The following is a 44,168-nucleotide window of genomic DNA, read 5'->3' on the forward strand; positions in this document are numbered from 1 at the left end:
TCAAGCTGGCCGAGCAGGGCGGTGCCGAGTAATTCGGCTCGCGCACTGATTCACGCCGCCTAGTGCGTGAGTCGTAGCGGGCCGTAACGCCCGCCCACCGAAGGATTCGGTGACGCGGCGCCGTCGCGTGCCGCTGGTACGACTAGCCGATGCTGCGGTAGCTGACGTTGGCCCGGAAGGGGCTGGCCTCGCCGAAGACCTCTTGGCCGTACAGGGCGTTGCCGCCCTCGATGCGGGTCATGGTGTTCCACGAGTCGATGTTGACCAGGTCCGCCTTGCCGTCACCGTTGAGGTCACCGGGCGACACGAGGTCCTTGTAGTACTGCATGCCGCGGACCATCCAGCGCTCGGCGAACGGCGCGTTGGCCTTGCCGGTGCCGTGGTGGAAGTACATGACGCCCATCTCGGTGACGCCGACGGCGTCCGCGTAACCGTCACCGTTGAAGTCGCCGCTGGCGACGTTCTTGTACTGGTCCCAGCCGTTGCCGACGTTGATCGGGGCCGCGAAGGCGTTGCCGGTGCCGTTGCCCTGGTGGACGTACAGATTGCCCCAGACGTCGCGGGTCAGCAGGTCGCCCTTGCCGTCGCCGGAGACGTCGCCGCCGCCGACGACCAGGTTGGTGACGCCCCACCAGTCGCCGGCGATCGACTGGTTCGTGGTGCGGTTGGTCAGACCCCACTGGTTGAACTGGAACTTGTGGCCCCAGTTGACCTTGTCCATGCCGGAGGCCACGACCAGCTTCGAGCCGTCGTCCGGCCAGACGAAGTCGGAGGCCTTGCGCGGCTCGAAGAACGTGCCGTCGGTCCGGTTGTCCCACGACCAGTACTGGCCGGCCTCGTCGATGGTGCCGGCGTTGTGCTTGCCGTAGACCGGGGTGATGCCGGTACCGACGAAGAACTCGGTGCTCGTCCAGTTCGTGCCGCAGTCGTACCGCGCGGAGAACAGGCCGTTGCCCTCGGAGAAGTGGCAGAACAGGTCACCGGTGACGGTGAGGCCCATCATGTCGGCCTTGCCGTCGCCGTCGATGTCGTCGGCGGCGATGATCTGGGTGTAGCCGTTCCAGCCGCTGGCGATCTGGGTCCGCCATTCGAACGGGCTGGTGCCGTTGCCGGTGCCCTTGTGGAGGAACAGGTCACCCCCGTACGTACGGCCCATGACGTCCGCGTCACCGTCGCCGTCGATGTCGCCCAGGCCGACGATCTGGTCGTACTGGTTCCAGCCGCCGCTGACCTTGACCCGGCCCGCGAACGGGTTGGCGAGGTCGCCGGTGCTCCTGTAGTAGTACAGGTCACCGGCCGGCGTGCGCGCGACGAGGTCGGGACGGCCGTCCTTGTTCAGGTCGCCGGCCGCGACCACCCGGTTGTAGACCTGCCAGCCGGTGCCGGTCCACGTCGGCGCGCCGGCGTAGCCGCCGGAGGTCTCGCGGAGCTGGAGCTTGCCGTCGAAGGTGAGTGTGAGGATCTCGGGGTTCCAGGCGCCACCCACGTTGCCGAGGGCGATGATGTCCTTGACCGTCTCGGTCTCGTCGCCCTGGATGCGGAAGTCGACGGGCGGGTTCTCCACGGGAGCGCTGCTCACGAAGGCGGCGGTGTAGCCACGCGTGTTGCGGAAGACCAGTTCGCTGAAGCCGTCACCGTCGAGGTCCAGACGGGGCTGCGCGACGTTGGTGGCCGCCGTCTCCGCGGCGAGGGTCTGCGGCGCGGCCGTGCGCGCGCTCGTGTCCTTGGAGGAGGTCTTCGGGGCCGTCGTCACGCCGGGCGCCGGGGTGGCGGCGCGCGGGACGGTGACCTTCGGGCTGGTCGACGCCTTGGCGGTGGCGGGCGCCGGGCGGTCCGACGCCTTGCCGGCGGCGGTCGCCTGGCCGATGGTGAGCAGGGTGCTCGCAGAGAGGGCAAGGGCGGTGCAGGCCGCAATGCGGCCGAGGCGCTGAGAGCGCAAGAGGGTTCCCCCTGGATCGCGGGTAGAACCGGGTGGTCGCCACGACAACCATGGGCGCACGCGGAAAGCGGCGCTGCGCATCGGTCGTACGTTCCCCCCCGGGAAGTGATCCACACACTACCTCCGCGTATTTCGAGGTAGTAGTGGTTTTTCGTACAACCTTTCGGGCCGTGGCCGTGCGCCCGCTCAGTTCTTGCGGTGGCCCACCAGCCTCGGTCTCGCCTCCAGGTTCTCCAGCCCGTGCCAGGCCAGATTCACCAGATGCGCCGCGACCTCCGCCTTCTTCGGCCGCCGGGTCTCCAGCCACCACTGGCCCGTCAGCGCCACCATCCCGACCAGCGCCTGCGCGTACAGCGGGGCCAGCTTCGGATCGAAGCCCCGCGCCTTGAACTCCAGCCCCAGGATGTCTTCCACCTGCGTGGCGATATCGCTGATCAGCGAGGCGAAGGTGCCGGTCGACTGCGCCACGGGGGAGTCCCGGACCAGGATCCGGAAGCCGTCCGTGTAGTTCTCGATGTAGTCCAGCAACGCGAACGCGGCCTGCTCCAGCAGCTCCCGCGGATGTCCCGCCGTCAACGCACCCGTCACCCCGTCCAGCAGCTGGCGCATCTCCCGGTCCACGACGACCGCGTAGAGGCCCTCCTTGCCGCCGAAGTGCTCGTACACCACCGGCTTGGACACCCCGGCCTTCGCCGCGATCTCCTCCACCGACGTGCCTTCGAAGCCCTTCTCGGCGAACAGCGCGCGGCCGATGTCCAGCAGTTGCTGGCGCCGTTCGGCGCCCGTCATTCGGACCCGGCGACCACGCCGGGGCTTGTCGCTGCTGGAACTGCTGCCGTCGATCGCCACGTCCCCCATCATGCCGCGTTCGGGGTCTTGTCCTTGCGCCGGGCGTCGATACGTTCCTGCGAGGGCCAGCGCACATCCGTGGCCCAGCCCAGCTGCTCGAACCAGCGGATCAGCCGCGCGCTCGAATCCACCTGACCGCGCAGTACGCCGTGCCGCGCCGAGGTCGGATCGGCGTGGTGCAGGTTGTGCCAGGACTCCCCGCACGACAGCACGGCCAGCCACCACACGTTGCCCGAACGGTCCCGGGACTTGAACGGCCGCTTGCCCACCGCGTGACAGATCGAGTTGATCGACCACGTCACGTGGTGCAGCAGGGCCACGCGTACCAGCGAGCCCCAGAAGAAGGCCGTGAAGGCGCCCCACCAGGACATCGTCACCAAACCGCCCACCACCGGCGGGATCGCCAGCGAGAAGATCGTCCAGAAGACGAAGTCACGCGAGATCCGCCGGATCGCCGGGTCCTTGATCAGGTCCGGCGCGTACTTCTGCTGGTTGGTCTGCTCCTCGTCGAAGAGCCAGCCGATGTGCGCCCACCACAGGCCCTTCATCAACGCCGGCACCGTCTCGCCGAACCGCCACGGCGAATGCGGGTCGCCCTCGTGGTCGGAGTACTTGTGGTGCTTGCGGTGATCCGCCACCCAGCGCACCAGCGGACCCTCCACCGCCATCGAGCCCGTGATCGCCAGCGCGATCCGCAGCGGCCGCTTCGCCTTGAAGGCGCCGTGCGTGAAATAGCGGTGGAAGCCGATGGTGATGCCGTGGCAGGCCAGGAAGTACATGAACACCATCAGGCCCACGTCGAGCCAGCTCACGCCCCAGCCCCAGGCCAGCGGGATCGCCGCCAGCAAGCCGAGGAAGGGGACCGTGATGAACAGCAGCAGGGCGATCTGCTCGACGGATCGCTTGTTCTCGCCGCCGCGTGTCGCGGACGGCTCTGAGGCATCGGAAGACGCCGAGGCGTCCTCGATCAGATCGGGACTGACGGTCATGGGGTCCCCTGGGGGGTGAGAAGTCGGCGAGGGGGAAAACGGGCCACAGACCCTACGGATCCGTAACCTACGGCATCGTAAGTATGGCAAAACCGGGATCCGCGGCAAGGGCAGCCCGTCCCGCGAGCCGCCTGATGAGACATTTGCCCAGGCACAGGGATGGGACACCTATCCTGGTGCCGTCGGACAGCGCGGTCCGCACGGGCAGCCCGAGCTGCGCAGCAGCAGCGGCAGCACTGCCGCACGCGGCCGGGAGCCCACCGCCCAGTAGCGCTCGAACACTGCAAGGAGCCGCACCTGTGAGCAGTGCTGACCAGGCCTCCCAGGCCCCCGTCACCCAGGCCGCCACCGCCAACGCGGAGCTGCGCGCCGACATCCGCCGCCTCGGCGACCTCCTCGGCGAGACCCTCGTACGTCAGGAGGGCCAAGACCTCCTCGACCTCGTCGAACGCGTCCGCGCGCTCACCCGCACCGACGGTGAAGCCGCGGCCGCACTCCTCGGCGACATCGACCTGGAGACCGCCGCCAAGCTGGTGCGCGCCTTCTCCACCTACTTCCACCTCGCCAACGTCACCGAGCAGGTGCACCGCGGCAAGGAGCTGCGCGCCCACCGGGCCGCCGAGGGCGGGCTGCTCGCGCGCACCGCCGACATGCTCAAGGACGCCGACCCGCAGCACCTGCGCGACACGGTCAAGAACCTCAACGTCCGCCCGGTCTTCACCGCGCACCCCACCGAGGCGGCCCGCCGCAGCGTCCTGAACAAGCTGCGCCGCATCGCCACCCTGCTGGAGGAGCCCGTCGCCGGGGCGGGCGAGCGCCGCCGCCACGACCTGCGTCTCGCCGAGAACATCGACCTGGTCTGGCAGACCGACGAACTGCGCGTGGTCCGCCCGGAGCCCGCCGACGAGGCCCGCAACGCCATCTACTACCTCGACGAGCTGCACGCCGGCGCGGTGGGCGACGTACTGGAAGACCTCGCCGCCGAACTCCAGCGCGTCGGCGTCGAGCTCCCGCCCGGCACCCGCCCGCTCACCTTCGGGACCTGGATCGGCGGCGACCGGGACGGCAACCCCAACGTCACCCCCGACGTCACCCGCGAGGTGCTGATCCTCCAGCACGAGCACGGCATCACCGACGCGCTCGAACTGATCGACTTCCTGCGCGGCCTGCTGTCCAACTCGATCCGCTACACCGGCGCCACCGAGGAGCTCCTGGCCTCCCTCGCGACCGACCTCGAACTCCTCCCCGAGATCAGCCCCCGCTACAAGCGGCTGAACGCCGAAGAGCCCTACCGCCTCAAGGCCACCTGCATCCGGCAGAAGCTGGTCAACACCCGCGAGCGCCTCGCCAAGGGCACCCCCCACGAGGAAGGCCGCGACTACCTCGGCACCGCCGAGCTGCTCAGCGACCTCACCCTCATCCAGACCTCCCTGCGCGAACACCGCGGCGCGCTCTTCGCCGACGGCCGCATGGACCGCACCATCCGCACCCTCGCGGCCTTCGGCCTCCAGCTCGCCACCATGGACGTACGCGAGCACGCGGACGCCCACCACCACGCGCTGGGCCAGCTCTTCGACCGGCTCGGCGAGGAGTCCTGGCGCTACGCCGACATGCCGCGCGACTACCGGCAGAAACTGCTCGCCAAGGAGCTGCGCTCCCGCCGTCCGCTGGCCCCCACCCCGGCCCCGCTCGACGCCGCCGGGCACAAGACCCTCGGCGTCTTCTTCGCGATCAAGGACGCCTTCGAGAAGTTCGGCCCCGAGGTCATCGAGTCCTACATCATCTCGATGTGCCAGGGCGCCGACGACGTCTTCGCCGCCGCCGTCCTCGCCCGCGAGGCCGGCCTCCTCGACCTGCACGGCGGCTGGGCCAAGATCGGCATCGTGCCGCTCCTGGAGACCACCGACGAGCTGCGCGCCGCTGACGTGATCCTCGACGAGATGCTCGCCGACCCGTCCTACCGGCGCCTCGTCTCCCTGCGCGGCGACGTGCAGGAGGTCATGCTCGGCTACTCGGACTCCTCCAAGTTCGGCGGCATCACCACCAGCCAGTGGGAGATCCACCGCGCCCAGCGCCGGCTGCGCGACGTCGCCCACCGCTACGGGGTGCGGCTGCGCCTCTTCCACGGCCGCGGCGGCACCGTCGGCCGCGGCGGCGGCCCCTCGCACGACGCGATCCTCGCCCAGCCCTGGGGCACCCTGGAGGGCGAGATCAAGGTCACCGAGCAGGGCGAGGTCATCTCCGACAAGTACCTCGTCCCCTCGCTGGCCCGCGAGAACCTGGAGCTGACCGTCGCGGCCACCCTCCAGGCCTCCGCCCTGCACACCGCCCCCCGCCAGTCCCACGACGACCTGGCCCGCTGGGACGCGGCCATGGACATCGTCTCCGACGCCGCGCACACCGCGTACCGGCAGCTCGTGGAGGACCCGGACCTGCCCGCGTACTTCTTCGCGGCCACCCCCGTCGACCAGCTCGCCGACCTGCACCTGGGCTCGCGCCCCTCGCGCCGCCCCGACTCCGGCGCCGGGCTCGACGGGCTGCGCGCCATCCCGTGGGTCTTCGGCTGGACCCAGTCCCGCCAGATCGTCCCCGGCTGGTACGGAGTCGGCTCCGGCCTGAAGGCCCTGCGCGAGGCCGGCCAGGACGCCGCGCTCGCGCAGATGGGCGAGCGGTGGCACTTCTTCCGCAACTTCCTCTCCAACGTCGAGATGACCCTGGCCAAGACGGACCTGCGGATCGCCCGCCACTACGTCGACACCCTGGTCCCCGAAGAGCTCAAGCACGTCTTCGCCCGCATCGAGGCCGAGCACGAACTGACCGTGCGCGAGGTCCTGCGCATCACCGGCGGAAAGCGGCTCCTGGACTCCCAGCCGATCCTCCAGCAGACCTTCGCCGTCCGCGACGCCTACCTGGACCCGATCTCCTACCTCCAGGTCTCCCTGCTGGCCCGCCAGCGCGCGGCCGCCGCCCGCGGCGAGGAGCCGGACCCGCTGCTCGCGCGGGCCCTGCTGCTGACGGTCAACGGCGTCGCCGCCGGCCTGCGCAACACCGGCTGACCTCCCGGCACGACGAGCCCCCGCACCGTCACGTCACGGCGCGGGGGCTTCCCCGTATGACTCAGCCCGCGGACAGCTCGGCGAGCAGACGCCGGCTCTCCCGCTCCACCGCGATCTTCCCGTACTTGCTCACCAGCGCGAGGTAGAACAGCCCGGGCGCCGTCGGGGACCACAGGCCCGCCCGCTCCGGATCGAAGATGAACCGGGTCACCGGATCGATCTCGAAGTCCACCAGCTCGTGCAGATCGTGCTCCCACTTGTCGGAGACCCCGCGGGAGCGGCGGGCGATGAACTCGTGCGAGGTCACCGCGCGCAGCCGCGCCAGGAACAGCGCACCCCACTGGTGGGTGCTCCGGTCGATCGTCAGCGCCATCATGTTCAGCCGGTACTCGTCAGGGCTGAGCGCCAGCTCCTCACTCAGCCCGCGCCGGGCCACCCCGAAGATGTTCGGCGGCTGCCGCGCCGCGTTGTCCACCACCCGCGACAGCGCCTCGTTCGCCGACGAGTTCCAGGTGCCGGGGTGCGAACCGACCATCTGGCTGCGCCGCGACACGATGAGCTTCTCGTCGCGCGTGATCACGGCGACGTTCGTACCGAAGGACGAACTCATGAACGCGGGCACGTCCATCGGACCGTACGGGTCGAGATAGCGGCTCTTGGGAGTCGTACCGTCCGCGAACCGCCGGTCGAGCTGCTGGGTGGCCAGGAAGGTGAAGTAGTCGGAGTTCTGCAACTGGATGTAGATCTCCGGCGCCTCGGTCTCCGCCACCCGGCCGATGGTGATCCGCTCGACCGCGTAGTTGAGCCCGTTCCAGAAGTACGGCTTGCCCGCCGCCTTCAGACCCTCCTGCTCCGCCTCGATCTCCGCCCGCCACGCCGCCATCTCCTCGGGCAGCTCCACGTCCTCGTCCACCGCCCGCACGTGCACGGACGTCTCGGGAATGCTGCTCTCGCCGTCGCCCTCGACGATCAGCAGATCCGTCCGCATCGGCCCCCAGGTGAAGGGCTCCCAGGAAGCACTCCCGGAGAACGGGGAGGACAGCTGACGCGGAACCCGCCGCGCCGGGTCCGCCTCCGGCCCGTCCCCGGCCAGGGCCGCCCGGTTGCGCACCAGCGCCACCTGCCCGCCCAGCGCGTGATTGTGCCGGTCCGGCTGCGGGAAACCCTGGCTGACCAGGGACCCGCTGACCCGGCTGAAGATCGTGTCCATGTCCAGCACATCGGCCGCGCCCGCGATGCCCGCGTCGAGCGTACGCACCAGCTCGCCGGTGAAGGCCGTGTACTCGGACTCGTGCGGGGCCAGCGCCAGCGGCCGCGTCGGATTCGTCGCCGCCCACACCACCGTGCCGTGGACGTCCGTGGTCGCCGAACCCATCACCCGGCCCATCCGCTCGTTCGCGGCCCGGCCGCTGTAACAGCAGTCCAGGATGATGATCCGGCGCGCCGCCTGCACCCTCCCCTCCAGCATCGCCTGGCGAACCCACTGGTAGGGGACTGAGTTGTACCGCTCCGAACCGGACCTCTTCCGCGTCCCCGTCAGCCCGAGGTACAACTCGCCGTCATTGACGAAGCCATGGCCCGCGTAATAGAAGATCAGCGTGTCCGTGGCCCGCTCCACGGCCGCCTCCAGCGCCACCATCACCTCGTCCGCGTTCCCCGGATCCGGCACCACACGACAGCTCCCGGCAGGCAGCCCCAGATGATCGGCACTGGTGAGGATCCGCTCCAGGGCACGCAGATTGCCGCCGACCGCCGGAAGCCCCGGGTGGTGGTCGTAACGGGAGACGCCCACGAGCACCGCCTGCGACCGGTCCGTGTCGGGCAGCCAGGAACTCACCGGCGCGCCTCCGGCCCCGCCACGGCCGAACCGTCGGTGTCATCGCCGGTGTCGCCGAGCGCCGCGCGGACCTGTGCCTCGTCAGCGGCCGCGGGCAGCTCGCCGTCCCGCCCGTCCCGGCGGATCCGCCAGGAGCGGCTGCGCCTCGTACCCAGCCAGGCAGCCAGTGAGACCGCGAAACTCCCGAAGGCGGCCGCGTCCGTCACGATCACATGGACCGCTTCGAGCACGCTCCCCATCGTCCCGGGCTCATCGCGGTCCGCCTCCCAGATGACGGCCCCCCGCAGCTCGGGGTCCTCCCTCAGCCACGCGCGCAGCGAGCGCAGCTCGTCGTCGTCCTCACGGCCCGCACTCAAGATCTCGAATTCCATGCGCCTACCCCCGGCCTCGCGGATCCCCGATGCCATCCGATGGTCCTGACAGGATTCAAGCCCCCTGACGACTGGTCAACGCCGTTTATCCGCCAAAGGTTTCAGGCCCGGACCCCCGAAATGGGCCCGCACGGGAAAAGGGGTCCCCCGCGCCGCGGACGGCGCGAAGGACCCCTTTCCCCTGTCCCGGTCGGGCTACGGGGCTCAGCCCGTGGCGCCGGCCTTGCGGCGGCGGACCAGCAGGACGGCGCCGGCGGCGATCAGCGCGCCGGCCATCGTCGCGAGCAGCCCGATCGGAGCGTCGGAACCGGTCTTCGCCAGGTCGCCACCGCCCGTGGAACCGCCGGCGGCCGCGACCGAGCCGGACGGAGCGGGGGAGGAGGCGGAGCCGGACGGCTTCGCCGAGACGCTGCCCGACGGCTTCGCGCTCGCCGAGGCCGACGTGGTCGTGGTGGCCGAGGCCGAGGCCGAGGCCGAGACCGACGCGGAGGCCGAGGTGCTGGTGGACGGCGAGGCGCTCGTCGTCTTCGTCGGGGTCGGCTGGACGTCGGCCGGGCAGGTGTGGGACAGGTTGAACCACTCCACCGAGCCGCCCACCACCTCGGCGGAGGCGGAGACGAGCTTCGCCCCGGGCGCGGAGGCCGCGTACGCGTGCTTGTCGGACGGCGGACCGAACACGTTGATGACCTGCTGGCCGCCCGGCTCGAACGTCACCGTCAGCTTCGTGAAGGTGGTGCCGTTGGTCGGCAGTACGAAGTGCCAGCCGTCCTGCGTCGACGGGATCGCCGCGCACTGGTCCTCGTTCGAGACGCCCTTGGCGGTGGCGGTGACGGGGAGGTCCTGGTGCATCGGGATCGTGTACGCGTCAGCGGCGAACGCCGGCGCGGCGGCCGTGACGAGGAAAGCAGAGGCCACGACGGGGGCCGCGAGGGCCGCCCAGCGGTGTCTGGAAATGGGCATGGAGATACCTCTGGCGCTGAAGGGAGGAGAGTGCCGTGGGGGGCAGCGGCTCAGCATGCTGACGCCGCCATGCTCCGGTCAAGAGGTACTCGGCAGTATTCGTACGGAGTTGACGCCCCGAGAGGTGTTTGTCCGATATAACGATCCGTACACGGCGGCGCCTTGGGCGGACACCGCCCCGCCCGCCTACGCGTTGTAGGCGGACTGCGCCCGCTCCAGACCCTCCTGGATCAGGCACTCCACCGCATCGGCCGACCGGTCCACGAACCAGTCCAGCTCCTTGCGCTCGGCGGAGGAGAAGTCCTTCAGCACGAAGTCCGCGACCTGCATCCGGCCCGGCGGGCGGCCGATGCCGCAGCGCACCCGGTGGTAGTCCGGTCCCATCGCCTTCGTCATCGACTTCAGCCCGTTGTGACCGTTGTCCCCGCCGCCCAGCTTCAGGCGCAGCGTCGGGTAGTCGATGTCCAGCTCGTCATGGATGGCGACGATGTGGTCCAGCGGGACCTTGTAGAAATCGCGCAGCGCCGTCACCGGCCCACCCGACAGGTTCATGAACGACATCGGCTTCGCCAGCACCACCCGGCGGTTCGCCGGACCGGGCGCGCCGATACGGCCCTCGACCACCTGGGCCCGGGCCTTGTGCGCCTTGAACTTGCCGCCGATCCGCTCGGCCAGCAGGTCCACCACCATGAACCCGATGTTGTGGCGGTTCCCCGCGTACTCCGGTCCGGGATTCCCGAGGCCGACGATCAGCCAGGGCGCCACGTCGTCCGACATCAATAGCTCCTTCGGTAGAGCGACCGCTGCGCGAAACGACCGCCGTCCCGCTCCAGTGGAGCCGGACGGCGGTCGATCAGCAACTGCTGAGAGGGAGGGGCGAGGCTCAGGCCTCGGTGCCCGCGGCCTCGGCGGCCGGCTCCTCGGCCTGCGGGGCGACGACCTGCAGGACGGCGATGTCACCGTCGACGGCCAGCGTGGTGCCGGCCGGCAGGACCAGGTCCTTGGCGTGGATGGTGGCGCCGGCCTCGAGGCCCGCGATCGAGACGGTGACCTCGGTCGGGATGTGGGTGGCCTCGGCCTCGACGGAGATGGTGTTCTGGAGGGTCTCCAGCATGTTGCCGCCGACGGCCAGCTCGCCCTCGGTGACGATCGCGACGTCGACGGTGACCTTCTCGCCCTTCTTGACGATCAGGAAGTCGACGTGGGAGATCGAGCGCTTCAGGGGGTGACGCTGCACGGCCTTCGGGATGACCAGCTCGGTGCCGCCGTCCGCGATGTCCAGGGAGATCAGGACGTTCGGGGTGCGCAGCGCCAGCAGCAGGCCGTGGCCCTCGACGTTGACGTGCTTCGGGTCCTGGCCGTGACCGTAGATGACACCGGGGACCATGGCGTCGCGGCGGGCCTGGCGGGCGGAGCCCTTGCCGAAGGACTTGCGGAGCTCGGCGGAAAGCTTGATCTCGGACATGCTCACTCCTCGTGGGGTGACGGAAAATTGGACGACAGTCACCCGGCCGGAACGGCCTGCTACGAAGAGCGCGTCGATAACGGAGCATCCGCACCCGAAAACAGGTACGGCCTCCCTCGCCGAGCAACTCAAGGAGTGTACCCGGCGGGGGAGGCCCTGCCCAAAACGATCTACCGCGGTGCTGCTGAGACCGGTGCCGCGCTCGCTGCTACTGCTACTGCTGCTCTTCGAAGAGGCTGGTGACCGAACCGTCCTCGAAGACCTCGCGCACCGCGCGGGCCAGCATCGGGGCGATCGACAGGACCGTGATCTTGTCGAGCTCCAGGTCGGACGGGTCCGGGAGGGTGTTCGTGAAGATGAACTCGCTGACCTTCGAGTTCTTCAGGCGGTCGGCCGCAGGGCCCGACAGGATGCCGTGCGTGGCCGTCACGATGACGTCCTCGGCGCCGTGCGCGAACAGGGCGTCGGCCGCGGCGCAGATGGTGCCACCGGTGTCGATCATGTCGTCGACCAGGACGCAGACGCGGCCCTTGACCTCACCGACCACCTCGTGGACGGTCACCTGGTTGGCGACGTCCTTGTCGCGGCGCTTGTGCACGATGGCCAGCGGCGCGTCCAGGCGGTCGCACCAGCGGTCGGCCACGCGCACGCGGCCGGCGTCCGGGGAGACGATCGTCAGCTTGGAGCGGTCCACCTTGGCGCCCACGTAGTCCGCGAGGACCGGCAGGGCCGAGAGGTGGTCCACCGGGCCGTCGAAGAAGCCCTGGATCTGGTCCGTGTGCAGATCGACCGTCAGGATGCGGTCCGCACCGGCGGTCTTCAGCAGGTCCGCGACCAGACGCGCCGAGATCGGCTCGCGGCCCTTGTGCTTCTTGTCCTGGCGGGCGTACCCGTAGGACGGGACGATCACGGTGATGGAGCGTGCCGACGCGCGCTTGAGCGCGTCGATCATGATCAGCTGCTCCATGATCCACTTGTTGATCGGAGCCGTGTGGCTCTGGATCAGGAAGCAGTCCGCGCCACGAGCCGACTCCTGGAAACGGACGTAGATCTCGCCGTTCGCGAAGTCGAAAGCCTTGGTCGGCACGAGGCCGACTCCCAACTGGTGTGCGACCTCCTCGGCCAGCTCGGGGTGGGCGCGGCCGGAGAAGAGCATCAGCTTCTTCTCGCCGGTCGTCTTGATCCCGGTCACAGCACTGTCTCCTCAGACGTGTGGAAAAGCTGCTCGCCCCCGTGTGCGTCCGTCCCGCACACGGTGAGCCAGCCGAATTGCGTGCACGTATCACGGTACGCCGTCCCGGGCGTAGCCGTTTCCGGTCAGTTCACCTCAACGGTGCCCGGAGTCCTCTTCCGCCGACGACTGCGCGGCCGTCGCGGCCGCACTGCCGGGACGCTTGCGGGCCACCCAGCCCTCGATATTCCGCTGCTGGCCACGGGCCACGGCCAGCGCGCCGGGCGGGACGTCCTTGGTGATCACCGAACCGGCCGCCGTGTAGGCGCCGTCCCCGATGGTGACGGGCGCCACAAACATGTTGTCGGAGCCCGTCTTGCAGTGTGAGCCGACCGTCGTGTGGTGCTTGTGCTCGCCGTCGTAGTTCACGAACACGCTGGCCGCGCCGATGTTCGTGTACTCGCCGATCGTCGCGTCGCCCACGTACGACAGGTGCGGCACCTTGGTGCCCTCACCGATCGTCGCGTTCTTCATCTCCACGTACGTACCGGCCTTGGACTTCGCCCCGAGGTTCGTGCCGGGCCGCAGGTACGCGAACGGGCCCACGGACGCCGACTCACCGATGACGGCGTTGTCGGCGACCGTGTTGTCCACGCGCGCCCCAGCGCCGACCCGGGTGTCCTTCAGGCGGCTGTTCGGGCCGACCTCGGCCCGCTCCGCGATGTGCGTCGCACCCAGCAGCTGCGTACCGGGGTGCACGATCGCGTCCTGCCCGAAGGTCACGGACACGTCCACGAAGGTGCTGGCCGGGTCCACGACGGTCACACCCGCGAGCATGGCCCGCTCCAGCAGGCGCGCGTTCAGCAGCGCACGGGCCTCGGCGAGCTGGACCCGGTTGTTGATGCCCAGGATCTGCCGGTGGTCCGCGCCGACCGCCGCGCCCACGCGGTGGCCCGCCTCGCGCAGGATGCCGAGCACGTCGGTGAGGTACTCCTCGCCCTGGCTGTTGTCCGTACGGACCTTGCCGAGCGCGTCCGTGAGCAGGGCGCCGTCGAAGGCGAAGACCCCCGAGTTGATCTCCCGGATCGCGCGCTGCTCGTCGGTGGCGTCCTTGTGCTCGACGATGGCGGTCACCGCGCCGGTGCCCGCGTCGCGCACGATCCGGCCGTATCCGGTGGAGTCCGGCACCTCGGCGGTGAGCACGGTGACGGCGTTGCCGTCGGCGTCGTGCGTCCGCGTGAGCTGCGCGAGGGTCTGCCCGGTCAGCAGCGGGGTGTCGCCGCAGACGACGATCACGGTGCCCTCGACCTGGCCGCCGAGCTCTTCCAGAGCCATCCGGACGGCGTGCCCGGTGCCGTTCTGCTCGTGCTGGACGGCGGTGCGGACCTCGGCGTCGATGGCGGCGAGGTGCGCGGTGACCTGCTCGCGGGCGTGCCCGACGACCACGACGAGGTGTGCGGGGTCCAGCTCGCGGGAGGCGGCGACGACGTGACCGACGAGCGACCGCCCGCCGATCTCGTGCAGAACCTTGGGAGTGGCCGACTTCATGCGGGTGCCTTCACCCGCTGCGAGTACGACGACGGCTGCCGGGCGGGTTGCGCTCACGGGTGTGCCCTTCGGCTTCGGGGGTGGACCCGTGAAGGATACCGGTGCCCCAACGGCCGGAAACGAAGCCGGGTCCCGACCTTTTGCGGTCGGGACCCGAACTTGCGACGCTCCCGGGGCAGGAGTCGAACCTGCGTCGTACCCAGATTCAAAGTCTGGTCGCCCCTGCCGACAGAGCAACCCGGGAATGGTCGCCGCCAGACTACGCGTTTCTCACGCGCGCCTCCACTGCCATGCGGGACCACCACCCTTCCACGCGCCGGTACAGGTCGGCGCTGCCGAGCACGTTGACGACCAGGCAACCGCGGTAGTCGTCGCCGGTGTTCTTCCGTACCGTCGCTGGGTTGTGCTTCTTGAGCGTCGTCTTCTGGAGATCCGAAAGATCCACTTTGGCCAGGTCGGCCCAGTACTTCTCTGCGCCGCGTACGTCCCCGGACTCGTGGATCATGACGCGGTATCGGATTCTCTCGCGGTCCACGCCGAGGATGGCCAGCCAGGCCAAGTAGACGTGGATCATGTCGGGATCGCTGTTGACGAAGATCACGCGTTCTCGCAGGGAGTAGGACTTGCTTTTAGAACCCTCGGCCCAATAGAGCCCGACGCCGACGAGAAAGAGCTCCCGGTCGGACATCTCCCCCAGCTCCTCGGCCGCCTGCTGCTTGGTCTCCTGTCGATCCTCCTCGCGCCGCTCAAGGGTTCGCTCCCAGCCGCGCCGGGAGATGGCTGATGCCTCCTCGGGGGTCCGTTGGCGTTCCGGCTTCGGGAGGTCGCGGACCCAGAGGGAGATCGAGCTCTTCGAGCAGCCCAGCTCGACCTGGATCTGGTCGTACGTCATGCCTTGGAGGCGGAGTTCGCGGGCCTTGGCGCGGAGGTCGTCCTTCGCGTTGGGGCGCTTCGTCCATTCGGGGGCCGGTTCGCCCTCCAGGAGGCGGTTCAGGATGTCGTTGTTGTGGACGTGCAGGCGGTCGCGGATCTGCCGGCGGCTCAGGCCTTCGCGGCGCAGGGCCACCGCCTGTTCGCGGAGGGATTCGAAGGTCGCGGTGCCCGTGCGGAGGCCGCCGGTGCCGTCGCCGGGGCGACGTCGGGTTTCGGTCATGTCGCCAATGTCGTCCGGAATGTGGGATTCCCGTCCTGGATTCCGGACGATTCAGTCGTATGTGCGATTACCGCTGGTTTGCTGGAATTTTGCCGGTCGCTGTGCTGTGCGCCCTGCGTACGCTGGACGGCATGACCAGTACGGGGGAAGAGCACGGCGGGACGGGGCGGGACGGGCCCTGGTGGTGGGAGAGGCGGCGGGGGGCCGTCCTGGATGTGGGGCTCGGCGTGGTGTCCGCCGCCGAGTGCGCGGTCGAGGGAGTGGGCTTCGCCCGCGAATCGGGTGTGCCCGTGGTTCTGGGGGTGCTCTTCGGGATCGGGGTGGGGGCCGTCCTCGCGCTGCGGCGGCGCTGGCCGATCGCGGTGGTGCTGGTCGGGATCGCCGTGGCGCCGGCCTCGATGGGGTTCCTGCTGGCAGTGGTGGGGCTCTACACGCTGGCCGCCTGCGAGGTGCCCCGGCGGATCGTCGCCACCCTCGCCGCGATGTCGTTCGCCGGGACCTTCGTGGTGATGTACCTGCGCACCCGCGGCGACGTGGAGGCCGACGCGACGTTCGTGATCGTGCTGTCCGTGTTCATGGCGGTGGCGCTGACCGTGCCGCCGGTCCTGCTCGGGCTGTACGTGGGGGCGCGGCGCCGGCTGATGGAGAGCTTGCAGGAGCGGGCCGACTCGCTGGAGCGGGAGCTGTCGCTGCTGGCCGACCGGGCGCAGGAGTGGGCGGAGTGGGCCCGTACGGAGGAGCGGACGCGGATCGCCCGGGAGATGCACGACGTGGTCGCGCACCGGGTCTCGCTGATGGTGGTGCACGCGGCGGCGCTGGAGGCGGTGGCCGCGAAGGATCCCGTCAAGGCGGCGCGCAACGCGGCGCTGGTGGGGGACATGGGGCGGCAGGCGTTGACGGAGCTGCGCGAGATGCTCGGGGTGCTGCGGGCCGAGTCGCCGAAGCCGGTGGCGGCGGTGGCGCCGGTGGGGGCCCGGGGCTTGGAGGACGGGCCCTCGCTGGGTGAGCTGGAGGTCCTGGTCGGGCAGTCGCGGGCGGCCGGGATGGTGGTGGAGGTGGTGGTGCGGGGCGAGGCGGGCTCGTACGCGGCCGAGGTGGAGCAGACGGCGTACCGGGTGGTGCAGGAGGCGTTGACCAACTGCCACAAGCACGCGCCGGGTGCGCGGGTCGTCGTACGGCTGGCGCACCGGGAGGGGGAGGTGGCGATGCAGGTGGAGAACGGGCCCTGCGGCGCGGACGTGACGCAGCCCGGCCTGCCGAGCGGGGGCAACGGCCTGGTCGGGATGCGGGAGCGGGTGCTCGGTCTGGGCGGGGTGTTCGTGTCCGGGCCGACGGACGCGGGCGGGTTCAAGGTGTCGGCGGTGCTGCCGCACCGGGCTGGCTAGGTGGTCAGGCGGACGGGCTGGAGGCCGGTCAGGAGGAGGGTGAGGGCCTCGTCGAGGCCGGCGCCCAGGTACCAGTCGCCGGTGTGGTCGATTCCGTAGACGCGGCCCTCGCGGTCGATGGCCAGATGCGAGCCCCCGTCGGAGTCGGCGCCGAGCGGGCAGAGCTGGGTGGACAGGGCCCGTCCGAGGTCGGCGAAGGTGCGGGCCAGGTGGAGACCGGTGAGGGGGTCCAGGCGGACGGGCGTCGGGGCTATCTGGCGGCCCGGCCCGGCGGCGGTGACGGTCAGTCCGCCGAATTCGGCCCAGGCCTCGACAGCCGCGGGGAAGACGGTGTGGCGGTGCCCGGCGGGGGTGGTGTGGTCGCGCAGCGCGTCGGCCCAGTACTCGGCCTGCTTGATGTCCCAGCGGCCGGGTTCCCAGCCGGCGGTGCGCAGGGCGGAGTCCACGGCGCCGGGGAAGCGGGTGGCCGAGGAGCGGTCGTAGGAGGCCGAGGAGGCCGGGGAGGTGGTCATGGCGGCTACTCGGGGTGGGTGAGGTCGACGGGGCGTACGCCGAAGTGGGTGAGGAGCGCGTCGCAGGAACGGCAGGGCGGTGCGTAGCTGCCGTGGAGGGGGTCGCCGTCCTCGCGGATGCGGCGGGCGGTGATGCGGGCGTGCTTCAGGGAGCGGCGGGCTTCGCTCGCGGTGAGCGGCTTGCGGGAGGCGCGCTTGCTGCGGGCGCCTTCCACGGCGGCGAGGTGGCGCGAGAGCAGGATCGCTTCGGGACACCGGCCGGTGAAGCGTTCCCGCTGGCCGCTGGTGAGGGTGTCCAGGAAGTCCTGGACGAGCGGGTGCAGGGTGGGTGGCTGGTCGGCTTTGCCGGCGGTGCCGGTGAGGGTTTCGCCGCGTACGGAGAGTGCGGCGGCGATCGTGGGGAGGATGCCGTCGCGGCGGAAGCGGAGCACGGGCGCGGTGGGGCCGCCCGTGCTGCTCCAGCGCAGGCGGGGGTCGCCGGCGGGGCCGGTGGTGCCGGTTTCCGTCGGTTCCGCATGGTCTGTGCGGGTTGCCATGTTCTGTATGGCCGCAGACTGCATGGTCGTTACTTCCCTCCCGTGGCGGCGGTGGTGGCCGCTGTCGCGCACGCCCCCGTGCCGCGGGGACAGCCTGTCAAATGTCACCGGGTGTGTGGAAGCGGGGTCGAATATTCGTATCAATTCGGATGTTCCCGCCCGGGGTGCCCGCCCGGGGGTCGCGGACGGGTGACGGTCTTGCCGGAGCACATAGGCTGTGGCGAACCAGCCAGATCCAGCAGGGGGCTACCGCCATGACGACAGGTCGGCTCGGGCAGCAGGCCGCGCCACCCAACGCCGCTTACTCGGGGCAGGTCGTGCATTTCCCGGACCCGGTCCGGGCCGCTCGGCATCCCCACGGAGTGAGGATGGACGGGAACGGCCATCCGGATTTCTCGCGGTACGCGCGCGCCGCGGTGGAGATCGCCGAGCCCCCGGAGGGCTTCGGCGTCGACGAGTTGCGGTTGACGGACGTCGTGTCCGCGAACGCGGCGATGCGCGGGGCGGGCCATGAGCTGTGGGACACCGTCGGAGCGGTGGCGACCCCGCACGGCTGGACCTGGCACCACGTGTCCGGGTCGCGCCGCATGGAGCTGGTCCCGGTGGAGGTCAAGGCCCTGCTGCGGCACCACGCGGGTCTGGTGACGGCGCCGGTCGACCACGACAAGCGCGGCACGCGCCCGTTGCAGGAGGTGCGTCCGGCGCACCTGGGACTGCCGAAGACGCTGGTCTCGGTGTCCGAGGAGCAGGTCCAGGGAGTCGAGGAGGACCTCGGCTACCGGCTGCCGGAGGCGTACCGCTCGTTCCTGAAGGCGGCAGGCGGCTGCGCGCCGGTGGGCGCGGGGCTCTACGTGGAGCTGGGTCTGCTGGTCGACCAGCCGTTCTTCACGGTGCGTGAGGAAGCGGCGGTCAACGACCTCGTCTACGTCAACAAGTGTCTGCGGGACCATCTGACGAAGGACTACCTGTGCGTGGCCTTCGTACAGGGCGGGCTGCTCGCGGTGAAGGTGAAGGGGGAGGCGATCGGCTCCGTCTGGTTCTCCCCGTACGACGACGCGCGCGACCGCGACGGCTGGTCGGTGCAGGAGCGGGTGGAACGGCTGTTGCTGCCGTGCGGTGCCGATTTCGATGCCTTCCTGGAGTGCTTGGCGGGCAATCCGCCGGAACTGGAGACGGTGGCGGCTCTGATGGTGGACGGCGGATTCGCACGCTCGGTTCCCGTGGCGGGTCCCGGTTCCGGTGCCGGCTTGGGTGAGGGGTGATCGCGCTGTGGTGACGTTCGCGCAGGCGCAGGAGCGCGCCGAGGAGTGGATCAACGGGGACGTGCCCGGCTACCAGCACCGAGAGGTGCGGGTACGGGAGTTCGGACTCGGGTTCGTGGTGTGGGCGGAGGACCGGGCCGCCGGTCCCGTGTCGGGTGGCGGCCGGTCGCGGCTCGTCATCGCGCGGGACAGCGGTGAGGTGACGCTGTGGCCGGGACTGCCGGTGGGCGAGGTGATCCGGCGGTACGAGGAGGAGTACGGGGCAGCGGCCGCGGCGGCGGCCTCGGAGGCCTCGGTCCCGCCGCCGCGGATCGACTCGGAGCAGACCTCGTTCATGCTGAGCCCGCCGGAGTGGTTGCAGGAGGCCGCGGACCGGGCGGGGATTCCGGGGGCGCCGGCCGCGCCCGCGGCTCCTTCGGCGCCTGCTCCTGCGCCTGCTTCCGGGGTCGTGGATGCCGGGGCGTCCGGGCCGGATCCGGTGCCGTTGCGGCGTGGGGGCGAGGTTCCGTACGAGCCGACCGCGAACGACGGAGTACCGGCCGGGGCCACGCCGTGGTCCGGGACCGACGTGAACTCCGGTGCGGAGGACGTCTCCGTGCCGCTGCCGGCGACCGTGTTCGCGCCGCCGCTGTCCGGGTCCGACCTGGAGGACGCGCCGCCGTCCCCCGCGGCGGCCCCGGAGGCCAAGACCACGCTGATGCCGGGCGGCAGCCAGCTTCCGCGGACGGCCGTCGTCCCGGCGCTGGGGGTGCCGTCCGGGACGGGCGACATCGCCGACGCGCCGACGAGCAAGGCGCAGGTCTCGCGGCCGGGTCGCCCGGCGGGCGGCTCCGCCGGTGCGCCGGGTGCGCCGGGTGCGCCGGGTGCTCCTGGTGTGGGGCAGGCTCCGGCGCCTCCGGGTCCGCCCGGGGTGCCTGGTGCTTCGGGTGGGCGCGGGTTCGACCATGCGGCGACGATGCTGGCGGGGCCTGGTGGGCCGCAGCCGCCGACGCCGCCGGGTCCGCCCGGTGCCCCCGGTGCCCCCGGTGCGGGGCAGCCTCCGGCGCCTCCGGGTCCGCCCGGGGTGCCCGGTGCTTCCGGTGGGCGCGGGTTCGATCACGCGGCGACGATGCTGGCGGGGCCTGGTGGGCCGCAGCCGCCGACGCCGCCGGGTCCGCCCGGTGCCCCCGGTGCTCCTGGTGCGGGGCAGCCTCCGGCGCCTCCCGGTCCGCCCGGGGTGCCCGGTGCTTCCGGCGGGCGCGGGTTCGACCATGCCGCGACGATGCTGGCGGGGCCCGCCGCGGGGCAGCCGCCCGCGCCTCCCGGTGCGCCCGGTGCGCCTGGTGCTCCCGGTGGCGGGGCGCACCATGCCGCGACGATGCTTGCCGGTCCCGGCGTGCCGCAGCCGCCCGGTCCGCCGCCCGGTCCGCCGCCCGGTCCGGCGGCGCAGCCCCCGGCCCCGTCCGGCGCGCCCACCGTCGGCCCCGGCTACCAGGCCGTGTTGCGCTACCGCGCGCCCGACGGCTCCGAGCAGCAGCTCATCCGCCGCTCGGCGCCCGGCACCCCGCACCCCGAGTGGCAGATCCTGTACGAGCTGCGCGCGATGAACGTGCCGCCGCAGCAGGTGCTGGAGCTGCACACCGAGCTGGCTTCCTGTGAGCTGCCCGGCGGTTACTGCGCCCGGATGATCCGGGAGACCTGGCCGCAGGTGCGGATCACCAGCGTGGCCCCGTACGGGACCGACCACGCGGGGCGCCAGCAGGGCATGCGGCACCTGATCACCCACCAGGGTGAGCTGCACCAGGTGGCGGACGGTCCGGCGCGCCCCGCGCCGGTACGGGCGCCGCTGCCGCAGGTTCCGCTCCAGCCGGCGATCCCGATGGAGGCGATCGGGCAGGAACTGGCGGGCGCGTTCGGGCCGCAGGGTGTGTTCCGCTTCGACCAGCGGGCGGTGTCCCGTCAGGGTGTGCCGGAGATCGTGGCGCAGACGCTGATGTGGGCGGGTCTGCCGGTCGACTTCGGGCCGTTCTTCTGGGCGCAGGCGGTGCCCGGTCAGCCGGTGCCGACGCTGGCCGAGCTGGCCGCGCAGCGTCAGGTGCAGCCGGCCTCCGACGCCGGCTCGTACCTCGTCGTCGGCAGCGACTTCGGCAAGGCGCTGTGTGTCCAGTACGGGACCGCGCACATCGTGGCGGTGCCGGTGGAGGGTGGTCCGGGCGGTGCGCCCGTGCCGCCGCAGTTCGTGAATTCGAGCCTGCCGCAGTTTGCCCGGTCGCTGGCGCTGCTGGGTCACATGTGGCGGCTGCGCCAGCATCTGACGCCGGAACAGGCGGGGCGCTGGACCGTCGATTTCCAGGCGAATCTGGCGGGCCTCGACAGTGCGGCGCTGGCCTCCCCGGAGAACTGGTGGTCGGTGCTGCTGGAGCAGATGTGGGACGGACTCCTGTGACGCTCGGCTGATCCGGTGATCGGATGAATGGCCGGGCCGGGACCCTCGAACGGGGTCTCGGCCCGGCCATTCCGGCTTCTGCCCGCAAATGACGCATCCTTGACAGGAATCCCCGCGAGAGAGGCGCTTCCCGCATGAGTGCACCCACGTCACCTCACGGACATCACGGACATCACGGACATCACGGACCTCAGGGCTTCGCGACCGTGCGCGGTCGCGGCTACCGCGCGGAAGAGGTCGACCGGTATCTCGCACGGCTGGCCGACAGCCGGGACGAGGCCTGGGAACGGGTGGCACGGCTGACCGTCCTGGCCAAGCGGATGGAGGCGGAGGCCGAGCGGCTGCGGACGGTCGTGGCCTCGCTGGCCCCGCAGACGTACGAGGAACTGAGCGAACGCGCCCGGCGGATCCTGCTCCTGGCGCAGGAGGAGTCCGACACCGTACGCAGCGACGCGCGGGCGGACGCGGCCGAGGCGCTGGGCGCGGCGGAGGCGTACGCCGACCGTGCGGCCGAACTGGCCCGCCACGACGCGGAGGCGGTGCGCGAGCAGACCGAGGTCCGGGCGCGGCAGGGGCTGCTGCGGGCGCAGCGGGAGGCCGACGGGATCCAGGCGGAGGCGCGGGAGGAGGCGGCGGCGTGGCGGTCGCAGGCCGCGGACGCGCTGACCGAGATGCGGCGGCGGTCGGACGCATTGCTCGCGGAGGGGGAACAGGAGCGGGCGGAGCGGTGGGAGGCGTCGGAGCGGGAGCTGACGGCGCGCGAGACCGAGGTGCTGGGCCGCCTCGCGGAGGACGAACGGTACGCGGAGGCGCGGCTGGCCGAAGCGCGCCGGGGGTTCGCCGAGGCGGAGGAGGCGGCGCGGCACGGGCAGGAGGACGCGGAGGCGCGCGGGGCGGAGCTGGTGGCGCAGGCGCGGGTGAAGGAGGAGCGGGTCGGGCGGGAGACGGAGCGGATCCTGCGGGAGCACGCGGAGTCGCAGGAGGAGATGCGGGCGCACATGAGCCATGTCCGGTCCAGCTTGGCGGCGCTGACGGGGCGAGCCTAAGGGCTGTCCCGTGATCCCCGGCGGGCGCACGACGACAGCTACGGCACCTCGCCGCGTTGTCGGAACGCCCGAACACGCCCAGTATGAGGACGCCCCTCCGCCCGGGGGCACCTCCCAGCGGTAGCTGGGGGAGATGCACCGCATCTGACGCCGTGCGCTGATCCACTGGGGATTACGGGACAGCCCTTAGGCCCGCCCCCGGCAGTTTCAGCCTCGCCAGGGGATACCCGGGACGGAGTCTGGGGGGAGACGCGGAGGCGGGGGCGGAGCCCCGGTGTCGGGAAGGGGTGGGGCGGGGGAGAGGCCCCGCCCTCCGTCAGGGGAGCTTCCTGAGGAACGTCGAGATCAGGGGGGCGATTTCGGTGAGGTGGGTTTCGAGGGCGAAGTGGCCCGCGTCGGCGAAGACGTGGACCTCGGCGTCCGGCGCGTCCTGGAGGTAGGCCTTGGCGCCCGCAGGGGTGAAGAAGGGGTCGCCCGCGCCCCACAGGACCAGCAGCGGCGGCCGGGCGGTGCGCAGCCAGGCCTGCCAGGCGGGGTAGTGGGCGAAGTTCGAGGCGTAGTCGAAGGCGAGGTCGGCCTGGGCATCGGCGCGGCCCGGCAGGCCGAGGTAGTGGACGTCGAGGGTCCAGCTGTCGGGGGAGATCAGGGTGGTGTCGGCGACCCCGGTCTCGTACTGGAAACGGGTGCCTTCGAGGGTGAAGAGGCCTCGGACCTGCTCCTCGTGGCCGGGGATTTCGCGGCGGAGTGCGGTGAACGCGCGGGCCGTGTCCGAGAGGCCTTCCTCGTACGCGTTGCCGTTCTGGACGATCAGGCCGGTCACCCGCTCCGGTCGGCGGGTGGCGAGGCGCAGGCCGACCGGAGCGCCGAAGTCGAAGGCGTACAGGGCGAATCGGTCCAGGCCGAGGGCGTCGGTGAAGGCCTCGACGGTGTCGGCGAGACGGTCGAAGGTGTAGGTGAACCCGTGCGGGGCCTCGGTCCGGCCGAAGCCGGGGTAGTCGGGGGCGATCAGGCGGTACGGGGTGTCCGCGAGGGAGTCCATCAGGCGGGTGAACTGGTGCGAGGACGTGGGGAAGCCGTGCAGGAGCAGCAGGACCGGGGCGTCGGCGGGACCGCTTTCGCGGTAGGCGACGGTCACGCCGTCCACGTCGACGGTGCGGTGAGCGATCATCACATGCCTCCGAGATCTTGGGTGGCATGAGTCTAATGGATCAAGTGGGGTGAGTACCATGTGGATATGACGGAATTTCCGCTGATGGGTGAGCCCCTCGCGCTGGACCTGCTGAACACCCGGCCCGCCGGTGCCGGGGATCTCATCGGTGACCCCGCCGGTCTGGCCGCCTGGCTGGAGCGGGAAGCCGGGCGGCTGGGGCCGGCCGGTGAGGTGGGGGCGGCCGAGGTGGCCGCCGTGCATGCGGTGCGGGAGGCGGCCGGGCCGGCGCTCGATGCCGTACGGCACGGGGAACGGCCGCCCGCCGGGGCGTTGAGGGTGCTGAATCAGGCCCTGTCCGGAGCCCCGCTCCATCGTGAGCTGGCATGGACCGATGGCGGGCTGACGGTGGCCGCGCGCCGGGCGGGCGCCCCGGCGCGGCGGCTGGCGGCCGAACTGGCCGAGGCCGTCGCGGAGTTGCTGGCCGATCCGCAGGTGGCGGCGGTCCGGGAATGTGAGGCGCGGGGCTGCGTGCTCCTCTTCCTCCCGGGGCATCCGCGCCGCCGCTGGTGCGTGGCGTCGGTCTGTGGCAACCGGGCGCGAGTGGCCCGCTACTACGTCCGTCGCAAGGAGGGGTCTTCCTCGTAGCGGTACGGGTCGCTGCGCAGGCCGTGAGAGGTGACCACCAGCGTGAACGGGGGCTGGACGGTGAGCGGCAGAGGGACCGTCAGGGCTCCGGTAGCCGGGTCGGGGGTGGCCGGGAGGGGGGTGTCGTCCGCCGTGAGGCGGGGGTCGGTGAAGCCGCCGCCCGTGACCGTGAGGTGTCCGTCGGTGAGGGTGGCGTCCGTGATCACGGGGACGGCTCGGGCCGCCATCTTGTTCACCAGGTACGCCGCCGCCGGGGCGCCCGTCAGGGCCCAGATCTCGGCGGGCAGGCGGGGGAGTCCGCCGCCCACGTCCGAGAGGAAGAACAGGACGACGTAGAGCATGGTGACCGCGCTCAGGGCGACGTACTGGAGGTCGACGAGGTCGGTCCGGCCGCTGTCGTTGGCGATCAGCTCGCGCAGGGGCCGGCGGCCCGTGGCGGTCGGCTTCGGGGCCGGTTTGGCCATGGAGCCCCGCTCCAGCCGCATCCCGACGACCGTCTTCGCCCCGATCAGGGCCACGTACGGGCCGCCGAGCAGCGGCAGGTAGACCGTCGTCAGGGTGGAGAGCGGACCGTGCTCGCCCTGGAACCACGCGACGCCGCCGCCCGCCGTCAGGCCGTACGCCAGGACCGTGAGCAGCAGCCAGACCAGGATCACGGTCCAGGCGAGCGCCAGGGTGGTGGAGGTGGAGAGCCGGCCGTCGCGGCCGGTGGCGAAGCGCGGGTCGCGGTAGAGGCGCAGGGCCACCGGTCCGGCCAGTGCGGCGAGTAATGCCAGTGCGAAGAGTGTGGAAGCCATGTCGTCCCCCCGGGCGGCGCCATTTGGTTGGGCGGTCCTGGGGACGAGGGTCGCCCATGGGCGCTGGGCATGACAAGTCAGTGGCGTTCGGGGAGTACGGGGAAGACGCGTGGGGCGACCAGCAGGAGGATCAGCAGTCCCGCCACGGCGGCGGCCGTCGCGCCGAGGAAGATGTGGTCCACGGCGGTGGCCACCGCCTCGCGCAGGTGGTCGGCGGCGGCCGTCGGGAGGGTGTGCCGGTCGGTCAGGGCCCGCGCCACGTCGTCCAGCCGGTCGGGGAGTCCGGGCACCGGGGCGTCGGCCAGCCTGGCGGCGATGGTCGCGTTGGCGACGGCCCCCAGCAGCGCGGCGCCCACGCTCTGGCCGACGGTGCGGCAGAAGAGCACCGAGGCCGTCGTGGTGCCCCGCTCCGCCCAGCCCACCGTGGACTGCACCCCGACGACCAGCGGCAGTTGGAACAGGCCGAGGGCGGCCCCCAGCAGCAGCATGACCAGCGCGGGCTGCCACGGCCGGGCGGGATGCGGGAGCAGGGTGAAGGCGAACAGGATCACCGCTGCCAGAGCGATCCCGAGGGCGGCGGTGTCGCGGAAGCCGATGCGCCGGTAGAGGTGCTGGCAGAAGGCGGCCGACAGGGGCCAGGTGAGGGTCATCAGGCCCGTCAGGATCCCGGCGCCGACGGGCCCGAGGCCGAGTACGGACTGCGCGTACGTCGGCATGAACACCATCGGGGCGACCATCAGCAGGCCCACCGCCGCCATGGCCAGGTTCACGGCGGCGATGGTGCGCCGGCGCCACACCCAGCCGGGCAGGATCGGCTCCTGGGCCCGGCGTTCCACGTGGACCACCAGGGTGGCCAGCGCCGCGCTCGTGCCCAGCAGCGCCAGCGAGGGCGCGGACAGCCAGGGCCAGGCGACGCCGCCCTGCACCAGCGCGAAGAGCAGCACGGCGCCGCAGGCGAAGACGCAGAGCGCCCCCGCCCAGTCCACTGGCCCCCGACGTCCGGGGGAGCGTACGGGTTCCACGAGGTGGCGGGCGGTCAGCCACAGGGCGAGCCCGGCCGCCGGCACGTTGATCAGGAAGGTCCAGCGCCAGCCCGCGTACGCGGCGAGCAGGCCGCCGAGCGCGGGGCCCAGGAGCGAGGACGAGGCCCAGACGGTGGTCATGCGGGCCTGGATCCTGGGCCGGTCCTTCAGCGGGTACAGGTCGGCGGCCAGGGTCTGCACGGTGCTCTGGAGCGCGCCGCCGCCGAGCCCCTGGACGATCCGGAAGGCGATGAGCGCCGCCATGTTCCAGGCGGTCGCGCACAGGAGGGAGCCGACGAGGAAGAGGGCGATGCCGAAGAGGAGGACGGGCTTGCGGCCGAAGGTGTCGCTCAGCTTGCCGTAGACGGGGAGGGTGACGGTGACGGCGAGGAGGTAGCCGGAGAAGAGCCAGGAGAAGAGGGAGAAGCCGCCGAGGTCGCCGACGATCTGGGGGACGGCGGTGGAGACGATCGTCGCGTCGAGGGCCACGAGGGCCATGCTCAGCATCAGTGAGACGACCACGGGGGTGGGCGGGCGTCCGGGCGGGGCCGATGAGGGGCCCGAGGTGGCGGAAACGTTTCCTTCCGGGGCCTCCGCCGTGTTCTCGCCCGCCGCCACCCCGGCCCCCTCCACGTCCTCGCCCCCGGACGTCCGGACGCGGAGAACACCATCTCACCGGGGGTGTGCCCGGCGGTATCCCTCACTTCTCTTCCGCCGAAAGGTGGAGAACCCCTAAGGGTTGCTCCCCCCAAGGGGCCAGGGGTCTTTCGTCCCGGCGGATGAGGCCGAAGGTCCCGGCGCGTCCTTAACTGATTCATATGAGCGGGGCCGCCGCGGGGGTGGGGTTAACCCCCCGGTGGATACGGCGACGGGCACCAGCGCGCCGGACACCCCCGCGCCACAGACTTCATCACGGCGACGTACGCACGCAGACGAACGACGAACGACGAACGACGACTGACGAATGACGAATGAGGAGAGCACCGTGACAACGGCGATGACCGAAACCAGGCACGGGAGTACCGGTGGCCACGGCCTCGTCGCTGCCCGGGCGCGCAGTGTGGTCAAGGCCTACGGGTCCGGAGAGACCCGCGTCGTCGCCCTCGACGCGGTGGACGTGGACATCCACCGCGGCCAGTTCACGGCGATCATGGGCCCCTCCGGTTCCGGCAAGTCCACGCTGATGCACTGCCTGGCCGGCCTCGACACGGTGACCAGCGGGCAGATCCAGCTCGACGACACCGAGATCACCGGCCTGAAGGACAAGAAGCTCACCCAGCTGCGCCGGGACAAGATCGGTTTCATCTTCCAGGCCTTCAACCTGCTGCCGACGCTGAACGCCCTGGAGAACATCACGCTCCCCATGGACATCGCGGGCCGCAAGCCCGACCAGCAGTGGCTGGACCGGGTGGTGGAGACCGTGGGCCTCGCGGGCCGCCTCAAGCACCGCCCGACCGAGCTCTCCGGCGGCCAGCAGCAGCGCGTGGCCGTCGCCCGCGCCCTCGCCGCCCGCCCGGCGATCATCTTCGGTGACGAGCCGACCGGAAACCTGGACTCCCGGGCGGGCGCCGAGGTCCTCGGCTTCCTGCGCAAGTCCGTGGACGAGCTCGGCCAGACCATCGTCATGGTCACGCACGACCCCGTCGCCGCCTCCTACGCGGACCGCGTCATCTTCCTCGCCGACGGCCGCATCGTCGACGAGATGATCAACCCCACCGCCGACGGCGTACTCGACCGCATGAAGGCCTTCGACGCTCGCGGGCGGACCTCGTGACCGTCATGAAGACCGCGCGGCGCAACTTCGTCGCGCACAAGGGGCGCATGGCGCTCTCCGCCATAGCCGTTCTGCTGTCCGTCGCCTTCGTCTGCGGCACCCTGGTGTTCACCGACACCATGAACACCACCTTCGACAAGCTGTTCGCGCTCACGAACTCCAACGTCACGGTCAGCCCCAAGGCGGCCGGGGGCGGGGACGAGAACCCGGACACCGGCAAGCCCGAGATGCTGACCGGCTCGGTCGTCGCCCAGGTCCAGAAGGCCGAGGGCGTCAAGTCGGCCGAGGGCGGCGTGCTCTCCATGTCCGTCACGGTCGTCAACGCCAAGAACGAGAACGTGGGCTCGACCACCGGCGCCCCGACCATCGCGGGCAACTGGTCCGACAACGAGCTCAAGTCCATGAAGATCACCTCCGGCCACCCGCCGCGGGGCCCCACCGAGGTGATGGTCGACGGCGACACGGCGAAGAAGCACCACCTGGCCATCGGTGACGAACTGCGCACCATCGCCGTCACGGGCGACACCCGCGCCAAGATCAGCGGAATCGCCTCCTTCACGGTGACCAACCCGGGCGCGACGGTCGTCTACTTCGACACCGCCACCGCCCAGCAGCAGCTGCTCGGCGCCCCCGGTGCCTTCACGCACATCAACGTCACCGCCAAGGACGGGGTGAGCGACGCGCAGCTCAAGCGGTCCATCGAAAGCACTTTGGGTGCCGTCGGCGCGGACACCTACACGCTCCAGACCGCCAAGGAAGCCGCGGACGCCAACCGCAAGGACGTCGGCTCCTTCCTCGACGTCATGAAGTACGTGATGCTCGGCTTCGCCGGGATCGCCTTCCTCGTCGGCATCTTCCTGATCTTCAACACCTTCTCGATGCTGGTCGCCCAGCGCACCCGTGAGATCGGCCTGATGCGCGCCATCGGCGCGGACCGGGGGCAGATCAACCGGTCCGTGCTCGTCGAGGCCTTCCTGCTCGGCGTCGTCGGCTCCCTCCTCGGTGTCGCGGCGGGCGTCGGCCTGGCCGTCGGCCTCATGGAACTCATGGGCCAGATGGGCATGAAGCTGTCCACCGACGACCTGACCATCGCCTGGACCACCCCGGTCGTCGGCCTGGTCCTCGGCATCGTCGTCACCGTCGTCGCCGCCTACGTCCCCGGCCGCCGGGCCGGGAAGGTCTCCCCGATGGCCGCCCTGCGCGACGCCGGCACCCCCGGTGACCGCAAGGCCGGCATCGTCCGCGCCGTCCTCGGCCTGACCGTCACCGGCATCGGAGCCGCGGGCCTGTTCCTGGCCGCTGCCGCCGACAAGGCCGCAGCGGGCTCGCTCTGGCTCGGGGTCGGTGTGGTCTTCACCCTCATCGGCTTCATCGTGATCGGCCCGCTGCTCGCCGGCGTCGTGGTCCGGGCGCTGTCCGCCCCGGTCCTGCGGCCCTTCGGCTCCGTCGGGCGGCTCGCCGAGCGCAACGCGCTGCGCAACCCCCGCCGTACCGGCGCCACCGCCGCCGCGCTGATGATCGGACTGGCGCTGGTCGCCTGCCTGTCGGTGGTCGGCTCCTCGATGGTGGCCTCGGCCACCGACGAGCTCGACAAGTCGGTGGGCGCGGACTACATCGTCAACTCGCAGACCGGGCAGCCGGTCATGCCGCAGGCCGAGCAGGCGCTGCGGGCGAACACCCGGCTCGACCACGTCACCGCCTACCGCGAGGTGCGGGCGAAGGTCACCGCCCCCGACGGGACCACCGAGGAGGTGGGCCTGGGCGCGACCGACCCGACGTACGCCCAGGACATCCGGCGCAAGATGGTGGCCGGCGAGCACGCGGCGGCGTACGGCAAGGACGCGATGTCGGTCGGCTCGATCTACGCCGAGGCGCACCACATCAAGCTCGGTGACGAGATGACGGTCGCCTTCACCGGCGGCAACACGGTCAAGCTCAAGGTCGCGGCGATCACCAGCGACGAGGGCAACCTCGACAAGACCATGAAGTACGTCAGCACCGCCGTCGCCGAGGCGAACGTCCCGGCCGACAGGATGCCGCGCCCCTTCATGCTGCTGGCCAGCGCCGAGGACGGCCAGGCCGACGCCGCGTACAAGGAGGTCAAGGCGGCGCTGGCGGAGTACCCGCAGTACGCGGTGCGCAACCAGGCCGACTACAAGCAGTCCCTGAAGGACCAGGTCGGCCAGCTGCTGAACATGGTCTACGGGCTCCTCGCCCTCGCGATCGTCGTCGCGGTGCTGGGCGTGGTGAACACCCTGGCCCTGTCGGTGGTCGAGCGGACCCGCGAGATCGGCCTGATGCGCGCCATCGGCCTCTCCCGCCGTCAGCTGCGCCGCATGATCCGCCTGGAGTCGGTGGTCATCGCCCTCTTCGGCGCCCTGCTCGGCCTCGGGCTGGGCATGGGCTGGGGCGCCACCGCGCAGCAGCTGCTCGCGCTGGAGGGCCTGAAGGTGCTGGAGATCCCGTGGCCGACGATCCTCGGGGTGTTCGTGGCCTCCGCCTTCGTGGGCCTGTTCGCCGCACTGGTCCCGGCCTTCCGGGCGGGTCGGATGAACGTCCTGAACGCGATCGCCAGCGACTAGCACCGCCGCACGCGGGAACGCCGGCCCCGGGCCGCCCGAGAGGGCGGTCCGGGGCCGGCGTCGTCGGTGGCGGCGCACGGTGCTCCCGTGCCCCCGTGCCCCCGTGCGGTGACGGTGGTCGGGCGTAGGGTGGGAAGCCCCGGCCCGTTCACGTGTCGGGCCGTTCGCGTTGCCCCTCCAGACCTCAAGCCCTGCCACCGGATGGAAAGCACTTTTCATGAGCCTGCACGGACTGCTCGACGCCGTCACCCGGGACCCGGCCCTCGCCGAGGCGGTCACCGCGGCCGGGGACGGCAACCGCATGCACGTGGACCTCGTCGGCCCGCCCGCCGCGCGGCCCTTCGCGATCGCCGCGCTGGCCCGGCGCACCGAGCGCACCGTCCTCGCGGTGACGGCCACCGGGCGGGAGGCGGAGGACCTGGCCGCAGCCCTGCGCTCGCTGCTCCCGCCCGACGAGATCGTGGACTACCCCTCCTGGGAGACGCTGCCGCACGAACGGCTCAGCCCGCGCAGCGACACCGTCGGCCGCCGGATCGCCGTACTGCGCCGGCTCGCGCACCCCAGCAAGGACGACCCGGCCACCGGACCCGTCTCGGTGATCGTCGCGCCCATCCGGTCCGTGCTCCAGCCGCAGGTCAAGGGGCTCGGTGACCTCGTACCGGTGAGCCTGCGCCAAGGCGACAGCGTCGACCTCGGAGAGATCACCAAGGCGCTGGCCGCGGCGGCGTACGCCCGCGTCGAGCTGGTCGAGAAGCGCGGGGAGTTCGCCGTACGCGGCGGGATCCTTGACGTGTTCCCGCCCACCGAGGAGCACCCGCTGCGCGTGGAGTTCTGGGGCGACGAGGTCGAGGAGATCCGTTACTTCAAGGTGGCCGACCAGCGGTCCCTGGAGATCGCCGACCACGGGCTGTGGGCCCCGCCCTGCCGCGAGCTGCTGCTGACCGACGAGGTACGGGAGCGGGCCGCGGCCCTCGCGGAGGCGCACCCCGAGCTGGGCGAGCTACTGAACAAGATCGCCGAGGGGATCGCCGTCGAGGGCATGGAGTCCCTGGCCCCGGTCCTGGTCGACGACATGGAGCTGCTGATCGACGTGCTGCCGGCCGGGTCGATGGCGGTGGTCTGCGATCCCGAGCGGGTCCGTACGCGGGCCTCCGACCTCGTCGCGACCTCGCAGGAGTTCCTGATGGCCTCCTGGGCGGCCACCGCGGGCGGAGGCGAGGCCCCCATCGACGTCGGCGCGGCCTCCCTGCGCGGGATCGCGGACATCCGCGACCACGCCCGCGAGCTGGGCATGATGTGGTGGTCGGTCTCCCCCTTCGCCGCCGACGAGACGGCCGGTGACGGTACGGTGACATCAGCCGGCGAGCCGGCGGTCCTGAAGCTCGGCATGCACGCCCCCGAGGCCTATCGCGGCGACACCGCCCGCGCGCTCGCCGACACCAAGGGCTGGATCGCCGACGGCTGGCGCATCGTCTACCTCACCGAGGGCCACGGCCCGGCCGCCCGTACCGTCGAGGTCCTCGGCGGTGAGGGCATCGCCGCCCGCCTGGAGGCGGACCTCGGCGCCCTGGATCCCTCGATCGTCCACGTCGCCTGCGGTTCGATCGCCAACGGCTTCGTCGATCCGGCCCTGAAGCTGGCCGTCCTCACCGAGACCGACCTGACCGGGCAGCGCACCGCCACCAAGGACCTCGGCCGGATGCCGACCCGGCGCCGCAAGTCCATCGACCCCCTCACCCTGGAGGCCGGCGACTACATCGTGCACGAGCAGCACGGTGTCGGCCGCTACGTCGAGATGGTGCAGCGCACCGTCCAGGGCGCCACCCGCGAGTACCTCCTCGTCGAGTACGCCCCCGCCAAGCGCGGCCAGCCCGGCGACCGGCTCTACATCCCCACCGACCAGCTGGAGCAGGTCACCAAGTACGTCGGCGGCGAGGCCCCGACCCTGCACCGGCTCGGCGGCGCCGACTGGACGAAGACCAAGGCGCGCGCGAAGAAGGCGGTCAAGGAGATCGCCGCCGACCTGATCAAGCTCTACAGCGCGCGCATGGCCGCGCCCGGCCACGTCTTCGGCCCGGACACCCCGTGGCAGCGCGAGCTGGAGGACGCCTTCCCGTACGTGGAGACGCCCGACCAGCTCACCACCATCGCCGAGGTCAAGGAGGACATGGAGAAGTCGGTCCCGATGGACCGGCTGGTCTGCGGCGACGTCGGATACGGTAAAACCGAAATTGCTGTGAGAGCCGCGTTCAAAGCGGTCCAGGACGGCAAGCAGGTCGCCGTCCTCGTGCCGACCACGCTCCTCGTGCAGCAGCACTTCGGCACCTTCTCCGAGCGCTACAGCCAGTTCCCGGTCAACGTGAAGGCACTGTCCCGCTTCCAGGGCGAAGCCGAGTCCAAGGCCACCCTGGAAGGACTGCGCGAGGGCTCGGTGGACGTGGTCATCGGTACCCACCGGCTGTTCTCGCAGGAGACCAGGTTCAAGGACCTGGGCCTGGTCATCGTCGACGAGGAGCAGCGGTTCGGCGTCGAGCACAAGGAGCAGCTGAAGAAGCTCCGCGCCAACGTCGACGTCCTGACCATGTCCGCGACCCCGATCCCGCGCACCCTGGAGATGGCGGTGACCGGCATCCGCGAGATGTCGACGATCACCACCCCGCCGGAGGAGCGGCACCCGGTGCTGACCTTCGTCGGCCCGTACGAGGAGAAGCAGATCGGCGCGGCCATCCGCCGCGAGCTGCTGCGCGAGGGCCAGTGCTTCTACATCCACAACCGGGTCGAGTCCATCGACCGGGCGGCCGCCAAGCTGCGCGAGATCGTGCCGGAGGCGCGGATCGCGACCGCGCACGGGCAGATGGGCGAGAGCGCCCTCGAACAGGTCGTGGTGGACTTCTGGGAGAAGAAGTTCGACGTGCTGGTCTCCACGACCATCGTCGAGTCCGGCATCGACATCTCCAACGCCAACACCCTGATCGTGGAGCGCGGCGACAACTTCGGCCTCTCCCAGCTGCACCAGCTGCGCGGGCGCGTGGGCCGCGGCCGCGAGCGCGGGTACGCGTACTTCCTCTACCCGCCGGAGAAGCCGCTCACCGAGACCGCGCACGAGCGGCTCGCGACGATCGCCCAGCACACCGAGATGGGCGCGGGCATGTACGTGGCCATGAAGGACCTGGAGATCCGCGGCGCGGGCAACCTGCTGGGCGGCGAGCAGTCCGGCCACATCGCGGGCGTCGGCTTCGACCTGTACATCCGCATGGTCGGCGAGGCGGTGGCCGACTACCGGGCGGAGATCGAGGGCGGGGTGGAGGAGGAGCCGCCACTGGAGGTCAAGATCGAGCTGCCGGTCGACGCGCACGTCCCGCACGACTACGCGCCCGGTGAGCGGCTGCGCCTCCAGGCGTACCGGTCCATCGCCGCCGCCAACTCGGAGGCGGACGTCAAGGCGGTACGGGAGGAACTGACCGACCGCTACGGCAAGCTGCCGGAGCCCGTGGAGAACCTGCTGCTGGTGGCGGGGCTGCGGATGCTCGCCCGCGCCTGCGGGGTCGGCGACATCACCCTCCAGGGCCCCAACATCCGCTTCGGGCCGGTGGAGTTGCGCGAATCGCAGGAGCTGCGCCTCAAGCGGCTCTACCCCGGCACGGTCCTCAAGCCCGCCACCTCGCAGGTGCTGGTGCCGCGGCCGAAGACCGCCCGGGTCGGTGGGAAGCCGCTCGTCGGCCGTGAACTGCTGGGCTGGACCGGGGAGTTCCTCACCACGATCCTCGGCTCGTAGGGCCCCGCGAGGCAGGCGGCGCCGGCTTCCGGGACGCTGTACAGCGGTCCCGGAAGCCGGCGTCGTGCCGCGAGCCGTACCGTGTGCGGGGCTACTGGTTGAGGAAGCCGTCGCGCAGGCGCATCTCGTTGAATCCGTTCTGGTCGTAGTCGTCCGAGTACGTCAGCGCCAGGCGGCCGCTCGGCGCCAGCGACACCGCGACGCCGGACTGGTGGCCGCCGGTCACCACGTTCATTCGGCTGACGGGCAGCCGCCCGGCCGTGGTCCCGTCGGCGTTGAATCCGCGGGCCCACACGTCGTGGAACCCGTCGACGAACACCTCACGCCAGCCCACGACGAAGGTGCCGTCGTCCGACACGGCCACGTCGGGGTCGGACTGGGCGCCGACCGGGCGGTTGGGGTCCACCGGCTCCTCGGTCGTGCCGTTCTCGGAGACGGTCCGGGCCTCGGCGGCCGTCGGCGTACCGTCGGCGGAGAAGGCGCGGTGATGGATCCGCTCGGGGCGCACGAGCGTGCCCGTGCCGGTGGTGTACTCGTCCGACCAGGTGGCGACGATCCGGCCGTCAGCGGTCTGCGCCACGGCGGGCTTGGACTGCTGTCCGTCGGTGAGGGAGTTGGCGACCTTGCGGGCCACGGCGAATCCGCCCGTCGTGTTCAGCTTGGCCAGGCCGACGTTGATGCCGCCGTTGCCGTCGGCGTCCTCCTCCCACACGATCGCCGTGTTGCCGGCGGCGTCGACCGCGGCGTCGGGGCGGCGGTTGGAGCCGGCCGCGCCCGCGGCGATGGTGCTGACCTTGACGTCCTGGTAGCGCAGGGCGCCGGCCGCGTCCCAGCTGCTCGCGTAGATCTGGTTGAGGGTCGAGCCGTCGGCCGTGTCCTCCCAGGCGACGCTGTACACGCCGGTCCCGGTGACGGCCACGGTCGGGCGGAGCTGGTCGCCGTCGCCGGAGGCGTGCGGGCGGGGCAGGCTGGTGACCGTACCGCTCGCGCTCACCTTCCGTACGCTGATGTCGGCGTACTTGTTCCCGTCGGGGTCCGCCGCCCACACCACGACCGCGTTGCCGTTGTCGTCGATGCCGACATCGGGCTTCTGGTTCGACCAGGTGGCGTTGGTGCCGCTGGTGCTCAGCTTCTTCTCGTCCCACAGGGGGACGCCGTCCTTGTACATGCGGATGTACACGTCGGTGCCGAGTTCGGTGTCCGCGGCGTCGTGCCGGTCGCCGTTCTCGTAGACGACGGCCGTGTACGTGCTCGTGGCCGAGCCGCTCGATGCCATCGCGCTGTAGTGCTGGTCGCCCGCCGCGCCCACGTTCACCCGCGAGTAGTGGGCCGAGGAGGTGCCGTACTTGGCGGCGTCGAGGTCGACCGCGGCATCCCGGACCTTGTTGAAGTTGTCGACGAACGCCTGGTAGGTACCGGCGTCGTCGATCCGCAGGAGGGTCTCGTCGTTGCGCTTGAGCGCGCCCGAGGTCCAGTTGTGCGAACCGGTGTAGACGTGCCGGACCTGCTTGCCGGCCGCGTCCGTCCATTCGGTCAGCAGGTACTTCGAGTGCACGGTGGCGCGATTGCAGGAGTACCCGCGGATCTTGTACCGGCAGCCGCCGGCCCGGAGCCCGTACGCGTTGATGTCCAGCGCGGTGAGCTCGTTGATGCCGTTGTTGCCGCCGAGACTGCTGTAGTCGCGCGCGATGGCGTCCACGGCGCAGCCCGCCTTGCGCTTGCGGTCCAGAGCCTCGTACACGGCCGGACGGGTCGACCTCTGGTCGAGCTCGGCTGCCGCGAGGCGGATGCGACCCCCGCTGGTGGGTGTGCAGACGACCTTGTCGATGAAGGAGGCGAGGATGTCGGCGTTGCCGTAGTGGGCCGCGTCCGAGGCGGTGTCGCGCGGGAAGAAGATCGCCTCGACCGGGGCCGTCGGGTCGTCGTACGTGTAGTCGTACGTCGTGTGCAGCGAGTCGCCGGCGTGCTGGACCTGCCGGTTGAAGGCGGAACGGAAGCGTGAGGCCAGCGTGGCGTTTCCCGCGACGGTGACCGCGTTGTTGATCTCACCGTCCTGGCCGCCAGCCATGTTCTGCGAGGACTGCCAGACGACGTTCTTGCGTCCGTCGCCCAGCGAGTCGAACACGGCGTACTTGTTGTGGGATATCGCCCCTTCGTCGCCCGTGCCGTTGCCCAGGCAGCTGTTCTGGCACAGGGTCAGGGAGCTGTTGCCGGTGAGCTTCGACGCGAAGGTGTCGAGGGTTCCGCTGACGGACTTCTCGACGGATATCTTCAGCGTCACGCCGCGCGACTGCGCCGCGAGCAACTTGTCCTGGATCGACGTGGCGTTGTTGAGCCAGTACATGCTCATGTACAGGGTGCCGGAGTCGGCGAGGTCGATCAGGCCGTTCAGCTGGCTGGAGATCGAGAAGTCGTAGGTGCCGTGCACCGTCGGGTAGTTGAAGACCGACGTGTACGGACCCGACGTGACGGTCTCGGCCTGTGCGGCCGGAGGCGTCAGCAGTGTCAGAGCCACTGCGGCGGGGACAACTGCCGCGAGGGTGCGACGGATTGCTCTGTGCATAGTCTTCCTCAAGAGCGAGCCAGTAAGCGGAATGGCGCACTCTAGTCGCCTGTGGTGACGGACGTCATGGGGGGTGGAGAGTGCGGTTCCGTTTGCCCGGTTCGCCTGCTTCCGCGCCCCGGCGGGGGCGCGGCTCGACGACACCCTCGCCCGCGCGGCCCGGCTCGCCCCGCCGCCCGCCGCCCCGGCCGGTGAGGCCGCGGCCCGGCTGCCGCAGACCACCATCGGTGAACTCGCCCGCGCCGGAGCCCTGGTGCTGCGCGCGGGGAGCGGGGCGGCCGCCGGGCCGGGAGGGACCGCCGTCCTCACCGAGCACGACGTGTACGCCGGGACCGCGCCCTCCGGGACGCCGGGCGGCCCGGCCACCGCTGCCGGATCCGCCGACGAGCCGGTCGTCGCCGCTCCCGGCGACGTGGTCGTCCCCGTCGTCGGCGCCGTCGGCATCGCCCGGGTCATCGGTACGGACCCGGCGAGCGGCGCGGGAGCGGTGCTCGGCCGCAACCTCCAGCTGCTGCGCCCCGACCCGGCCGCGCTCGGCCCCTGGTTCGTGGCCGGATTCCTGCGCGGCACCGCCAACAACCGCCGCGCCAGCAGCCACGCCTCCACCGCCACCCGCCTCGACGGCCGCAGGCTCCAGCTGCCCCGGCTGCCGCTGGCCGAACAGCGCCGCTACGGCGAACGGTTCCGGGCGCTCGCCGAGTTCGAGGACGCGCTGAGGCCGGCGGGACGGCTGGGGGAGCGACTCGTACAAGGCCTGTACGACGGTCTGTCGGACGGTTCTGTCCTGCCGGGGTGAGTCTTGTGCAGCGACCCTGCAACGGTTGGGTCCATCCCCTCACGAACGGCCGGAAAGGCTGTATACCCTCGGACGGAACCTCTTCCGTACGGCCCGTCAGGAGCATCGATGCACGCCCCCGGCATCCCGCCGCACCAAGGCCCCCAGGGCCACCGGCCCTCTTCCGGAGCCGTGGTGACGCTGCGCGTGCTGTTCGCGGCGCTGCCCGTGCTCAGCTGCGGCTTCTTCGCCTGGGGCTCGATGCTGCGGCTCGCCCTGGTCACCCGTAAGACGCGGGACTGGGTGCTGCTCGTCGTCAGCGGCGCGCTGTCCGTCGCGTGGATCACCTTCATCGGGCTCGACCCGACCGCCGAAACCAACGGCTGGCAGAGCGACCTCGGGGCCGGCGGCTCCCTCCTCACCGGCTTCGCGGTGTGCGTGTACTTCCTCGTCGCCGACATCAAGCACCACGAGACGAGGGCCTCCGTACACCCGGCGGCCGCCTGGTACGGGGCGCCCGCGCCCGCGCCGTACGCGCCGCCGCAGCCGCGGCAGAGCGGGCCGGCGTACGGCTACCCGCCCGCGCACACCCCCGTCCCGGCCGCTCCGCAGGGCCCGCCCCACGTGACCCCGCCGCCGCGCATCGGGCAGGTCCGCGCCGAGCTCGACGAGCTCAGTGAACTCCTGCGCAAGCAGTCCCCGGCCCAGCCCCCGCAGCCGGGCGGCCCCTACCAGGACCCGAACCAGACGGCGTCCCAGGACCCGACCCGGTGACCGGTCCCGAACGGCTGATCGGCGAGCGCTACCAGCTCGCCACCATCCTCGGCCAGGGCGGCATGGGCCAGGTCTGGACGGCCTACGACCGCCGCCTGGACCGCCGGGTCGCCGTCAAACTGCTGCGCCCCGACAAGGTGGCCGGCCCCGGCACCGTCGCCGAGGAGCTGCGCCGCCGCTTCGTGCGCGAATGCCGGGTCACGGCGCAGGTGGACCACCCCGGTCTGGTCACGGTGCACGACGCGGGCAGCGACGGTGACGAGCTGTACCTCGTCATGGGTTACGTCGAGGGCTCCGACCTCGCCGACCACCTCGCCGAGCACGATCCGTACCCCTGGCCGTGGGCGGTCGCGGTGGTGGCGCAGCTGTGCGCGGTGCTGTCGGCCGTGCACGCGGTGCCGATCGTGCACCGTGACCTGAAACCGCGCAATGTGATGCTCCGCCCGGACGGCACCGTGCTCGTCCTGGACCTCGGCGTCGCCTCGGTGATGGACACCGACACCACCCGTCTCACCAGCACCGGTTCACCGATCGGCAGCCCCGCCTACATGGCGCCCGAGCAGGCCATGGGCGGCGCCGTGGGCCCGTACACCGACCTGTACGCCCTCGGTGTGCTGCTCTACGAACTCCTCAGCGGCAACGTCCCCTTCGCCGGCTCCACCGCCCTCGGCGTGCTGCACCGGCACCTGTACGAGCCCCCGGTCCCGGTACGCCGGCTGCGCCCCGAGGTCCCGCAGGAGCTGGAGGCGGTCCTGCTCCGCCTCCTCGCCAAGGACCCGCAGGACCGCCCCGCCTCCGCCCAGGAGGTGTACGAGGCCCTCACGCCGCTGCTGCCCGTCCGCGGCAGCCGCTCCCCGGCCGGCCCCCTCGATCCGACCCGCCCCTTCCTGCGCCCCCACGCCCCCTGGCCCGACCGGGCCGCCGTCATCCCCCCGCGCCCGGCCACGCCGCCGTCGCCGCCCCGGCCGGACATCCCGGGCGCGGTGGACGAGGCCCGGGGGCTCCTGGACCAGGGGCAGCTCACCCAGGCCGTGGACATCCTCGGCGGCATCCTCCCGGCCGCCGCCGCGGAGCACGGCGAACATTCGCCGGTGGTCCGCAGCCTGCGCAAGCAGTACGCCGCCACGCTGATGGACGACGGCCAGTACCGCCGCGCCCTGCCCGAACTGCGCCGTCTCGCCGACGAGTTCCCGGCCGGGGACGCGCAGGCGCTGCGCTTCCGCTACGACGCGGCCCAGTGCCTGGAACAGCTCGGCGAACCGGCGGCGGCCCTCGCCGAGTACCGCTCCCTGCTGCCCCTCTTCGAGAACCACTACGCCAACCCGGACCCGGGCCTGCCCCTGGAGGTCCGCCGCCGGATCGCGCACCTGCTGCTCTCCCTCGGCGACCGCCCGGCGGCCCACGACACCCTGGTCCGCCTCCTCTTCGACGCGGACCGCCTCCACGGCCCGGCCCACCCCCTCCCGGTGGAGATCCGCCGCACCCTCCAGTGGCTGGGTCAGGTGCGCTGACGGCGCCTGAGCGCCAGGGCGAGCAGGACCGCCGCCGCCAGTGCGGCCACGGCCGCGCCGGGGAGCAGGCCCGGCGGGCGGAAGGCGCAGTCGACGCTGGTGGTGCGGCCGTCCAGGGGGACCGCGACCAGGCCCAGGTGGGCCGAGGCCGGGCGCCCGTTGCAGGTCCAGCCCGCGATGGCGGGGACCGACAGGACCGCCGTGCCCGTGCTGCCCGGCGGCAGCGTGGCGCGGACGCCGGAGGAGCCGGCCCGTACGGAGGTGGCGGCCGAGGCGCGCAGCGCGGACACCGCCGGGGCGAGCCGGGCCCGGTCCAGGCAGGACAGGGTCCAGGCGGGCGGGGCGGGCCGGTCGAAGACCAGCTTCGAGCCGGGCCCGTGGGAGGGGCCCATCGGCTGGAGGGCTGCCCGGTTGCGCGGGGCGTTGCCGTTCAGCCGGAAGGCCGGGCCGTCCGCGAGGCGGGCCGTGGCGTTGTACTCGGGGGCCCAGAGGTAGGCCTCGGTGCCCGCGCGGCAGACCCCGGGCGCGACGGGGTCCTCGTAGACCTTCGCGCCCAGCAGGAGCTCCTGGTTGGCGAAGGGGGAGTCGCCGTACCCGGCGGCGGGGGATCCCGCCGGGCGGACCGTCACCAGCGGGGGCACCTCGGCCCGCGCGACGGTGCCGTCGGGCCGCAGCCGGGCGCCCACCGCGAACACGGCGTCCGTGACCGGGTTGTCGAGGCTCTGGACATTGCGGCCCCGCGAGGTCCAGCCCGCGCCGAGGGCCGCCATGGTCCGCGTGAACACGTCCGGGGTGTGGCTGCTGTAGTACGAGCCGCCCTCGCCGCCCAGCAGCAGCGGGTCGTTGCCCGACAGCGCCGGCCGGCTCGGATCGGTCCGGTACGCCGGCCAGCCCTCGGCCCCTGCCAGCGCCTCGGCCCGCGCGGTGTGGGCCGGGGTCCAGGAGGGGTAGTCGTCCAGCCCGGCCAGCTTGCCCTTGTGGCCGTAGGCCGTCGTCGCCGCGGCCTGCGCCACCAGCGCCACCGCGAGCAGACCGGCCGCCGCGAAGGCCGCCCGGCGGTGGCGCACCGCCCACCAGGCCCCGGCCGTCACCGCGAGCCCGCCGCCGAAGAGCCCGTAGCCCCACGCCGTCGTCAGCCCGCTGCCGCCCACCTGGGCCGCGGCCGCCGCCGCGGCCAGTACGCACGCCCCCGCCGCCAGGGCGCGTACCCCCGGCAGGCCCGCCGCCAGGCCGGTCCAGGCGGCGATCACCAGGATCCCGGCGAGCACGAAGGTCTGCCGGTACGGGCTCCCGTTCGGGGTCGCGAAGACGTGCCAGGCCAGATGCGTCGGAGCCCACTGCAAGGAGAGCAGGACCGCCCCGGCCAGCCCCGCCCACCACCACCGGGTCCGGGCGGGCACCGCCCGGTGGAACGGCAGGGCCGCCGCCAGCAGCAGCGTCCCGGTCCCGACGAACACGGCGGGGGAGGAGAAGGAGTACGTCGCCGGCATCAGCCGGGCGAAGAGGTCCGGCCACGGCACCGGCCGGAACTCCTTGAACCACCCCGGGTACGCCTGCCTCGAACTCAGGAACAGCGGTACGAGCACCGGCGCCGAGAGGGCGATGCCCAGCAGGGTCGTCCCCGCCGCCCGCCCGATCACCCGGGCCCGCTCCCGGAACCCCTCCCGGGTCAGCACCACGCGTACCAGCAGCACCAGCGCCGCCCCGAGCGTGGCCATGTACGCGGTGTAGAAGTTCGCCGTCCACCAGACGGCCACCACCAGGGCGCCCGCCACCGGGCGGCGCGAGCGCAGCGCCCACTCGCCCGTCAGGCACAGCAGCGGGAAGGCGATGAGCCCGTCCAGCCACATCGGGTTGTACGCGGCCTCGATCACCGACCAGCCGCACAGCGCGTACGAGGCCCCCAGCAGCCCGGCCGCCCACCACGGCCCCTGGCGCTGGGTGCGCAGCAGCCAGGCCATCGCCGCCGCCGCGGCGGTCATCTTGAGCACGGTGACGACGTACACCGCGAGGTCTATCTCCGCGCGCGGGAAGAGTGCCACCAGCACGGCGAACGGGCTGGTCAGGTAGGTGCCCAGGTCGGGCAGGAAGCTGGTTCCGTACCCGGACCGCCAGTTGAGGAGCAGACCGCCCTCGGCCCGCCCGTGCAGCAGGTCCCACAGGTGCGCGTGGAAGGGCACGAACTGGTTGCCGAGGTCGTTCACGCTGCGATGGCGCGGCCCGTACGGGAACACGCGCGCGGCGGCGTCCCCGGCGCACACGGCCACCGCCGTGACCAGGGCGGCGAGCGCCGAGCCGAGCAGACTGGTCCGGCGCGCGGAGCGGTGGGGCGGAGGCTGCGGTGTCGACATGGTGGGCCGACCCTCGCAGCAACGGAGGGCCGGGCGGTGGCCGGGGGGTGAACACGCACCTCAACGCTCCCGGAATCGTTGGTCGAACCGGTGGCCCGGACCATCCTGACTGCATACCATCGATCACCGCACGGCCTTGTGCACTGACGCACAATCTCCCCGGCCCTGGAGGCTCCTTTGCACCGTCGCACAGCGCTCTCCGTCTCCGCCGCCCTCCTCGTGGCGGCCCCTCTGCTGGCCGCCTGCTCGGGCGAGTCCCGCCCCGGCACCGCGGCCGTCGTCGGCGGTGAACGGATCACCACCTCCGCGCTCCAGGCCCAGGTGAACGACGTCCGCACCGCGCAGAACCGTTCCGCGCAGGGCGCCCAGCTCATCGGCGCCACTCCCGGCCTGGAACGCGTCAAGCTGAACAAGATGATCCAGTCCGCCGTCCTGGAGCGCGCCGCCGAGGACGCGGGGGTGAGCGTGAGCACCAAGGAGATCGAGGACGTCCGCAAGGCGCAGCTCCAGCAGGCGGGCGACGAGGACGCGCTGGCGGAGGCGGCCCTCCAGCAGGCGCAGCTGGCCCCCGGGCAGATGGACGCGGACACCCGCTTCAAGCTGCTGCGCGACAAGCTCTTCGAGCACTACGGCAGCCAGGAGAAGGCGCTGGAGAAGCTCGGCGCGGCCGCCAAGGCCCTGCACATCGAGGTCAACCCGCGCTACGGCCGCTGGGACGCGCGGCAGATCCTGCTCGGCGACCAGGAGACCCCCTGGATCACCCAGCGCACCCAGCCCGAGCAGGCGCCCCCCGCCGGAGCCTGAGTCCGCGGGGCGGAGGTAGGTTCGGAGGGTGACCGACCACACCGCCGAACCCGCCCCCGCCGACGAGCCGGCCGCCGAGCCGACCGGCCGCATCGTCCTGCTGACCGCCAGCCACCGGGTCGCCCCCGGCCTGCTGTCCTGGCCGGCCTGGCAGACCCTGCACGCCGCGGACCGGGTGCTGTGCGCCGACCCCGGCCACCCGCAGCTGCCGTACCTGCGCGAGGCGGGTGTGGAGGTGGAGCACGCGGCCCCCGACGCGCACGAACTCGTCGAGGCCTGCGCCGGAGGCCGCACCGTCGTCGTCATCCCGGGCGGCGAGGGAGACCAGCGGCTCACGGACGGGCTGGCCCGCCTCGCCGGCTCCGGCCGCGTCGCCATGCCCGACCTGGAACTGCTGCCCGGCTCCTACGACCTGCCCGGAGCGAGGCTGCTCGACCTGGTCCAGGTGATGGACCGGGTCCGGCGCGAATGCCCCTGGACCTCGCGCCAGACCCACGAGGGGCTGGTGAAGTACGCCATCGAGGAGGCGTACGAGCTGGTCGAGGCGATCGAGGTCGGCGACCGTGACGAACTGCGCGAGGAGCTGGGAGACGTCCTGCTCCAGGTGGTCTTCCACGCGCGCATCGCCGAGGAGGCCACCGGGGATGCCGGCACCGCCGACGAGGCGTTCTCCATCGACGACGTCGCCGGGAGCCTGGTGGAGAAGCTGATCCACCGCCACCCGCACGTCTTCGGCGACGAGAAGGCCGAGACGCCGGAGGAGGTCAGCGCGCACTGGCAGGCCACCAAGGCGGTCGAGAAGCAGCGCGAGTCCGTCACCGACGGGATCCCGCTGGGCCAGCCCGGGCTCGCCCTCGCCGCCAAGCTCGCCGGCCGGGTCCGGGCGGCCGGCGTCGCCGTGGAGCTGCCCCGGGGCGAGGGCGTCGGTTACGAACTGCTGGAGCTGGCGGCGCGCGCCGAGGCCGCGGGGACCGACCCGGAGACGGCGCTGCGCGCGGCGGCCCGGGTCTACCGGGACGCGATCCGGGCGGCCGAGGGCCTGGAGAACTAGGTCGTGTCGTCAAAGTCCCTCCTGGCCGGTGGGGCCTGGCACGCACGCTCATCCCCCAGCCTCCGGCCGGGGGGACCCCCAGGTTGTCGT

Annotated in this window: 31 protein-coding genes, 1 tRNA gene and 1 pseudogene; 14 read left to right on the forward strand and 19 right to left on the reverse strand. The window is 71.8% G+C overall.

Annotation, left to right across the window (positions count from 1 at the left end; all coding sequences use genetic code 11):
* Positions 1–142: 142 nt before the first annotated feature.
* The 3 genes from ACWDYJ_RS26155 to ACWDYJ_RS26165 all read right to left on the reverse strand — a co-directional run bounded on the left by ACWDYJ_RS26155 (position 143) and on the right by ACWDYJ_RS26165 (position 3,777).
* Positions 143–1,939 carry an FG-GAP-like repeat-containing protein gene (locus ACWDYJ_RS26155; RefSeq protein WP_451568025.1) on the reverse strand — a complete coding sequence of 599 codons (1,797 nt, stop codon included), beginning with the start codon at positions 1,937–1,939 and terminating at the stop codon, positions 143–145.
* A gap of 186 nt (positions 1,940–2,125) precedes the next feature.
* Entirely contained in the window at positions 2,126–2,800 is a 675-nt protein-coding gene (locus tag ACWDYJ_RS26160) for a TetR family transcriptional regulator (RefSeq protein ID WP_451568026.1), read from the reverse strand.
* Positions 2,797–3,777, reverse strand: coding sequence for an acyl-CoA desaturase (locus tag ACWDYJ_RS26165; RefSeq protein ID WP_451568027.1), 981 nt, complete (start codon positions 3,775–3,777; stop codon positions 2,797–2,799). Before ACWDYJ_RS26165 ends, ACWDYJ_RS26160 begins: the two co-directional genes overlap by 4 nt.
* Before the next feature lie 299 nt (positions 3,778–4,076).
* On the opposite strand from ACWDYJ_RS26165, the gene ppc reads away from it, so the two are divergent.
* Positions 4,077–6,833 (forward strand): phosphoenolpyruvate carboxylase, encoded by a 2,757-nt coding sequence (ppc, locus tag ACWDYJ_RS26170; RefSeq protein ID WP_451568028.1) that lies wholly within the window; start codon positions 4,077–4,079, stop codon positions 6,831–6,833.
* A gap of 61 nt (positions 6,834–6,894) precedes the next feature.
* Here the strand turns inward: ppc and ACWDYJ_RS26175 are convergent, their stop codons facing one another.
* The 9 genes from ACWDYJ_RS26175 to ACWDYJ_RS26215 form a co-directional block, all read right to left on the reverse strand.
* Positions 6,895–8,670, reverse strand: coding sequence for a caspase family protein (locus ACWDYJ_RS26175; protein ID WP_451568029.1), 1,776 nt, complete (start codon positions 8,668–8,670; stop codon positions 6,895–6,897).
* Positions 8,667–9,041, reverse strand: coding sequence for an effector-associated constant component EACC1 (locus tag ACWDYJ_RS26180; protein WP_451568030.1), 375 nt, complete (start codon positions 9,039–9,041; stop codon positions 8,667–8,669). The genes ACWDYJ_RS26175 and ACWDYJ_RS26180 overlap by 4 nt, the downstream gene beginning before the upstream one ends.
* A 204-nt stretch (positions 9,042–9,245) precedes the next feature.
* Positions 9,246–10,001 (reverse strand): LPXTG cell wall anchor domain-containing protein, encoded by a 756-nt coding sequence (locus ACWDYJ_RS26185; protein ID WP_451568031.1) that lies wholly within the window; start codon positions 9,999–10,001, stop codon positions 9,246–9,248.
* Between the two features lie 186 nt (positions 10,002–10,187).
* Positions 10,188–10,778, reverse strand: a complete 591-nt coding sequence (pth, locus tag ACWDYJ_RS26190) for an aminoacyl-tRNA hydrolase (RefSeq protein WP_451568032.1) — start codon at positions 10,776–10,778, stop codon at positions 10,188–10,190.
* Between the two features lie 106 nt (positions 10,779–10,884).
* Positions 10,885–11,466, reverse strand: coding sequence for a 50S ribosomal protein L25/general stress protein Ctc (locus ACWDYJ_RS26195; protein ID WP_451568033.1), 582 nt, complete (start codon positions 11,464–11,466; stop codon positions 10,885–10,887).
* 214 nt (positions 11,467–11,680) lie between these two features.
* Complete coding sequence (locus ACWDYJ_RS26200) at positions 11,681–12,658, reverse strand: ribose-phosphate diphosphokinase (RefSeq protein ID WP_451568034.1); 978 nt, start codon at positions 12,656–12,658, stop codon at positions 11,681–11,683.
* 135 nt (positions 12,659–12,793) lie between these two features.
* Positions 12,794–14,242, reverse strand: a complete 1,449-nt coding sequence (gene glmU, locus ACWDYJ_RS26205; protein WP_451568035.1) for a bifunctional UDP-N-acetylglucosamine diphosphorylase/glucosamine-1-phosphate N-acetyltransferase GlmU — start codon at positions 14,240–14,242, stop codon at positions 12,794–12,796.
* A gap of 110 nt (positions 14,243–14,352) precedes the next feature.
* Positions 14,353–14,429 (reverse strand) — tRNA-Gln (locus ACWDYJ_RS26210).
* A 15-nt stretch (positions 14,430–14,444) separates the two neighbouring features.
* A complete protein-coding gene (locus tag ACWDYJ_RS26215; protein ID WP_451568036.1) occupies positions 14,445–15,338 on the reverse strand; it encodes a hypothetical protein in 894 nt (297 codons plus the stop codon).
* A gap of 131 nt (positions 15,339–15,469) precedes the next feature.
* Between ACWDYJ_RS26215 and ACWDYJ_RS26220 the strand changes: the two genes are divergently transcribed.
* On the forward strand, positions 15,470–16,723 hold the full coding sequence (locus ACWDYJ_RS26220; RefSeq protein ID WP_451568037.1) for a sensor histidine kinase: 1,254 nt from the start codon (positions 15,470–15,472) through the stop codon (positions 16,721–16,723).
* Here ACWDYJ_RS26220 and ACWDYJ_RS26225 read toward each other — a convergent pair.
* Together ACWDYJ_RS26225 and ACWDYJ_RS26230 are read right to left on the reverse strand one after the other, a co-directional pair.
* Entirely contained in the window at positions 16,720–17,235 is a 516-nt protein-coding gene (locus tag ACWDYJ_RS26225; RefSeq protein ID WP_451568038.1) for an SUKH-3 domain-containing protein, read from the reverse strand. The two genes, ACWDYJ_RS26220 and ACWDYJ_RS26225, sit on opposite strands and share 4 nt — an antisense overlap.
* A 5-nt stretch (positions 17,236–17,240) precedes the next feature.
* Entirely contained in the window at positions 17,241–17,771 is a 531-nt protein-coding gene (locus tag ACWDYJ_RS26230; RefSeq protein ID WP_451568039.1) for a YwqJ-related putative deaminase, read from the reverse strand.
* A gap of 254 nt (positions 17,772–18,025) precedes the next feature.
* On the opposite strand from ACWDYJ_RS26230, the gene ACWDYJ_RS26235 reads away from it, so the two are divergent.
* From ACWDYJ_RS26235 to ACWDYJ_RS26245, 3 genes are all read left to right on the forward strand, one after another.
* Positions 18,026–19,033, forward strand: a complete 1,008-nt coding sequence (locus ACWDYJ_RS26235; RefSeq protein ID WP_451568040.1) for an SMI1/KNR4 family protein — start codon at positions 18,026–18,028, stop codon at positions 19,031–19,033.
* 7 nt (positions 19,034–19,040) lie between these two features.
* Positions 19,041–21,458: an SUKH-4 family immunity protein gene (locus tag ACWDYJ_RS26240; RefSeq protein ID WP_451568041.1), complete on the forward strand. Its 2,418-nt coding sequence runs from the start codon at positions 19,041–19,043 to the stop codon at positions 21,456–21,458.
* 134 nt (positions 21,459–21,592) lie between these two features.
* A complete protein-coding gene (locus ACWDYJ_RS26245) occupies positions 21,593–22,504 on the forward strand; it encodes a DivIVA domain-containing protein (RefSeq protein ID WP_451568042.1) in 912 nt (303 codons plus the stop codon).
* Between the two features lie 316 nt (positions 22,505–22,820).
* Here ACWDYJ_RS26245 and ACWDYJ_RS26250 read toward each other — a convergent pair whose 3' ends face one another.
* On the reverse strand, positions 22,821–23,672 hold the full coding sequence (locus ACWDYJ_RS26250) for an alpha/beta fold hydrolase (protein ID WP_451568043.1): 852 nt from the start codon (positions 23,670–23,672) through the stop codon (positions 22,821–22,823).
* 66 nt (positions 23,673–23,738) lie between these two features.
* Between ACWDYJ_RS26250 and ACWDYJ_RS26255 the strand changes: the two genes are divergently transcribed.
* Complete coding sequence (locus ACWDYJ_RS26255; protein WP_451568044.1) at positions 23,739–24,299, forward strand: CGNR zinc finger domain-containing protein; 561 nt, start codon at positions 23,739–23,741, stop codon at positions 24,297–24,299.
* On the opposite strand, the gene ACWDYJ_RS26260 is transcribed toward ACWDYJ_RS26255, so the two are convergent.
* Entirely contained in the window at positions 24,266–25,096 is an 831-nt protein-coding gene (locus ACWDYJ_RS26260) for a hypothetical protein (protein ID WP_451568045.1), read from the reverse strand. The two genes, ACWDYJ_RS26255 and ACWDYJ_RS26260, sit on opposite strands and share 34 nt — an antisense overlap.
* Before the next feature lie 77 nt (positions 25,097–25,173).
* Positions 25,174–26,751 (reverse strand): MFS transporter, encoded by a 1,578-nt coding sequence (locus ACWDYJ_RS26265; protein WP_451568046.1) that lies wholly within the window; start codon positions 26,749–26,751, stop codon positions 25,174–25,176.
* Between the two features lie 364 nt (positions 26,752–27,115).
* Here ACWDYJ_RS26265 and ACWDYJ_RS26270 point away from each other — a divergent pair, with 364 nt between their 5' ends.
* The 3 genes from ACWDYJ_RS26270 to mfd all read left to right on the forward strand — a co-directional run bounded on the left by ACWDYJ_RS26270 (position 27,116) and on the right by mfd (position 34,249).
* Entirely contained in the window at positions 27,116–27,892 is a 777-nt protein-coding gene (locus ACWDYJ_RS26270) for an ABC transporter ATP-binding protein (protein ID WP_451568047.1), read from the forward strand.
* The gene (locus tag ACWDYJ_RS26275) at positions 27,889–30,474 is read left to right on the forward strand and encodes an ABC transporter permease (protein WP_451568048.1); all 2,586 of its coding nucleotides are present in this window, start codon (positions 27,889–27,891) and stop codon (positions 30,472–30,474) included. Before ACWDYJ_RS26270 ends, ACWDYJ_RS26275 begins: the two co-directional genes overlap by 4 nt.
* Before the next feature lie 217 nt (positions 30,475–30,691).
* Positions 30,692–34,249 carry a transcription-repair coupling factor gene (gene mfd, locus ACWDYJ_RS26280; protein WP_451568049.1) on the forward strand — a complete coding sequence of 1,186 codons (3,558 nt, stop codon included), beginning with the start codon at positions 30,692–30,694 and terminating at the stop codon, positions 34,247–34,249.
* A 91-nt stretch (positions 34,250–34,340) separates the two neighbouring features.
* Here the strand turns inward: mfd and ACWDYJ_RS26285 are convergent, their stop codons facing one another.
* Positions 34,341–36,812 carry a phospholipase D-like domain-containing protein gene (locus ACWDYJ_RS26285; RefSeq protein WP_451568050.1) on the reverse strand — a complete coding sequence of 824 codons (2,472 nt, stop codon included), beginning with the start codon at positions 36,810–36,812 and terminating at the stop codon, positions 34,341–34,343.
* Positions 36,813–36,942: 130 nt separating this feature from the next.
* On the opposite strand from ACWDYJ_RS26285, the pseudogene ACWDYJ_RS26290 reads away from it, so the two are divergent.
* The 3 genes and pseudogenes from ACWDYJ_RS26290 to ACWDYJ_RS26300 form a co-directional block, all read left to right on the forward strand.
* Positions 36,943–37,608, forward strand: a pseudogene (locus tag ACWDYJ_RS26290) (SAM-dependent methyltransferase); the annotation flags it as partial.
* A gap of 108 nt (positions 37,609–37,716) precedes the next feature.
* On the forward strand, positions 37,717–38,361 hold the full coding sequence (locus ACWDYJ_RS26295) for a hypothetical protein (RefSeq protein ID WP_451568051.1): 645 nt from the start codon (positions 37,717–37,719) through the stop codon (positions 38,359–38,361).
* A complete protein-coding gene (locus ACWDYJ_RS26300) occupies positions 38,358–39,872 on the forward strand; it encodes a protein kinase domain-containing protein (RefSeq protein WP_451568052.1) in 1,515 nt (504 codons plus the stop codon). Before ACWDYJ_RS26295 ends, ACWDYJ_RS26300 begins: the two co-directional genes overlap by 4 nt.
* Here ACWDYJ_RS26300 and ACWDYJ_RS26305 read toward each other — a convergent pair.
* Positions 39,860–42,223, reverse strand: a complete 2,364-nt coding sequence (locus ACWDYJ_RS26305) for a YfhO family protein (protein WP_451568053.1) — start codon at positions 42,221–42,223, stop codon at positions 39,860–39,862. The two genes, ACWDYJ_RS26300 and ACWDYJ_RS26305, sit on opposite strands and share 13 nt — an antisense overlap.
* 177 nt (positions 42,224–42,400) lie before the next feature.
* Here ACWDYJ_RS26305 and ACWDYJ_RS26310 point away from each other — a divergent pair, with 177 nt between their 5' ends.
* Together ACWDYJ_RS26310 and ACWDYJ_RS26315 are read left to right on the forward strand one after the other, a co-directional pair.
* Complete coding sequence (locus ACWDYJ_RS26310) at positions 42,401–43,027, forward strand: SurA N-terminal domain-containing protein (RefSeq protein WP_451568054.1); 627 nt, start codon at positions 42,401–42,403, stop codon at positions 43,025–43,027.
* Positions 43,028–43,055: 28 nt separating this feature from the next.
* Entirely contained in the window at positions 43,056–44,078 is a 1,023-nt protein-coding gene (locus ACWDYJ_RS26315) for a nucleoside triphosphate pyrophosphohydrolase (RefSeq protein WP_451568055.1), read from the forward strand.
* Positions 44,079–44,168 lie beyond the last annotated feature (90 nt).

Source organism: Streptomyces sp. NPDC003042, from assembly GCF_053591315.1.

Coding starts and splice junctions, on each gene's coding strand:
- ACWDYJ_RS26160 (WP_451568026.1), bottom strand. CDS start 2,800: ATGATGGGGGACGTGGCGATCGACGGCAGCAGTTCCAGCAGCGACAAG.
- ACWDYJ_RS26165 (WP_451568027.1), bottom strand. CDS start 3,777: ATGACCGTCAGTCCCGATCTGATCGAGGACGCCTCGGCGTCTTCCGAT.
- ACWDYJ_RS26180 (WP_451568030.1), bottom strand. CDS start 9,041: ATGGAATTCGAGATCTTGAGTGCGGGCCGTGAGGACGACGACGAGCTG.
- ACWDYJ_RS26185 (WP_451568031.1), bottom strand. CDS start 10,001: ATGCCCATTTCCAGACACCGCTGGGCGGCCCTCGCGGCCCCCGTCGTG.
- pth (WP_451568032.1), bottom strand. CDS start 10,778: ATGTCGGACGACGTGGCGCCCTGGCTGATCGTCGGCCTCGGGAATCCC.
- ACWDYJ_RS26195 (WP_451568033.1), bottom strand. CDS start 11,466: ATGTCCGAGATCAAGCTTTCCGCCGAGCTCCGCAAGTCCTTCGGCAAG.
- ACWDYJ_RS26215 (WP_451568036.1), bottom strand. CDS start 15,338: ATGACCGAAACCCGACGTCGCCCCGGCGACGGCACCGGCGGCCTCCGC.
- ACWDYJ_RS26220 (WP_451568037.1), top strand. CDS start 15,470: ATGACCAGTACGGGGGAAGAGCACGGCGGGACGGGGCGGGACGGGCCC.
- ACWDYJ_RS26225 (WP_451568038.1), bottom strand. CDS start 17,235: ATGACCACCTCCCCGGCCTCCTCGGCCTCCTACGACCGCTCCTCGGCC.
- ACWDYJ_RS26230 (WP_451568039.1), bottom strand. CDS start 17,771: ATGGCAACCCGCACAGACCATGCGGAACCGACGGAAACCGGCACCACC.
- ACWDYJ_RS26235 (WP_451568040.1), top strand. CDS start 18,026: ATGACGACAGGTCGGCTCGGGCAGCAGGCCGCGCCACCCAACGCCGCT.
- ACWDYJ_RS26245 (WP_451568042.1), top strand. CDS start 21,593: ATGAGTGCACCCACGTCACCTCACGGACATCACGGACATCACGGACAT.
- ACWDYJ_RS26250 (WP_451568043.1), bottom strand. CDS start 23,672: ATGATCGCTCACCGCACCGTCGACGTGGACGGCGTGACCGTCGCCTAC.
- ACWDYJ_RS26255 (WP_451568044.1), top strand. CDS start 23,739: ATGACGGAATTTCCGCTGATGGGTGAGCCCCTCGCGCTGGACCTGCTG.
- ACWDYJ_RS26260 (WP_451568045.1), bottom strand. CDS start 25,096: ATGGCTTCCACACTCTTCGCACTGGCATTACTCGCCGCACTGGCCGGA.
- ACWDYJ_RS26270 (WP_451568047.1), top strand. CDS start 27,116: ATGACCGAAACCAGGCACGGGAGTACCGGTGGCCACGGCCTCGTCGCT.
- mfd (WP_451568049.1), top strand. CDS start 30,692: ATGAGCCTGCACGGACTGCTCGACGCCGTCACCCGGGACCCGGCCCTC.
- ACWDYJ_RS26285 (WP_451568050.1), bottom strand. CDS start 36,812: ATGCACAGAGCAATCCGTCGCACCCTCGCGGCAGTTGTCCCCGCCGCA.
- ACWDYJ_RS26295 (WP_451568051.1), top strand. CDS start 37,717: ATGCACGCCCCCGGCATCCCGCCGCACCAAGGCCCCCAGGGCCACCGG.
- ACWDYJ_RS26305 (WP_451568053.1), bottom strand. CDS start 42,223: ATGTCGACACCGCAGCCTCCGCCCCACCGCTCCGCGCGCCGGACCAGT.